The following is a 44,517-nucleotide window of genomic DNA, read 5'->3' as shown; positions in this document are numbered from 1 at the left end:
AGCAAGAGGCTTTCAAGCTAGGCTAGAACAATGCTTATTAGTGGATACTATAAACCAAATCAACTAGCACCAAGCGTGAACGTCTATAACAATATGGCGTTCGGACTGAAGATCAAGCATGAGGATAAAGCCGAGATCGACAAGCGGGTTAAAAATGCCGCTGAAATTTTAGGCTTGGAAGATTATCTGGATCGTAAACCCGCCGCGCTATCAGGTGGACAACGGCAACGGGTTGCGTTGGGCCGGGCGATTGTCCGGGATGCCAAGTTGTTCTTGCTGGATGAACCGTTGTCTAACTTAGATGCTAAGTTGCGGGTCCAGATGCGGACGCAAATTGCACAGCTGCATCAACGCTTGAAAACGAACATGATTTACGTGACCCATGATCAAGTTGAAGCGATGACCATGGCTGACCGGATTGTGATTATGAAGGCCGGCGTCGTACAACAGATTGGAACCCCAAGTGAGTTATATAACGAACCGGTCAATCAATTCGTGGCGGGCTTTATCGGTTCGCCGGGGATGAACTTCTTTAATGCCAAGCTTATCGACGGGCAAGTTATCAATGACGCTGGCTTGGTAGTGGCGGTGCCAGAAGGAAAGCTCAAAGGACTAGTTGAAAAGGGCTATAACGGTAAGCCGATTATTGTTGGGATTCGGCCAGAAGATATCCATACGGAACAGATTGCGATTCAGGCGATGGCCGATGCCGTGGTTGACGCCGAAGTGGAAGTTTCGGAACTCTTAGGGGCCGAGTCGATGTTGTATTCCAAGATTGGTGACAGTAAGTTTGTTGCTCAAGTGGATGCACGGGATTATCACGAACCAGGGACCACGGTGAAGATGGCCTTTGAGATGAGTAAGGCGCATTTCTTTGATCCTGAGTCACAACTAACAATCGAATAGGAGGGCTAACGATGCGATTAGGTGCAATTGAAGCAGGTGGCACGAAGTTTGTTTGTGGCATCGGCGACGAGACCGGTCAGATTAGTGAGCAATCACGAATTCCGACCACGACCCCAGCCGTAACGTTGGCGGCGGTCGTTGACTTCTTTCAGGAACATCCAGTTGACGCTATCGGGATTGGTTCATTTGGCCCGATTGGGGTTAATTCCCAACACCGAGACTTTGGCTATATTACGCAAACGCCCAAAGCTGGTTGGGAAAATGTGAATTTTCTAGGTTATATGCGCACGCATTTGAACATTCCTATTTATTGGACGACGGATGTGAATGTGGCGGCTTATGGTGAATATCGCTTAGGCGCGGCTAAAAATGTGGAAAACTTAGTTTATTTCACGGTTGGCACGGGGATTGGCGCCGGCGTCATTTATCAGGGGCATTTTTTACAAGGTTTCAATCATTTGGAAGCCGGACATATCTTTATCAATCATCGCGCTGATGACGATTTTTCTGGCGTTTGTCCCTACCACGGCGATTGTTTAGAAGGTTTAGCTTCGGGTCCGGCGTTAGAACAGCGTTTTGGACAGCCAGCCCAAGCCTTAGCGGCTGATCCGGCTGTCTGGGAGTTAGAAGCAGATTATATTGCGCAAGCTTGTGTGAATTACACATTGAGCTATTCGCCCGATCGGATTGTGATTGGCGGTGGCGTCATGCATCAGGAGCAATTATTTCCATTGATTCGCCAAGCATTTAAGTCCCAACTGGCCGCTTATACGACTACCCCGGATTTGAACAATTACATTCAGCGGATTGCGTTAAACGATGATGCTGGCTTAACGGGTTGCCTATTACTGGCAAAAGACCTGATTGATTCCGGCCAAACGGTTGGGGCTTAAGGGGTTCCTTAACTTGTCGCTCCGGTTGGTCTGGATTGATGCTGGAACGTGGTGGCCGCGTTTGCGAGCCAAAGGACGGTCTCACAAGCCGGGCTTTGACTAACCCGAGTAAACCACTCGGCTAAGTCAAATTTCACCACTGAGCATCATCCAGCCCAACCTACGCTAATTAACACCATGAGTAACGACTGGTTTAATACAATTTTGTTGTTTGAAGAAAAGTTGTATGAGCACCGCAATCATAGTCGTAGTGACCAGGATGTTCGCCGTGTCGAGACACTTAGAGCGGTGGTTTCCCGTCTTAGTGTCTGGGCCAGCTTGTTAGACGTGGTTTTCGGCTGACAAGTGCCCTGCAGACCGCACTTTGGCTGCAGGTCTGCCCCACCGCGAACATGCTGGTCAACGGAGACGATCAATCAACAACTATGATAAGTATTTGGGAGCGGCAAAAGTGAACCTTAATTATATAGATAAAGGCCTTAACTTTATGTCTAGTTTCAGTTCAGTTGTAAGCGCTACAATACACTTGTTAAATTAAGAAAGGAGTGGGGGAAGATGCCGAATCCAGAACCTGAGATGCCTACTGTTCAACCGGAAACGCCGGAAGAAAAGGCGGCTCGAAAAAAAGAGAACCGTCAAAACTTCTGGTACAGTGTCCGTGATAACACCCCCTTATTACTGTTCGTGATTCCTGGTGCCATTTGGATGATTTTCTTTTTCTACATTCCAGTGTTTGCCAACGTGGTTGCGTTCAAAGATTTTCAATTTGATCCGAACGGGTTTGTGGCGAGTCTGGCGCGTAGCCCGTGGGTTGGGTTTAAGAACTTTGAATTCTTATTCTCATCGAATGCCGCTTGGGTCATTACGAGAAACACCGTGCTCTATAATCTCGGTTTTATTTCACTGAACTTGATCATCTCGGTCTTCTTTGCCGTTGTGATGAGTCAGTTGCGTAATCGGCGGTTAACCAAAGTTTACCAGACGTCGATGTTACTGCCGTACTTCTTATCATGGGTCATTATTAGTTACTTCGTTTATGCGTTCTTAAGCCCGAACCAAGGTTTGTTGAACTCAATGATTACCGGTAATGGCGGTAAAGCGATTAGTTGGTACAACGCGCCACAGTTCTGGCCGTTTATCTTGCTCTTCGTTGGGACGTGGAAAGGGATTGGATATAACAGTATCCTTTACTTTGCCAGTGCGATGAGTATTGATCCGACCTTGTTCGAAGCGGCGGAAATTGATGGCGCTAACAAGTGGCAACAGATTAAGAATGTGACGTTACCAGCGTTAGTACCGTTGATGACCTTGATGACGATCTTAGCCATTGGGAATATTTTCCGGGCGGACTTCGGACTGTTCTACCAAGTCCCACAAAATTCAGGTAGTTTGTATAATGTCACGTCAGTGCTGGATACGTATATTTACAACGGGTTAACGGCGACCGGAGATATTGGGATGTCGAGTGCGGCAGCCTTATACCAATCATTAGTCGGCTTCATCCTGTTGATGACCAGTAACTTTATCGTACGGCGGGTTGATCCAGAATCCGCACTATTCTAGGAGGGACGCAAATGTGGCGTAAAAAAGAAATTTCAACCGTTGAGATTCGCTCATTTGGTCCCGGCGCAAACCTTTGTTTTAACATCTTGGTGGCCTTGTTTGCCATCTCTTGTTTACTACCCTTGATCTTCATTATCGTCATTTCATTTTCAAGTGAACACTCCTTGGTTACGAATGGCTATCAATTCTGGCCAGCCCAATGGAGTATGGCAGGGTATGAATACCTGAGCCGGATGAGTGGTAAATTACTGAACGCTTTAGGCGTGACGTTGTTAGTGACCGTTTTGGGAACGGCCATTAATGCCACGTTTACCGCGACTTACGCGTATTCAATCTCGCGTTCAAGCTTCCGTTATCGCCGGTTCTTCACGTTATTTTGTTTGATTACGATGTTGTTCACCCCCGGGATGGTAGCGAACTACATCGTCATGACGAACTTGCTACAACTCAAAGATACGTTATGGGCCTTGATCTTACCGATGGCGGTCAGCCCGTTCAACATTATCGTCATGCGAACCTTCTTTAAACGGCAAGTGAACGAATCAATTATCGAAGCAGCCCGCATTGATGGCGCCAGTGAAATGCGGATCTTCTGCCAAATCGTCTTACCATTAGCGGTACCGGGGATTGCCACGATTAGCTTATTTGCGGCTTTAGGGTATTGGAACGATTGGTTCAACGCGTTGCTGTACATTCAAAACACACGCTTAGTACCGTTACAATACTTGCTAATGCAGATTCAATCCAATATTCAAATGCTGTCGCAAAATGCAACGCAAGGGGCACAGTACGCAACCGGACTTTCGAATATTCCCAAAGAAGCCACTCAAATGGCGATGGTCGTCATTTCGGTAGCGCCGATCGCGTTGAGCTACCCATTCTTCCAGAAGTATTTTGTTCGGGGTTTGACGATTGGTGGGGTCAAAGAATAAGTAGTGCGAGCGGCAAAGCGGGGTAGAGTTGAGCATTGCCCAGCAAGCGGATCCCCCAGCTTTACCAAACACGTTGCAGTCATCAAAACACAACCAAAAAGTTAGGTCAGTCACAGTTACACACACAAGAAAGGTGCGAAAATAAAATGGCAAAATGGCAAAAGGTCGTTGCAATTACGGGGTTAGCAGCTGGTTTAGCAATCACACTATCAGCTTGCGGCAACAATAAATCATCATCAAGCAGTTCAAGTTCTAAGGGGCCCACTACGTTAACGATGTATCAAATCGGGGATAAACCGAAACAATACGATGCGATGATCAAACGGGCGAACAAAATTTTAGTAAAAAAAGCGAATGCCAAATTAAAGATTACGTATATTGGTTGGGGCGATTATTCACAAAAAATGTCGGTCATCGTTTCTTCTGGGGAACATTACGATATCGCTAAGGCCGATAACTATGCGGTTAATGCCCAAAAGGGTGCTTACGCTGATCTGACTAAGCTCTTACCGAAGTATGCCCCGGAAGCGTACAAGCAGATTGATTCTGCTTATATTAAAGGGAATAAGATCGACGGTAAATTGTATGCGGTACCAGTAAATGCCAACGTTTATTCAACCCAAGTGATTTCGTTCAATAAAAAGTTTGTCGACAAATATAACATTGATATCAGCAAAGTGAACTCATACGAAACGTTGAACAGTGCGTTAAAAGCGTTCCATGAAAAGGATAAGCACACCGTTGCTTTAGCTGCGGGTAAAGGGTTCAAAGTCGAGTCCAACTTTGACTATCCACTCGGTAATACCTTGCCATTTGCCGTTGATATTAGCAAGGGCGCTAACGGCAAAAAGATTGTGAACCAATATGATACGGCGCAAATGCAGTCTAGCTTAGCCGCGATGCATAAGTATTACCAAGCAGGCTATATTTCTCAAGATGCGGCAACTAGCAATACCGACTATCCAATTGCCAGCAATACCTGGTTCGCGCGCCAAGAAACGCAAGGCCCATTCGATTATGGTGATTTCCAGTTGAACAACACTGCGGGTAAGAAAGACGCAATCGAATCCAAAGCAATTACGGTGCCATTGAAGAGTTTGTCGCAATCACAAGTCTTTGACTGGGTGGTTGGTAATGGTTCTGAACATAAAGAACTAGCTGTTAAAGTCTTAGGCCTAATCAACACGGATAAGACTTTGTTAAATGGGTTAGTTTGGGGTGCGGAAGGCACTGACTTCAAGAAGACCGGTACGGATAAGATTAAGTTAACGTCTAAGTATGATCCATCGAACCAAATGGGCGCCTGGATGACTGGGAACAACAAGAATCTCTATACGACCGATGCGATTACGGACAAGATGATCAAAGAACGGGATACCAGTATTAAGGCGGCTAAGTCCTCACCATTACTTGGATTTACCCCCGATACCAGTAGTGTGAAGACTGAAATTACCAATATTCAAAACGTCATGAATCAATATATCGACGGCTTGAATACCGGGACTTCTGATCCAAAGCCAACCATCAAGAAGATGGATAAAGCGTTAAAAGGTGCCGGTTATGACAAAGTTCAAAAGTTATTACAGAAGCAATATACAGAATTTTTAGCCAAACAATAGCGCTGCGACTAGTAGCCCACACATGATTTAACCTAAAGACGCGCGCATCTAAAAAATGCGAGCGTCTTTACTGGTGTAAATAATTAGTGTGATTGATGATAATGTTATTAAAGGTTGCCGAAAACTGGCGACAAGACACGCTAAAGGGGATATGATAATGATTAGTACAGGCTTGCAAAAGGCGTTTATTCGCAGTTATACGATTATTAAACTCAGCTTGTTATTTTGGTTGTTCAGTTTCGCTGGTGGAGGATTATTCGGTATCGGACCGGCATTATTAATGATTAGTGATTTATATCATCACAACGGCTGGCGTTATCAGTTGGACACGGTTAAAGCGGCCACTAACTTATTCAAACGTTATTTCAAAGCGGGCAATGTTTATTTTTATAGTGGTGCGGTGCTCCTAGGCCTGTTACTGATGAATCTCTGGTTAGCCGTACAGTTGCGGGGAATTGGCTTTTTGATTTTAGACTTTGTGTTAATCTTTGCGATTTTGTTATTTAGTTGTGTGTTCAATAACTTAATTATCTTAGCTGGTGCGTATCAGGCCAAGCCGCGTGATTTGTTGAAGTTAGCGGTTATGCAATTTTTTAGCAATTTCTTTAACGTGTTAAAAACCATTGGTGGCTACGGAATCATCGTGGTTGTCACGTATAAATTTCCGGGTTTGATCTTGTTTGGGACGGTGCCGTTAGTTTTGATCTGGACGACCTTTATTAGTCGGCAATGGTACCAGCAATTACAGACGCAGTTAGCGCTTGGTAATCGTTAAAGTTGCCGCCGGTTGGTTGCTAAAATGTTGGCTCAAGCAGAGCGACGATAGTAGCACCAGGCAGTCATTGTTAGTTTAAATGAGGAGTTGGGGGTCAATGTTCAAATGGCGGCGTAATTATAATTTTTCACAATTAATGGCGACTTACGCCGTCCTTTTGAGTACCGTGATCGGGCTGTTCGCGCTTTATATGGGGACCACGACAACTGCCAATGATAATCGCGCCATCGATGCGAGTCTCACGAATGGCTTAGACAAAGTCGCCGATCAAGTGACGGCCAATGCGCGCGAGGTGCATGAATTAGGCCAGCATCTGACTAGTACGAGCAGTCAGGTCAAAAATCTGAACAAGTATTTTGAGTTAAATCCCGCTGCTTACTTGACGTATAGTCAGACGACCTCTAATCATGAAGCTTTTTATTATTTGCCAGATGAGACGTTGCAGCTTTTAATGAGCAATCCAACGATTGAACAAGTCCGAATCACAATGAGCGATTTCAAGACTAGTTTTGTTGCGGATCGACAGACGCCAGGCGGTTATAAGACCATGCGCCGCGTGAGCTCACGGCCACGGTTTCAATTTAGTTATCCATTTGTGGATAATGCCAATTTACGTGGTTATGGTACCTTGACGTTGACGTATCAGACGCAGACCTTAACTACGGCACTTAACAAGTTGAACCGTGGCGCTAACTTGCAAGTGCTGGCCTTAACACCGACTGGTCAAGCCAGCTACCACTTTCATGGCCGTGAGGTGACAGCAAGATCAGCACGCCAGACGGTCAGCCGGGTACAACGCACCTTTGGCCGGCAAGCGTCCGGCTCAGCCGCGTTTGCCCAACAGTATCGGTATCGCACTAGTAAGTTGGCGGATGGCAGTATCTTGGTGGCGATGACTGATCGGGCGGTTGTCCGGCAGCAGCAACGGCTTAAAAACTGGACGTTAGGGGCTGAAGCGGTAGCGATTGATGTCATCTTATTTGGCGGGTTATGGCTGACATTTCGGCGGTATCGCCTCCAGCTGCAACAAATGATTCAATCGATGGCGTTGGTCGGTCGAGGTGATCTGGCAGTGCGACTAAAAGTGCCCGCACAATCTGGCGATTTGAAGATAATGGCGACGGGAATTAATCAGATGCTGGATGAAATCAACACTTATGTGTATCAGATCTATCAGTTAGAGATCGAGCAACGCGATGCGAATATGAAGGCCCTGCAGTCGCAAATCCAGCCGCATTTTTTGTACAATACTTTGGAATATATTCGAATGTACGCGGTTGCGGAGGATCAAAATGAACTGGCAGAGGTGGTCTATGCATTTGCAGCGTTATTACGGAACAATACCGATCAATCGCCCACGACTACGTTGGCCAAAGAAACTGAATTTATCGAGAAATACATTTATTTGTACCAGATGCGTTTTCCTGACCAAATCGCGTATGGATTGCAATTGGCGCCAATATTAGCGGACCTGACGATTCCAAAGTTTATCTTGCAACCGTTAGTCGAGAATTATTTTGCGCATGGAATTGATTATTTACGGACCGATAATGTGGTCAGTGTCAAAGCTTGGCAAGATGGTCAGCAGCGGGTCTACTTGCAAGTTCAAGATAACGGTCGGGGGATGTCAGCGGCGCAACTAGCAACCGTTCAGGCCCAGATCAAAAGCCAACAAGTGACCGGCGAACGGACCTCGATTGGTTTGCGCAATGTGTATGAACGGCTACAAGGTTACTTTGGGGAGCGTGCGACGATGACGCTGACTCGGAACCAACAAGGCGGACTGACGGTGATGCTAACTTTTGTGAGGGGGACAACCGATGCAACGCGTCATGATCGTGGATGATGAATATATGATTTTAAAAGGGATGACTAAGGTCGTCGACTGGACCGCATTGGGGTTTACGATTGTTCAGACGGCGCGTAATGGGCAGCAAGCGTTACAAGTCGCCCGGGAACAGGTCATTGACTTAGTGATTACCGATGTACGGATGCCAGAGATGACCGGAATTGAACTGATGCAACAATTACAGCAGTTACCACAACCACCCGTGGTCTTAGTCCTTTCTGGTTATCAAGAGTTTGATTACGTCAAAGCCGCTTTGCGTCTAGGCGCGATGGATTACTTATTGAAACCCGTGAGTGCGACCGAATTGACGACAATCTTAACTAAGGTCAAGCAGCGATTGGACGAACGGCAACAACAGCAAGCAACGCAGCATTATTATGTCGAAATGCAGACTGAACGGCTAGTAGCCGGTGATTTAACCACTGGACAAACCGCGCAATTGTTAACTAGCGCTGGGATTCCCACTGATCAACATGAATTTACCGTGGTCTGTTGTAACGTGGTGCCAGCGATGGCGCCATTAATGGCAGCCTGCGATGCCCAGGCGCAACGGTTATATTATCCGGCTGCCGACCAACTTATCATTTGTTTTGCGGGAACCCATATTTTACTGAATCAATTTATTCGACAATTGGAAGCTGACCAGCTCATTACCGGGACCGCCTTTATTACGGTTGGCCAGCGGGTGAATCAACTGGGTCGCTTGAGTGAAAGTCTGGAACAAGCCCAGACGTTGGCGGAACTGTACCAGTTTTATGAAGAAAAGGCACCGTTTCTATCCGGTTCAGCCCGGACCGAATGGCTGCGGCAAGCTGAGATTCCGAAGGTGTCACTCGATGAATTTAAACAAGCACTGGCAGTGGGGAATCAAGCGTTAATGACGAAATTAGTTCAGGCAATTTTTGCCGAACTCATTACTGAACACGTGGTACCTTCATATGCGCGGCAAGTTGCGTTTCTCATTTTGAATGCGATTAGTAATTATCAATCATTCAGTAATCGCGCCTACGAAGATCAATTGAACGCGATTGATGAAGCGCCCACCATGGCGGTTCTAGAGACCTGTCTGACAACCTTGATTGCGGACTATGAACCCAAGCAGCAGTATGTCTTTTCGCAGAATATTAATCGAGTCGTCGATATCGTAGCTAAAGAATATGCGCATGATTTATCGTTGACACAAGTGGCCGAGCGGTTGCACCTTAATCCAGTTTATTTAGGCCAATTATTCAAAAAAGAAGTGCATACGAGCTTTTCAAAATATTTGAATCAATATCGCATTGACCAAGCCAAGTCGATGTTGGCGCGAACGGATGAAAGCATTAATAACATTGCGTTGGCAATCGGCTATACTAATAGTGGTTATTTCTATAAAAACTTCCGGGTGATTTGTGATATTTCACCGAAAGAGTACCGGCAACAACATCAGCGACGGCCGGTGTGATACTACTTGTTAGACTAGTCGATAGATGTCCGTCTCCGTTGACCAGCCGATTCGCGGTGGGGCAGACCTGCAGCCGAAAAACGGTCTGCAGGGCACTTGTTAGCCGAAAGCCACGTCTAACAAGCTGGCCCAATCACTAAAACCGGAAGTTCACCGGTTCAAGTGATTCGACACGGCGAACCGGCTGGTCACTACGACTAAAGTTGGTTTGAGTGATTATTTAATCAGTTAGAAATAGTAGAATATATTGGAAATACGGCCATTACGATGATGGTGTATTTGGTATTGAGCTATCTTTTGAATTTTAATCGTAACCTCTTAAAAGCGACCAGCTTAACGAAAATGATATCGTTGGGCTGGTCGCTTTTAGATTGTTCGAAATTAGTGAATTAAGACGTTGGGTATCTGTTGAATTTGCTCCTTAGCGGTCGCTCTTTAAACTGCTGAGACGGCAAATGAAATTTTCAAAACCGGTCTTGACCTAATTACAAGTGGACTACTTACACTAAAACCAACGATACGGCTGAATGTTTTAGAGACCAATAACTAAGTAAAAGTCACCGGTTGAACATGATTAAACAGTATTTTTAAGTCACTGCGAATTAGCGTCGGGCGGGCCAGAATTGGCTCAGTGGTGCCGTTTGACTTAGTTGAGTGGTTTTCTCAGCTTAGTCAAAGCCCGGCTTTCGAGACCGCACTGTGGCTCGAAAACGTGGCCACCACGTTCCAGCCGATTCTGGCCCAACCAGAGTGGCAAATTTACGCTAGCTAACTCGAAGTAACAAAGAAAATCTAGCGTGTATTTGGCACTAATCCCAGCCGAGTTGCCAAGTGTTGAGTCGCCATTAAATCAGCATGACTGATTGTGGTCGCCTGGAATGCTTGTCCATCGCGCGTGACTTGTTGGACGAAATTATTGTGGTCATGATTGTTAGCGGTCGTTAAGGTCAGATCGTGATCAGCGAGATGTAATGTCACTTCATCGAACGCAGGCAGGCCTAAGACATATTCGGCGTCAGCGGGGCAGACGGGATAAAAGCCCAGACAAGCAAAGATGAACCAAGCTGACATTGAGCCGTTATCTTCATCACCAGGAAAGCCAGTTACCGAAGCGTCGAATAACTTGCGTAATTGTTTAACCACGACTTGGGTCTTTTCTGGATGCCCAGCTAAGGCGAAGAGATACGGGAGGTGGAAGCTTGGTTGATTAGAGATGGCTAACTGGCCGTAATCAACGGCGGCCATCTCAGTCATTTCATGAATGACCATATCATACCCGCCGATTTGATAAGTCGGTTGGGTGTTACATAGGGCAGTTAATTGGGCATCGAGTTTGTCAGGACCACCCATTGCCGTCATTAGGCCATCGATATCATGAAAGGCGCTAAAGCTGTTTTGCCAGGCACTACCTTCAGTATAATCGCCACCCCAACGGTCCGGCGCAAAGTTGGCTTTAAAGCTGCCATCAGTATTTTTAGGACGTAAGAAGCCCGTTTGCTTATCAAGCAAGTTCAGGTAACGCTTTGACTGCTGCCAATAGGTCTGTGCCAATTGCGGCTGTTTTAACACGGCCGCAACTTGGCCGATACAGTAGTCGCTATAAGCATAGTCTTGCGTGCGATTGACGCTTTCTGGATATTGATCAGCGGGCAAGTAACCGTACTGATCATAGTCAGCGCCCCCCGTTCGACCGTAACGGCTGTTTTCGGCGGGCTTAGTATCGCTGTCAATCATGGCTGTCAGCAGCTCCGGTAGCAAGTCAGTAGCGAGGCCTTTTTTAGCGCATTCCGCAATAATGGAGTCCACTAAGTTCCCCGGCATCATCCCACGTTCATCCGGTGCCAGCCAGCGGGGTAAAAAGCCGGTTTCTTGATACGATGTCAAAAAGCCCCGTAAGAATTTGGGTAAGAGTTCGGGCGCCAAGATTGAAAAGAGGGCGTAAACGGATTTAGCCGTATCCCAAAAGCCATTATTGGTATATAAAATGCCGGGCTTGACCGTTTTAGCCGTCGTATCGTAATGGATTGATTGCCGCTTAGCGTCGATTTCGTAAAACCGTTGCGGGAAGAGGAATAAACGGTATAAACAAGTATAAAAGGTTTGCACTACCGCTGCATGATGATCACGAACGCTGACCCGGTCTAAGTAATCATTCCAACGGTTGGCGCTTTCATTTTTAAGCTGGCCAAATGACCGCTGGCTAATCCGACTGAGATTTAAACTCGCTTGTTCAGCGCTAATAAACGACGTGGCTAACCGCGCGTCAAAGTCGATGGCTGGCGTGGCTACTAAAAGGGTCAACTGGTGGCCGGTCGCTTCAGTTGTCGTTTGCCAAGTACCTTGGTCATCATAGTAGCCAGAGTGGGCAATATCAATGGCTGGTAAGCTAAGTTCCGCGTACATCGTTAGGTTCGGGTCTTCGCCGCCATGATAGTCCGCGGTATAGAGTTGAATATGATTATCGATCAGTCGAAAGCCGCCGTCATCGGGTAGCTGAATCTGTAGGCCATGGTGTTCCGCTAACAGACGATCAAAGCGGTAGCGTAATGCTGCCCCGTAAGTGGTCGGTGTCAGTTCATTGTGAACATTAAAGTGGTCATCGTAGATTGCTAAATAATTCGCTTGGAAAGTTGCCCGGTCTGGCTGGTAGTTGCCAGTAAAGTCGGGATTGGTTTGGGGATCGTGCCACTGTACTGCGGTGATTAAAAAGTGGCAGTAGTCGCCAATCCAAGGGCTGGGCTGATGGGTCACGCGAATCCCTTCAAATTGGGAATCAGTTGGTTGGAAAAACCAGCTATTGGCCGCGCCATTAGTCTGGGCGACATAGTAGTTCATTCCCATTGGCACGCCAACGTATGGTAGGCAATTACCGTTTGACCGATGGGGCGAGTTGGCGGTTCCTTGGCGAATATCAAGTTGGTCGATGTGCATGAGACCTAGTCCTCCTTTGAGTAGGGCACCATTGGTTTGGTGGAATCACGTGGGATTAAAGTAACAGGTAGTTTAATGAGCATGTCAGTCGTGGTTGGCTGTAGTAACCGGTCAACAGCTTTAGCGCCCATCCCTTGAAAGTCTTGGGCGACAGTCGTTAAGGCCGGGTATGTTAAGCTGGCCGCTTGAATATTATCGAAGCCGACGATCGATAGGCGTTGAAATAACGCGGGATCGGTATCACGTAGCGCGTTCATCAGTTTGATCGCGGTTAGGTCATTTTCGACGACGATACTGGTAATGGCATGATCCTTAAGGTAGCGCACCCACTGTCCCGGGGTGAATTGATTCAAGTCAGCCAGTTGCGCAAGCGGTGCCGGTGGGGTCAGCTTAGCAGCGTGCAAGGCCGTTAAATACCCGAAGTAACGGTCGTATACGGAACTCGGTAAGACGGATTCAGCTTGCGCATAAAACAGAATTTGCGTGTGCTGTAGCTGAATTAAGTGTTCAGTAGCTAATTGTCCGCCAGTAAAATTGTCGGCAGCCACTACTGGCAATCCGAGTTCTGGAAATTGTTTATCCAATAAAACAATCGGTAAATGGGCTAGCTTTAATTGGTAGAGTCGTTCCGCATCGGCGTACAAGTTCTGAGTTAAATAGATAATTCCGGCATATTGGGTCTGTAAGTCCCGGAGGCTCAGCTGGTTAAAGTTCTCCGTATCCATCGTCATGGTCTGATAACCGCGCGCAGTGGCTGCTTGGCTAACGCCGGACGCATAGTCGCCGAGTCCGGCATCCGTTGGAAATGGCAAGACTAATAGTAGTTGTTGTGCGGTTTGGGTTTGTGGTAAGCGTTGCACAAAACTACCGCTACCTTGTTGGCGATAGATTAGACCGTGACTTTCTAGTTCGGTTAAGGCCCGCTTAGACGTAATTCGGCTGACGGCGTACGTTTTGGCCAGCTGCAGTTCGGTTGGTAATTGTTCATCTGGTTGGAGCTGACCGTTGGCAATTTGTTGCTGTAAATCATGATAAATTTTTAAATAACGCGGTTCATTTTTTGGCATGGTTCCTCACTTCCGTTGTCCTTGATTGCCATTAATATATCATTTAAGCGGGTAAAAGGAAAGTAAAACGAGTGCATTTGATATAGACAATTATTAAACACATGCTATAATAACGGAAAATGATATATCAAATAATGAGGTGAGCAGATGACAACCAATTATGTTGACGACCAAGTGACCGCTTTTGTGGCTAAGATTAGCCAGTTGAGTCAAGACTTGGACCCCCGTTATGGGCAGGTTTTTCAGCAGACGTTTTTAAATACGCTAGCGACGACGATTTCAGATGATGCTGCCGGGCGGGCCTTTATCTTGACCGGGGATATTCCGGCGATGTGGCAACGCGATTCGACGGCCCAGGTACGGCCTTATCTTGTATTAGCCCGGGAACATCCTGGTATTGCGGATTTGATTACCCGCGTCGTCCAACGGCAATTCTTTAATATGACATTGGATCCGTATGCCAATGCTTTTAATGAAACCGCTAACGGTCAAGGCCATCAAAGCGATCAGACTGAGATGGGTCCTTGGATCTGGGAACGCAAGTTTGAGATTGATTCTTTGTGTTATCCCGTTCAGTTAGCATATCTGCTCTATCGCAATACCGGCGTGACTGAACAATTTGATGCGACCTTTGTCAATGGGGTGCGGGCGCTACTGCGGACCTTTGCCGTCGAACAACATCATGACCGTTCGCCATATCGCTTTGTGCGGACCAAAGACCGTCCCGAAGATTCATTGGTGCGAGACGGTCGAGGGACTCCGGTGGCCGAGACGGGAATGATCTGGTCTGGTTTTCGGCCGAGTGATGATGCTTGTGAATACGGGTATCTCGTTCCCGCCAATATGTTTGCCGTGGTGATTCTGGGATATTTGCAAGAGATTTTTAGCAGTGTCCTGGATGAACCGACGATTGTTGCGACGGCTAAAAAGTTACAACAAGAAATTCGCACTGGCATTGAAACGTATGGCTATACGCAGAATGCCAATGGCGAACAAGTCTATGCCTATGAAGTTGACGGCTTAGGCCATGCTAAGTTAATGGATGACGGCAATGTGCCGAGCCTGTTGAGTGCGCCGTATCTGGGTTATTGTGACTTGTTCGACGATAACTACATGCGCACGCGGCAGACCTTATTGAGTCCAGAAAATCCCTATTACTATAGTGGCAAGCTAGCCGCGGGCCAAGGCAGTCCGCATACGCCGGTTAATTATATTTGGCCGATTGCGATTGTGATGGAAGGCTTAACGACGCGCGCGGCCGGACCACAATTACAGGCCTTACAGACCCTGGTTCAAACGACTGGCGGGACGGATTTGATGCATGAATCCTTTGATGTCAATGACGACCGCCGTTTTACCCGCGAATGGTTCTCCTGGGCCAACATGATGTATTGCGAATTATTGTTAACGACGCTAGGGTTTAAAATCGAAAGGTGATTAAAACGATGACTAAGAAAAAGGTCTTTATTATTTCTCACAGCCACTGGGATCGCGAATGGTACTTACCATTTGAACAACATCACATGCGGTTGGTAACGTTGATTGATAACTTATTGGATTTGTTCAAGCATGATCCTGACTTTGATAGCTTTCATTTGGATGGTCAGATGATTGCGTTAGACGATTATTTGGCGGTACGGCCGGAACGCAAGCCAGAACTGGCAGCGGCGATTACTGCGGGTAAGTTACGGATTGGGCCATTTTACATCTTGCAAGATGACTTTTTGATCAGTCCGGAAGCCAATGTACGCAATATGGTGATTGGTCGCGATGAAGCTTTGGCGTACGGTGATGAGGTGAAGTTGGGCTACTTCCCAGATACGTTCGGTAATATGGGCCAAACACCGCAGATGATGGCGTTGGCGGACTTAGAGACGGCTGCATTTGGTCGTGGGGTGACGCCGACTGGCTTTAATAATCAGACTGGTGGTGCCGACTATGCGTCGCAATATTCTGAGATGTGGTGGCAAGGGCCAGATGGAACGCGGATTTTAGGCTTGTTATTTGCTAATTGGTATAGCAATGGTAATGAGATTCCAACTGATCCGGCCCAGGCTAAAGTGTACTGGGATCAAAAGCTGGCCGATGCCGAAGCTTATGCCTCAACTGATAACTTATTGATGATGAACGGCGTTGATCACGAACCGGTGCAAGCTGATGTGACCACGGCGATTAAAGTGGCGAATGAGCTATATCCAGACTATGAATTCGTGCATTCAAATTTTCCCGATTATTTAGCGGCGTTAAAAGCTAGCTTGCCAACCCAACTGAGTACGATTAAAGGGGAACTGACGAGCCAAGAAACGAATGGCTGGTATACCTTGGCGAATACGGCTTCTAGCCGGGTTTACTTAAAGCAGGCCAATACGCGCAATGAACGGTTACTTGATAGTATCGCGGAACCGTTGGCGACAATGGCTTATCCGGCCGCTGAATACCCGCATGACCGTTTCCGTTATGCGTGGAAACTACTCTTACAGAACCACCCCCATGATAGTATTTGTGGCTGTTCAGTAGATGAGGTTCACCGCGAGATGTTAACCCGGTTTGCCAAATCAACGGAAGTGGGGCGCTACTTGGCGCAAGATGCCCTGAACACCTTAGCCCAACGCATTGATACCACGGGCTTTGATACTGATGCCAAGCCATTTGTGGTGGTCAATACTACGGGTTTTGTGAAGTCCGGACAGACTGAGGTAACGATCGAATGGGATCGTCGGAACTTTAGTCCGGAGATGACGATTCAAGCGCAACGAGCCGAACTAGTAGCCGAATTAGCGGCCTTGCCGACGCTACAATTGGTCGATGCTAGTGGCCAAGCGGTACCGTTTCGTGTTGTCAAGCAAGCCGTTGAGTTTCATTATGACCTCCCCAAAGACCGCTTCCGAGTGGCGTATCAAGCCATTGAAATCACGATTGCAATTAATGTGACCGGCTTACCAGCGTATGGTTGGCAGACGTTGGCCTTGCAAGCGGCTAAGGAAACCGTCACACCGATTGAAGGACCGACACGGCGGGCATTTAGTGAGCATGAATTCAGTAATGAATGGCTGAAAGTGACGGTTGCGAGTGATGGCAGCTTGACGATCACCAACCGGGAGACTGGGCATATCTACCACCAGATGTTGGTATTTGAAGATACGGGTGATATGGGGAATGAGTACATCTACCGGCAAACTGCCGATAACCAGGCGATTCTCTCGACGGACTTTCCAACTGAAGTTCGGCTCGTCCATGATGATGCCTTGGGTGTTGAAGTTGAACTGATTAATCAGCTAGCAATTCCTGTGGCGGCCGACGATCAGTTATTAACCGAACAACAAGCGGTCGTGGATATTACGCAACGCACTGCGAAGCGGGCGACTACCACGCGGCCACTAACGATTACCACGCGCATGCGTTTAGGCCGGCATAGTCGCCAATTAAAGTTTAAGACCAGCTTTGATAATCAAATGTGCGATCATCGCGTTCGGGTGTTGTTCCAAACTAACTTAGCGGCGACAACGAACACGAGCGATGCGATTTTTGAAACGGTCACCCGTTCGAATGAACCGGCAGCTACGTGGCAAAATCCAACTAATCCCCAACATCAACAGGCGTTCGTTAATTTACATGATGCGCAAAATGGGGTCACGATTGGTAATCTAGGGTTGAACGAGTACGAGATTTTACCAAAACACGGTACGATTGCGGTGACACTATTGCGCTCAGTCGGCGAAATGGGCGATTGGGGGTATTTCCCAACGCCAGAAGCACAGTGTTTAGGGGCGTTCAGTTGCGAGTATAGTTTGGAATTACATGACGGCACGACTGAACAACGGCTGGTCAGTTATCAACAGGCGCGTAACTTCCAAGTGCCATTCAGTGTTCAGCCGACGGATTGGCATGCCGGTGAACTAGCGGCGGACGATGCTTATTTGCAATTACGAACCTTAGAATTTGCTGTAACTAGTTTCAAACGGGCAAATAATTCTGCCGGGGCGACTTTAAGAGGTTATAATTTAACTAAGCAACCGGTTACATTAGACGTGAGCTGCTGTCAGACACCAGCAACGGCGGTGAACTTTCTTGAACAGCCGTTACCAGATGTAGCGAGTGATCGACTAGGACCGGCTGAAATCAAAACGCTATTATTTGCGAAAAAATGAGGGATTTTAAATGCAACCGTTAGGATTAATTGATATTGGTGGGACGTCGATCAAGTTTGCTGTGTGGGATGGTCAGGCATTAAAGGCGCATCATGCGTTACCAACGCCGACGACCAAAGCTGCCTTTTTTGAATTAGTGACTCATGAAGTGGCTGAAATGAAGCAGCAATGGCCGTTAGTGGGGGTCGCTATCAGTTCACCAGGGGCAGTCAATAAGCTGACTGGGGTCGTGGAAGGTGCCAGTGCGATTCCGTATATTCATAACTTTCCGATTCAATCAGAGCTGGCTGAAAAGTTCGGCTTGCCCGTCAGCATGGAAAATGACGCTAACTGTGCCGCGTTAGCGGAATTAGCGAGTGGTGCCGGTAAAGATGTGGACAGCCTCGTCTTCCTAGTGATTGGGACTGGCGTTGGCGGTTCCGTCATCTTCAACCATCATATCTGGCATGGTGCCCATTTATTCGGTGGTGAATTCGGCTTTATGCTGATGAATGATCAAGGGACGTTGAGTGAGCTAGGAACCGCGCCAGCTGCAGTCAACCGGTATCTAAAAGCCAATCCAACTGCTAAAAAGCTGAGTGGGAAAGACTTATTCGACTTAGCTGCGCAAGGCGATGCTGCCGCGACTAAAGAAGTGGACACCTTGTATCATGCGCTAGCCTTAGGGATCTATAATTTACAATATAGTTTTGATCCTGAAAAGGTTGTGATTGGTGGGGCGATCTCTAATAATCCACAATTGATTCCTGGCATCGAACGCGAGATTGAAAAGATTCGGGCACAAGTTAAAATTGCTTCGATCAAACCAAATGTCGTGACTTGTCAGTATCATGATGAGGCCAATCTGCGTGGGGCGGTCGTTGATTTTGAACAGACTTATGACCGCGTGTAGTGGTAATTACTGATATTTATTTTAAGGACGCTTGGTATTAGTTAGATTCGATTGCCACGTTGGTTGGCCCAGAATCGGCTGGAACGTGGTGGCCGCTTTTGGAAGCCAAAGGGCGGTCTTCCAAGCCGGGCTTTATCTAAGTCGGAAAATCACTGACTTAGATAAACGACACCACTGAGCCAATTCTGGGCCGCCCGCCGTTAACCAACGGAAATTAAATGGTTGGCTTGAAAAATAGTTAGCGCGTATTGACCTTAAGCGTGTATCTAGACGCAACCAAACAATGAGGTGACACAAACATGACCAGTTTTCCCAAAGCTTTTGTCTGGGGGGCGGCCACATCTGGCCCCCAGACAGAAGGTAATTTCCATAAACCGCACCAAAATGTTTTCGACTATTGGTTTGCCACCGCACCGGAACAATTTGATGCTGGGGTGGGACCAGACTTAGCGTCTAACTTTTATAATGACTATGAGCATGATTTGGATTTGATGCAGCAAGCGGGGATTCGCGGTTTGCGAACCTCGATTCAATGGACACGCTTAATCGATGATTTTGAGACGGCCAGCTTAAATCCAGCGGGGGTCGCGTATTACAATCGAGTGATTGACGCGATGCTGGCGCGTGGGATTGAGCCGTATCTTAATTTGCATCATTTTGATTTACCGGTGGCACTTTACGATCAATATGGCGGCTGGGAGTCGAAACATGTGGTAGATTTATTTGTTAAGTTTGCTGAACAATGCTTTAAGCTTTACGGCGACCGGGTAAAAAAGTGGTTCACGTTTAATGAGCCAAAAGTGGTCGTCGATGGGCAGTACTTGTATGGCTGGCACTATCCACAAGTTGTTGATGGTCCCAAGGCAGTGCAGGTGGCTTATAACTTGAACTTAGCCTCGGCCAAGGCGGTGGCCGCTTTTCGGCAGTACTGCCCCCAAGCTGACCATCAAATCGGGATTATTTTAAACTTGACCCCAGCGTACGCGGCTAGTGATGATCCAGCCGATCAAGCGGCAGCTGAATTTGCTAAGTTGTGGTCGAATAACTTATTCTTGGATCCGGCGGTACTCGGTCATTTTCCAACGAAACTGGTGGACCGATTAACTGCGGATGGTGTCTTATGGGCGTCTACTCCGGCGGAATTGGCCTTGATTGCAGCTAACCCAGTGGATGTGCTTGGTGTGAATTATTACCATCCTTTCCGTGTTCAACGACCAGACATTTCACCAACCAGCTTACAACCGTGGCTACCGGATATTTACTTTAAAGACTACGCGATGCCAGGGCGGGTGATGAATGTTGATCGCGGGTGGGAAATCTATCCCACGGCCTTGACGGATATTGCGAAAAACATCCAGAAAAATTACCATAATATTCCGTGGTTCATTTCGGAAAATGGCATGGGGGTTGCACATGAAGAGCGCTTCTTAGATCATCAAGGAGTAGTTCAAGATGACTATCGGATTGACTTCATGCGGGCCCATCTAAACGCATTAGCGGCTGGCATTGCGGCCGGGTCGAATTGCCAAGGTTATTTTGTATGGACGGCGATTGACTGCTGGTCATGGAATCACGCCTATCACAACCGCTACGGCTTGATTCGTGATGAGATTCATACCCAAACGAAGACCTTGAAGAAGTCGGCTGCGTGGTTTAAGCAACTCAGTGACACCAATCAATTTGAAGACTAGGGGGATTTAGGATGGCTCAAGCTAAGATTTTTTCGATGCCAGTTGCGACAGTCTACCCATTATACGTGCAAAAAGTTGAGAAAAAAGGCCGGACTGCCGCCGAAGTGGATGAGGTCATTCGCTGGTTGACTGGTTATAGTGACCAGCAGTTACAGCAACTGCTAGCGGATCAGACTAGCTTTGAAAGCTTCTTTGCGGCGGCCCCCGCGTTTAACCCCCAGGCGACTTTGATTACCGGGATGATTTGTGGCTATCGAGTTGAAGCAATTAGCGACCCGTTAATGCAAAAGATACGGTACTTGGATAAGCTGGTCGATGAACTGGCTAAGGGTAAACCGATGCATAAAATTTTAAGACAGTAATGAAAAGCCCCACCGACTGTAATTGATGCAGTTGGTGGGGCTTCGTTTGCTTGATTTACTTCAATGAGGTAACGGTCGTGCCAACACCATAGATTGATTCCCAATCGTTGGTGAAGTCTTTAACGGCTGCTCCGATGGCGGGTGCCGTCAAAGCGGTGTTCAAGATATCAGCGCTCATGGTGGCGGCTTGGGCGCCCATTTCAAAGGCGGAGTTTACTTGTTGCACCGTATGGAAGCTAGCAGCTAAGATCTTGGTGTTGCTATTTTCACGGCAAATCTGAGCGGCAAGTTCACCGATCACTTCATCGGCATTGATGTTCATGTTGACCATCCGGTTGTAATAAGGTGCTAAGTAATCGGCACCGGCACTCATGGCTAAGTAACCTTGGAACTTCGTATAAATGGCGGTGGCCGTGACGTTAACGCCCTCACTCTTGAGTTGCTTGATAGCGGCTAGACCGGCTTCGTTAGTTGGAATCTTAATGAAGACGTGGTCATCGACATTCTTCAAAATCGTGTGGGCATCTTCGACCATGGCTTCGGTAGTTTGACCAACGACTTGAATATGGAAGCTAGCATCTAAGCCAATGATTTGTCGAATCGCTTTCATGTGATTGAAGAAGTCAATCTTACCTTCTTTTTTAACGATCGATGGGTTAGATGTCACGCCGCTTAATGGGATAATACCTGCGTATTTTTTGATGTCTGCAATATGAACTGTGTCTAATAAGAATTCCATGATGTTCACCCCTGTTTGTTTTTTACAAGTTCACTATACCGAGAAATGAAAGCGCTGACTAGTGTTTGGAAATTCGTTTCAATGGGAATAGTCGAGCGGGACCACGCGGACGGGGTTTCGTACGAAAGTAACTAGCTAAATATTGCACATATGTGCTAGTTATCTAAATCAAGCACTCTTTGAGCAGTTTCGGCGTCGGTAATCAAAGTGGTCAAGATTCCCATCTTAAGTAACGCTAAGATGGCGGGGGCTTTCGTCAGTGAGCGGGCGATTGCAATCGCGTTAGGAACTTGCTTAATCTGATCCAAAGGAATCGCGATGGTTCGGTTCAATAAATCCCCGCGTAAGATCTTGCCGTGTTTGTCGAAAAAGGTGCAACAACAATCCCCGATGGCTTGGCGTTCTTTTAGTAATTCACGGTCGGCCGGGGTTAACAAGTCTCGCCAGCGACTACTCGTATTGGTTAGTGGGCCGCCGATACCTAACAGGGCGATATCCAAGTTGTCCCAGCAATGGCGGATTTCATGGAAATATTGCGAGGAAGTAATGCCGTCACGAATATATTGGGATTCCTGCACGGCCGCGGCATCCACGAACAAGCTCTGGCCTCCAAAGGCCCGCGCGGCATCGTAGACAATCCCGTTGACATGATATTGGGCATTCGATGGACTCGGTCCACCCACCAACGGCACAAAAGTCGCGGCGGTTTGCATCGGATGGTGTAGTTGGCCAATCATACCAGCCAGAATGGAGCCCCATGCAAAGCCGACAATGTTGTGCGGTTTAATGATTTGTTTGAGATAAAGGGCCGCCTCGTTGGATAAGCGGCGCTCTTTTGCTTGGTGGTCAGCGTGAGGTTCGCTGGCGATGACCACGGCATTTTTAAGGTGATAGCGTTGTCGCAACTGTTCTTCTAAATTAAATAAATCGGTGTTAAAGTCGTTGATTTTAATGTCAACGATTTCATTTTCCCGGGCTTGCTTTAACATCCGACTAATCGTGGTGCGATAAATATTGAGTTCTTGTGCAATCTGGGCTTGCGTGTAGTCGCGAATGTAGTAGAGGTAGGCGACTTTAGCGAGCAAGCGGCGACGATTATCATTCATAATAAATCCTCCAATAGTTGGTGCCAGGATGGTCCGAATTCAATTGCTAGTATACCCATTAATGCGTCAAGTTGCACGGACATTTAGTTACGAACGAAAATAAATTTAGTTTCACTTGACCTGAAACGCGTCTCATAAGTTATGCTTGGGTTGTTGAAAGATGAGTAATGCGCTTGGTGCCAGTTGGCTTAAGTTGCCACTCTGGTTGGCCCAGAATCAGCTGGAACGTGGTGGCCACGTTTTTGAGCCATAGTGCGGTCTCAAAAGCCGGGCTTTATCTAAGTCGGACAACCACCGACTAAGATAAACGACACCACTGAGCCAATTCTGGACCGCCCGGCGTTAAATAGCGGGGATTGAAAAGTTAATGATTACTTATTTTCAGTTCAGTCACTTAGCCGAGAAATTGGGTTCGAAAATGTTCGGCAGGGTTCTCGGATTTAGGGAAAGGTCAGCTTTGAAGATCGGGTTTTGGCTTTAAAATGACTCATGGCGTTCCAGTATTTTAGAATCCAACTGGTAGGCGCACTTTCAACTAGCACCAAGTGTAAGTAGTGAAATCAAGCAAGGGGGTCGTTCTCATGGGACTATTCAAACATCATCGTAAATTAATGCTTGGCGCGCCGGTACAGGGCCGGTTGGTGCCGTTGAAGTCAGTTAAAAATGCCGTTTATGCTAGTGATCAGTATGGCGTGGGCTTTGCGGTTGAACCTGATTGTGAACAGGTTGTTAGTCCCATTGCAGGAACGATCGTTAGTTATTTTCCGACGAAGCATGCCGTGGGGATTCAAGCGGATAAGTTGGAAGTCTTAGTTCACATGGGGGTTGACACGGTTGAATTGAATGGCAATCCATTTGAGACCTTAGTTAAAGTTGGGGATCATGTTAATGTCAACACGCCGTTATCCCGAATGGATTTAGCGCAGATTCATCAAGCTGGTAAGGCCGCGACAACGATGGTGGTGGTTGTTAATGCTGGCGAGTGCGTTAAAGCTTTACGTGTCCCGGATTCAGGGACAGTAACGGCTGGGGAAGCGATTGGTCAGGTTGTAGAAGCTTGAGGGTGACGTGGTCGCTTTTTCGATGAGAACTTGCTATAATATAAGTGGTTAAAAGGTCTGTATCAAGAAGCACCAAAGCCCTCAATTCGTCACAGTTGAGGGCTTTTTTAACACTTAAATGATCTTAAGCGGGTGGGTTAGTTGTCACCGTGTACTTACTTGCGGTGATGGTCATGCGTTTCTAACCAGTGCGCAAACCAAGCACTAATGAGTGCCACGACAAGCGGAGCCACAAAAGTCTGTATCAAGAAGATTCCCCCCTTCCACTCACACGAAATGATCCGGTGACTTACTAAGTATCACTGATTAATTGAGATGGAACTATCATATTTGTGTAAAGATTCAAACGAACGTTCGCTAAGATTGTGCAAAAGGTAAAGTTGACCGCGCCCCCTGACTAGTAGGTATACTGGGGTCAGTAATTCAATCTGACTAAAAGTGAGGGCTTAACTATGGAAGTCTATACAGGTAAAACGGATATTAAATTATTTGAAAATTTAGTCGAAACGCCACACCAAATCGTAACGCATTTGGTGTTAGCAGCCGGTCAAGCGACCCCGGTGCATTTTGTGGATTATGAGGTGATTGTGGTGCCGATTAAAGGTCGAATCGCGTTTTCAGATGAGACGCGGACGGAGACCATCTACCCAGGGCGAATTGTGCAGATGCAACGCAATGAACATCATGCCTTGAAAGCCATGGTTGACAGTGAACTGATGGTGATTAAATCTGACTTAGCTAAGTAAATATACGACGGTAATCCAAACTGATTGCCGTCTTTTTTTGTACTTTGAAAATCGGTTACTCGTCATTGAATCTTAGTATAACTAAAACGAATATTTAACTATCTTTATTTTAAATTGTTCAAGATGTTTAATTGTGCAAAACCGGATATTAACGCGGTTGCTAGCTATTTTTAGGTTGATGTTTTCATACAAATAAAATTATAAATAGCGGTTGATTGTTATCTGAAAAAGCGTGAAAATAGAAAGTGAATTAACGGATTTTTAAGGGAATAATCAAGCTATAATTTTAGGTGGGGTGTAAGTGTATGGAAAGTAAACGAACACATTTTAAGATGTACAAGATTGGCCGTCGGTGGGCCTTTGCTTGTGCTGTGTTGTTGACGTTAGGCGGTGCGACGGTGACCGCGAGTGCTGATGCCAATACTGATACTACTAGTAACAGTGCTAGTGTTGAAAGTACGGCTAAGAGTGAGTCGTCATCGAGTTCTTCAAGTTCACAAGTTTTGCAGTCTAGTAGCAGTAGTAGTCAATCGAGCAGTCAGAGTTCAAGTAGCCAGTCTTCGAACAGCAGTAGTTCAGGTAGTAGCCAAGTATCTGGTCATGACCAGAATGAGGTTAAACAAGGTGGGACTCAGGTAAGTTCTGCTAAAGAAACTAAGTCGGTAGCGACTACTGAGCAACAAACACCGCAGCCAAAAGGGACATCGACTAAGACTGAAAGTCAGTCGGCCAAGGCCGCCCAAAGCAACAGTGATGCCACGACTGAATCCGTAAAAAAGACGACTGCTAGTTCGGTCGATACGGTTCAACCAGCCTCAATAGATTTGGGTAATGGGACCTCATTTGGGACGTTTAAGAGTAGTTTGAATGCCAACGCGACTGTTAAAGCCAACGATGCCGTGCAAGATGGTGGTTCTGTTTATGATGATTATCCTGACTTGAATAATATCTTAGGGATTTCGTCTCAATTCCATATTTTTGCGCGCGAAGCAGAATTGAATGCCCACACCAATGGGAACGTTGCGGTTGGTAATTTGATCGGTAACGTTAACTTTGGGACTAATATTATTGAAGAACTTTTGGATAAAGATATCTCATACATTCAAAATATTTCCAATATTGCGGGGAGCTCCTTTGTTTCAAACGGGGCCACGCGGAGTAACAAAGTCATCTTTGGTGATGGGATTGAAATTGATGTCAGCAATCCGAACCGGCCTATGGTCAACGGTGTCTACATCGATCACTTGTTAGCTGAGGAAGTTTACCAAGATAAGAACGGCAATGTCTACATCGATTTCGATAAAGAATTTGCCCAATTAAAGAAAACCAATACAGAGTTAAGTACGAAAGATAGTCAACTTAATGTAACGGCTAGTGATTTTCCAGATCGTAATAATCGGGTGATTGATGTTACTGATTTACAACCAGATGAAAATGGCCGGATTGTAGTTAACTTAACGGCAGATGTTTTAGCGGGTGATACGCCACTGACAATCAAAGGTCTTTCAGATGATCCTGATGGGCACACGATTATTATCAATGTCGACACTGAGGGTCAAGCCGACTACAATATTAATTCGCAAATCAGAGTAGTCTATGACGATGGCTCAGATCGGAATAACCATGAAACTGAAGACTTTGGGGATAACCATCTATTATGGAACTTCTTTGATTCAACGGCGAGTGACAAACAATATGCTGGGACTGTTAATATTAATCGACCGTTCCAAGGTAGTATTTTGGCGCCATCCGCTGAAGTGATTGCTGGTCAAAACGTTGATGGGAACATTATTGCTAATAAAGTTGTCGTCAATGCTGAAACCCATCGCTGGGATTTACAAAATAATAAAGATAATGAGGAAGGTCCAGAAGAACCTGATGTGACACCAGATCCAGGTCCTGAATTCCCTGAACCAGAAGATCCTGATCCGGAAGAACCAGGGACTGAGGAACCAGGCACCGAAGAGCCGGGCACTGAAGAACCAGGTACCGAAGAGCCAGGGACTGAAGAACCAGGCACCGAGGAACCAGGCACTGAGGAACCAGGAACTGAAGAACCGGGGACTGAGAAGCCAGGTACCGAAGAACCAGAACCGGAAACGCCTGATACTGAAGAACCAGATACCGATACGGATACCAATGAAGCGGTTGAAAAACCAGATACAGATGGTAATGAAGAATCAGAAAATCCTAATGTAGCCGTTCCGGATGTCGATGATGAAGAAGAATATTTCTATTCTGAAGATCATGATATGGCGGTTGAAGAAGCTTTTGAAGATGAATTAGACGCGGCTTTAGCTGAACCAACAGCTGAAGAACGTTTAGACGCTGAAGAAGCCTTATTGACCAAACTCGATGCGGCGATTGCGCAAGCGAAAGCGGACGGCGACCAAATCTTGGTTGCTAAGTTGGAAGCTTTACGGGCACAATTGGTAGCGGATATGCATGGAACCGGCTTGCCACAAACGGATGAAAGCCAATCTAATGCAGCGGCTGCCTTAGGTTTGAGCCTCGCAGCGGCAACCTTAGTACTTGGAAGTGCTGCTTTACGGCGGAAGCGTCGCAATTAGATTAGATAAAAAAGTGTAGCCAATTCTGACGGCTACACTTTTTTTGTCGGTTATCGTTAAGATAAATGGTTTCTATTGTGAATTATATTTTAAGCTAATCGATATAAGATGATTAATAAATAACGGAATTGTGATTTTATTATAAGTCAATATATTTTTACCTAAAATGAGCATAATGGTTGTGAGACAGTGATACGTTGGATATTATAAAGATAATAAGTTTGTCAAAAATTGATAAGGTTGATTTGGCAAAACGTTAAAGGAAAGGTGTGATTTAAAATGAGAACGACTGATTTAGATGGTTTGTGATTAAAAAAGCAAGGGGTGTACGCATATGAAAAAGAAACGCACACAACGACGGAAACTTTGGATTGGTTGGAAGTGGCTTGTCGCATTAGGTATTTTATGTCTGTTAGGACTAATTGCCATGGGAACCAATGACTTAACCGAAGCAGATAGTAGCGATCCGCGAACTGAAACGCTTGTTGATAATGATCAAGCAGCTAAGGATGAAAGTGAGGCGGCCGCTAAAGCAGCGGCCGAGGCCGAAGCACAACAAGCCGAAGACGCTAAAAAAGCTGAAGCCGAAGAAAAAGCGCAACAAGCCGCGGCAGCCAGTGAGGCGGCTAAAGTCGAGGCTGAAAAGAAGGCCGCCGCGAAAAAGAAAACCACACAAACATCTGAAGCCGAAGTTTATACGGTAACGGATCTATTTTTAGCGGAACCGCCTGTTCAAAAGAAGTCGAAGGCCAAAGCAAAGGCCAAAGCAAAGGCCAAAGCAAAGGCCAAAGCAAAGGCCAAAGCTAAAGCTAAAGCCGATACTGATAAAGCTAGTCAGGCGACCACTAGTGCGGCTAAATCCGCGACGGCTACTGTTCCGAAGCCGAAGTCTGGTGGCTCCGTGTATGATGATTTTCCACATTTGAAACAGGATAATAATCTGTTGGGAGTGGCCTCACGTTTCCATGTTTTTGCTAGAGAGGCTGTGTTAGGCGCTCATACGAATGGTAATGTTGCAGTAGCTAACTTAGAGGGTAGGAGTAACTTTGGTACGAAAATTAACTCTGGAAAGTTAGCCACTGAGATTTCATATATTCAAGATTTTAGTGCAATTGCTGGCAGTTCATTTGAAGCTAGTACCGATAGCCGAAAAAATAAAGTGGTATTCGGTGAAACTTTAGAAATTGATCTTAGGGAAGCCCATCGTCCAAAAGTAAAAGGAATTTATTTAGACCATTTAAAGGCGGAAGAGGTTCACCAAGATCAATCAGGAAAAACGTATCTTGATTTTGATTCAGAATTCAAGAAATTAGTTGAAACTAATCAACGTTTGGCGCAACTTGAAGGTCAGCATAAACTTGTTGAAGCTGATTTAGGTGGCGAAAATCATCGGACAATTGACCTAACCAAGTTAAAGAAAAATGCTAATAATCAAATTGTGATTAATTTGGATGCGGCGATTTTACCGTTTGAGCGGCCATTGACCCTTGTTGGAATGGAAACAGGGACGAACGGCGTTACGGTGATTATTAATGTTGATACTAGGCGTAACAACTATGCTGTGAAATCTCCAATTAAACTTGAATATAAGGATGGTACAGGTCGTGGCAATGGGGAAACTGAAGATTTTAGTGGGAATAACTTGCTTTGGAACTTTTATAACACTAATGAGACTGGAAACCAGCTGATAGGCGAGGTTGCTTTTGGATGTACTTTCCAAGGTAGCTTACTGGTTCCCAAAGCAACCATTAATGTAAAAAGACACAACTTTGACGGCAATTTAGTTGCTGAAACAGTTAATATTACGGGTGAAACCCATCGCTGGGATTTACAAGATAATGGTGAAGGTGATGAGGATCCAGATCCGAAAGATCCAGATCCGAAAGACCCAGATCCAAAAGATCCAGATCCAAAAGACCCAGATCCAAAAGACCCGGATCCAAAAGACCCGGATCCAAAAGATCCAGATCCAAAAGATCCAGATCCGAAAGACCCGGATCCAAAAGATCCAGATCCGAAAGACCCGGATCCGAAAGACCCAGACCCAGATCCACAAGAGCCAGAACCGGAAGACTTAGAGATACCAGAACCAGAAAATCCAGATCCAACACCGACCGATCCAGAAACACCAGAGCCGGAAAATCCAACAACAACTGATCCGGAATTACCAGCAACCGAAACTGATACTAATGAAGATGGGACCACCGATGAACAAGGTGATAAAATCTCGGTTGCTGATGAGGAACCATATTCGTTTTCCGAAGACTATGATGAAGCAGTTGCACCGAAACCGGCGTTAGAAAAAAAGATGGATGCGGCATTAGCAACACCCAATAAAGCTGCTCGTCAAAATGCTGGTAAGGCTGTTTTAACCCAGTTGGATTCAGCCATTACTCGCGCTCAAACGGCAAATGAACCCATTCGGGCTGCTCGATTGGAGCAAGTTCGAACGCAAGGCATGACAGCTTTAAATGGTACAGGCTTACCACAAACAGATAATCGTCATCTGCATACTGTAGCGGCGGCTGGTTTTGTCTTAGCTATTGGGACTATCTTGATCGCGTGGGAAAGCCGGCGTCGAAAGCGACAACTTGAAAAGACGCAGTAAACGGATTGTCACTAATTCAGCAATAACAATAAACGGACTTGAGGTGCGCGCCTCAAGTCCGTTTATTTGAATCCCCCTGATTTTGGAACGTTGTGTATACTCCTTGACCCCCGAGTAGATCGGCCGGCTTCAATGATAAATTTATGAAGCAAGCCTTTTACAGTTAATAGTGTAATGATTATTTTAAAATTACGCAATTATTGCCGAGGTAATCGGGCAATAAATTAGAAGAATTCTAAATGGGTTTGAACACTATCCTTATTTAATCAGTTTACGGTTGTCGTCAATTCGGTTACTTAACGAATGCGAATTCTATTTATGGGGTTTTTGATCAATAGGAACCGTTTCTGCATGACTTTTTAAAGATGATTATGAATTAAACAATTTGCTGGTGGCTTACTGACAATAAGTAAGAAGCATGTTCACTTAAATGAACAATGAAAATTTTAATGATTGACATTAAGTTTAAAGAAAGCTTACTAACGCGTGTTCTGGTCTAATACGGCTTAAAACGCGGCTTATTTTGGCCTACTGATTGAGTCCAATCCAGACCCATGTTAAACCTAGAGTGCAATTTCAAATTGCGCAGGTTTAAGAGAGGGAATTCTAAAGTATGCGATTAAAACAGTTACAACACAATGAGAATATCGGCGGGCATTATAAATTATATAAAGCAGGTAAACAATGGTATTTATCATTAATCTTAGCGTTTGGCGGGGTGTTGTTGGGGACGCAAACCTTTGCTAAACCAATTCACGCCGATACGATCAGTACGACAACCACTGCACCATTAGTCTCTTCAGCAGCAACGACGACGGCTAGTAGTGCCACATTAACAACGACCACAGCTAGTACTGCGACGATGACCTCTAGTTCGGCAACAAGTACGGCTTCGGCTGCCAGTTCAGCGGCAACAGCGACAACAATGAGTAGTGCCGCAATGAGTTCTAGTGCGGCTTTACCTAGCAGTGCGGCGGCAACTAGTACCACTAGTTCAACCGCTGAGAGTACGGCACCAGCCGCATCAAGTTCGACTGCGACCAGTTCTGCAACAACCGCTGCATCTACGGCGGCGACAAGTACGACTTCCGCTGCTAGCTCAACTGCAGCGCCTGAAAGTTCCGCAGCAACTACCAGTACCGCAAGTAGTACGGCACCATTGAGTAGTGCTGCCAGTTCAACAGCCTCAACTGCACCAGCAATGAGTTCCACTGCAACAAGCACGGCTAGTTCCGCAGCCTCGACTGCACCAGCAACAAGCTCAACGGCAAGCAGTGCAGCCAGCTCAGCAACCTCAACTGCGCCATTAGCAAGTTCAACTGCCACTAGCACGGCAACAACGCCACTAGCCAGTTCCACAGCTACTAGTACTGCTAGCTCAGCGGCCTCAACCGCGCCAGTGACAAGCTCCACTGCAACAAGTACCGCAAGTTCAGCCGCTTCAACTGCGCCAGCAACAAGCTCCACTGCAACAAGCACGGCTAGTTCAGCCGCTTCGACTGCACCAGCAACAAGCTCCGCTGCAACAAGCACAGCCAGTTCAGCAGCCTCAACTGCACCAGCAACAAGCTCCACTGCAACAAGTACAGCCAGTTCAGCGGCCTCGACCGCACCAGCAACAAGTTCCACCGCTACTAGTGCAGCCAGCTCAGCCGCTTCGACCGCGCCAGCAACCAGCTCTACCGCAACCAGCTCTACCGCAACAAGCACAGCCAGCTCAGCCGCTTCAACTGCGCCAGCAACAAGCTCTACCGCAACAAGCACAGCCAGCTCAGCGGCTTCGACCGCACCAGCGACGAGTTCCACCGCAACAAGTGCAGCCAGCTCAGCGGCTTCGACCGCACCAACGACAAGTTCCACAGCTACTAGCACAGCCAGCTCAGCCGCTTCGACCGCATCAACAACAAGTTCCGCCGCAACAAGTACAGCCAGTTCAGCAGCCTCAACGGCACCAGCGACGAGTTCCGCTGCCACAAGCACGGCTAGTTCAGCAGCTTCAACTGCGCCAGCGACAAGTTCCACAGCTACTAGTGCAGCCAGCTCAGCAGCGTCCACTGCCACTAGTACTGCTAGCTCAGCAGCTTCTTCAGCGGCTACTAGCACGGCTAGTTCCGCAGCAGCAACTACTGCGCCAGAGTTAGTAGTTCAATTCTTAGATACCGCCACTGGTACCGCCATCAAGCCTGCGTTAACCTTGACCGGTGCTAAGTTGGGGGCAGCGTATGATTTGTCAGCAGACACGACGTTACCTGAATATACCTTTGATGCCGCAGTTAGTGGTGCTTTAACTGGCACTTATGCGGCTGGTACTAAGACGATTAACTTATGCTTCACACCGGAACCAAAAGCCGGGACGATTACCGTGGATTACTTGGATCAAAATGGACAACCACTCTTACCAGCATCCACGATTGATGGGCAAGTTAATGATAGCTATGCCTTAGAACCAACTCAGATTCCGTTTTACACGTATACGGGTTTGGGCACGGGTAGCTTACCAATTAGTGGGAAGTTAGGCGCTAAAGCCGGCGATATCTTATTGACCTATCAAGCAGATACGGCCAAAGCTGAAGTTGAATTTGTTGATGGCACCACTAAACGGGTCTTGGAGACTTATCCACTATCCGGGTTAGTAGGGACTGCTTCAACCTACACGCCAGATGCAACAATCAACTTCTATGAAGAAGAAGGGTATCAGGTTGCGAGTGATGACTTCCCTGATGCCGGGGCGTACTTCTTAGATCCAAACTACACGCCAACTTATGCCATTACCTTAACCCATAAGACGACGACGTTAACACCAGACAGCCCAGTTGCAGCTCCAGCTTTATCTGATCTGGACTTAACGAAGACGGTCACGGAAACGATTGACTATGTCGATGATGATGGCCAAGAGATTGCCCCAGCTTCATTAGAAACGGTCACCTTTACGCGCAACGCGACGATTGATAATGTGACCGATGCAGTGACGTACAGTGCTTGGAAGCCAGAAACTGCCCCAACCTTTACGGCCGCTGAAGCCCCAACTATTGATGGCTATACGCCAGAAACTGCGGCAACGTCAGCTAGTGCAGTCACGCCAGCCACGACAGATTTGACTGAGCGGATCGTCTACGATGCCGATAGTACACCCGTAACAACGACCCCAACAACTGCCCCAACGGATACGGCGACAGTTACCGGGACAACGACTAAAGCCCCAACGGCGACAGCCAAAACGACACCAGCTGCTAAGCTACCGACTGCGAAAGCAGCTAAGCCAGCGCCAAAGACGGTTAAGGCTATCAAGTTGGCAACAACTAAGACGGCTAAGACCGGCACCAAGTCGGCGGCAACTGGTAAGACCTTACATTTGATTCGGCCAACGACTGCGAAGACATTGGCTAAACCAATGGCAACGGCAACGGTGCCAGTTTACAATGCGCAAGGTCAGATTGTTGGCTCGACTCGGTCACCATTAGCTAAGCCAACTGCTGGTAAGCACTTTGCTGGTAAGACTGGTACCTATCGTCATTTAGCGGCCGGGTTACCACAGACTAGTGAAGCCAGTGTTGCACCAACCGGCTTCCTTGGCTTATTGATGTTAGCTTTATCAGGTTTGTTCGGGTTCTTAGGCTTTGGTAAGAAACGGCATGAACACTAAGCATGATTCCCTTAGCGCGGCTGACCAGCGATGGTTGGCCGTGCTTTTGTTATTAGGTTAAGTTCGGTGATTGAACAAACTTAATCGTGTGATCGATGTGCCTAGCTTGGTAGTTGGGAAAGCTGATAGTCATAGAATTAAAGTTGTGATGTTGAATTTGGCGATGAACTGCCCATTGGTGAGTATGCGCGAATCATTGTTATTAATGGATTTGTAAGGGGGGTAGTTACTTTGCTAAGTTGACGAACTGGATAGTTGGTTAAACAAGCGTGGTTCAATGATGAGCGGTAGCTTTAAGATTGTGGCTAGCTAGGCGGCGTGCTAAACCATAGTTGAAACCTGAGTGAGAAAGGCTAGTGTGTGATTGCAGTGGTGATGGCACACTAGAACGGTGAAAGTATGAAAGCAAGTCAACAGCCGGTGGAATCGCTGCTGGGGCAAGTGACGGTTAATTATTATTTGGCGGGCACGCAGCAGAAGTTGGCTCCGAGTGTGGTCCATCAAGGCGACTACGCCACGGCGTATGACCTTCAGCCGCAGCTGATCCCTGGTTATCAATGGAATGAACAGTCGCCAACGAATGGTTGGGGACAATATGGGCCAACCGATGTTCAGGTCAGCTTCTATTATGTGCCCACGTTGATCTTGCCCCGCCGGTCGACGCTGACGATTGCGGCACCCACGACTGATGAAGGTCAGCTGCCGCATTAAATCTATGCCTCCCCCCTATAAAAATTGTTGTGCGCTAAACTCAGTCGGTTGCGGTAGCCGTACCGCATAAAAGTGGCCGGTGAACGCCTAGTCGTTCGCTGGCCACCTTTATTTTTTAGTTTTACTCCTGTAACCACACCTAATTCTTTGACCCCATATTGCGTTGCCAACCCGAAATTGGTCGGGTGGCGTAAAGGCTAACCCCCATTAGCTTTTATAACATTTATTATAATCGGTATGGCTAAATAGTCAATATATATTCGAATATATTTTTAATAATAATTTGAATGAATCGTCTACATTTGTTATCCATGATTCCAGAAAAATCACTCAAATAAGCCTTGAGACTCAAAAAGCCCCCACTGACCGAAGCGGTCGGCAGGGACTTTTTGAGTTGGTAAAGTTTAGTTACGAATCAGTTGGGTAAAGACGAATTCGTTGGGAATAAAATGGGATTCGGTATATTCAAATTGTCGGCCAGCATCGTTAAACGCAATACTGATCATGTTGCCAACACAGTTGTTGTCACCAAGTTCTAAATACTTTAGGTCGGTTTTGCGGACCGAATCGACACGTAGCATCCGCTTAACGACAGCAATCTTAACGTGCAGGTCATCTTGAATGTAGTGATAGATCGACTGGCGCGCGATGTCAGCTGTAATGCCAGGCACTAGCTGGGCATTGAAGTAGTTAATATCGATGACATTACGATGGCCGTTGAATAGGCGGACCCGTTGGATGGCATAGACGGGAATGCCAATCTCAAACGCAGTGCGTTCACTGAGGTCAGCGTCAACAATGACTTGTTTAAAGCTGACGACATCGGTCCGGTAGTCTAATTGACGATCAGCGTTCATGGCTTTGATGCCGGATAATTGACCTAAACTTAAGTTAAATTGTTGGGTCTGGGGGGTGTGTTCTAATAAGACCACACCGCGGCCTTTGACACTATAGACGAGGCCTTCATCCGCTAATTGTTTAATTGCTTTACGAACGGCGTAGCGACTCGTATCGAATTCTTTAATTAAATCGTCTTCAATTGGTAAACGCATCTTGATACTGTAGGCACCCTTTAAAATGCGGTCCTTTAAGGTTTTGTAGATGCGATCAAAGGTATTTTTAGTCATATTGTCACCTTCATGTTTAAGTTTGTTAAGCCCATTATAACAAATGTTGGTCAATTTAAAATAAATATTCGAATAAATTGTAAAATATATGCGGATAAAATTGACAGGTATCGTTGGCGAAATTTATAATGTAAGCGTAAACAAAAAATGGGGATTTAAGTTAATTGGGGGATACTAACATGGAAATTGAAAAACAAGAACTAACGGCGAATGCTCATCCGTTTAAAGTAACGGCCTATTGGCTAGATCAGATTTCAGATTTTGAAACGGCGGTTGATTATCCGCTGATTATTATTTGCCCTGGCGGCGGCTTTACGTATCATTCCGGCCGTGAAGAGTCACCAATTGCCTTACGGTTTGTGGCGGAAGGCATGCATGCGATTGTGTTGAACTATCAGTTGATTACGCCCACCGAAACAGTTTATCCATGGGCGTTACAACAAGTTGCCGCGACGATTGCGTGGGCGCAAAAACATGCGGTCAGCCATCATATTGATACGCAGCGGATTATTCTGGCCGGCTTTTCAGCTGGCGGGCATGTTACTGCCACATTTAATAGCATTGCAACCAATCCGGAATTAGCTGCTAAGTATGGCTTGGACGGTTATGCCTCGTCGTTTGCGGCCACCATCCTGGGCTATCCAGTGATTGATCTCACGGCCGGCTTTCCAACCACTGACACGTACCGCAATCAAGTGACACCAGATCAGACGTTGTGGGCGGCACAAAAAACGGCGACGGCAGCCGCTAAACCAACGTTTGTCTGGCAGACGGTGACGGATGAGTTGGTACCTGCCTACAATTCGATGGCGTATGTTAAAGCGTTGATGAACTTACAGGTGTCGACTGAATATCATTTATTTGGCGCCGGGATTCATGGCTTAGCGCTGGCGAATCACGTGACTGAAAAGCCGCACAAGCCTAAGTATGTGAATGCACAAGCGGCTCAATGGACGACGTTAGTCTTACATTGGTTGCAGGAACAGAACTTATTAGCAAAATAGTTCAGTGATGAAGGTCGTGGCAGTGCCACGGCTTTTTTAGGTTAGTGCTATATTAGAAAGGATTTGATGGATGCAAGGTCAGCGCCCATATCACGTCTTGGCGTTAGTTGGTTATCAAAAGGGGCGATTCTTAGTTGCTGACCCCTATATGGAGAAAGGCTGGCCAGATAAGGTTTATTGGACGAGTACCAAGAACTTTATGCGGGTCTATCACTCACGCCATGCACGGGCAGTCGAGATTAGATAAGTAAATTAGTGTTTTAAATATTTCAGTGAGTAAGCAGTCATTTATTTGGCTGCTTTTTGTTTGCCAGTAAAAATCTGCGGTATAATTTAGATTATGACTACAGTTATTTGGAACTTTAAAGGGCTTGTTGCTAGTTGACTTTTGCCACCTGCCGGTTGGGTTCTAAAACGCTGGAACGCCATGGGCCATTTTGAAGCTAAAGTTCGGTCTTCAAAACTGGCCTTGGCCTAAGTCCGAGCACCCCACTCGCACTAAGGCCAACGACACGGCTGAGCATTTTAGAACCCAACTTCTCGGCTAAATAACTGATTCAATCACTAATTCATAATGATTCGGTTAGTTAACGACGGGCGGGTCAGAATTGGCTCAGTGGTGTCGTTTGACTTAGTCGGTGGTTTTCCGAGTTAGTCAAAGCCCGGCTTATGAGACCGTCCTGTGGCTCATAAACGCGGCCACCACGTTCCAGCCGATTCTGACCCAACCAGAGTGGCAAGTACAACGAACACTGAAAATTAACTCATTATTGAAAACGTAAAGGAGTGTTTTAAGATGGCGACCAATCAACATTTAGTCATCATTTCATTAGATGCCTTGGGGTTTCGCGACTTGCGGGAACACCAAGCTGAATTACCAGTTTTAAATCAATTGATGACTGGCGGTGCCTGGGTAAAAGCCGTAACCGGAATATATCCGACGCTGACGTATCCTTCCCATACTACGATTATTACCGGTCAATATCCGAAGGTCCACGGCATCGTGAATAATACCAAGTTACAGCCCAAACGGCGTTCACCAGATTGGTATTGGTATCAAAAGGATGTCAAGGTGCCGACGTTATATGATTTAGCCCGTCAAAAGAAGATGACGACCGCGGCCTTTTTGTGGCCAGTCACCGCTGGCAGTAAGATTACATATAATTTGGCCGAAATCTTTCCGAATCGTATTTGGACTAATCAAGTCTTAGTATCAATCAAGGCCAGTTCACCACTATTCTTACTGAAAATGAATCATAAATACGGCCATTTACGCAATGGGATTAAGCAGCCACAACTGGATGAATTCATCACCGCTTGTGCCGTCGATACGTTAGCAAATCAAAAACCAAACTTAACGATGATTCACTTAGTTGATATGGACAGTATGCGGCATCGTTATGGGGTGCGTTCTAAAGAAGCGATGGCAGCTTTACATCGGTTAGATAAGCATGTCGGTCAACTCATTCAAGCGACTAAGGCGGCTGGCACGTTTGCGGACACTAACTTTGTGATTTTAGGCGACCATTATCAGATTAACGTGACGCACATGATTCATTTGAACACACTATTTGCGCAAAAGGGTTGGTTGACGCCACGACCGGATCAGACCTTCGAAGATGATTGGACGGTCATGGCGAAGACGGCGGATGGCGCGACCTATATCTACACGCAAGGATTTGATCAGCTGGATGAGCTAAAAGCCCTGATCGAACAAGTCGAAGGCGTCGAGACGGTGATTACGGGGGAAGCCGCAGCTAAGCGCGGTGCTGATCCAGCCTGCGCGTTGATGGTGGAAGCTAAGGCCGGTTACTACTTCACGGATGAAAGTCGGCGGCCGTTAGTTGTTGAACCGGTACATCCCGCGACATTAGGACAGCCAGACCGTTATCACGGTGTCCATGGCTATGACCCAACCAAACCAGATTATCAGACGACCTTGCTCTTTAATGGTCCCGCGATTAAAGCGGGTGCGCGGATTGAAACGGCTAATTTAGTGGATGAAGCGCCAACATTCGCCCGGTTATTAGGACTTAAATTCAAGGAGCCGTTACCTGGCCGGTGTCTTGATGGTGTCTTTAAGGAGGACAATAACTGTTAGCTAAAATATAGTAAAACATGGTGTTTTATAGAAAAATACTCATATTATCTAAAGAAAGTAAACATGGAGTTGGATAGTATGGATATGATCACCACAATGGTCAGCTACCTTTGTATTAATCTTGTAAAGTAGGTATTGATTGTGTAAATTCAGGATTGGCTTCGAGTTATTATGCTATATTGATTAAGTAACGTAATAAATGATTGTTTACGCTAACTTTTGTCGATGTTGAGGTGCTTATTAGCATGCTTAGAACCCAGAAGGTCAGATTATCTCCTAATAGTCATATGCAGATGGCACTCAATGATTTATGTAATTATCGACGTTATTGTTGGAATAATGCACTGGCAACCTGGAATATACTGTATGAAGCCTATTGCTTAAATGCTGACGATAATTCGAAACCTAATCAACGATTGGTGCGCAATGAATTGGTGGTGAACAAAGCTGATTGGCAATATAGTTTGTCAGCTCGAACCTTACAATTAGCTGTTGCTGATTTAGGAACCGCCTGGCAGAATTTCTTTGATCAAGCACAGTCTGATTGGGGACGACCAAAGTTCAAGTCCAAGCGGGCACCACGGCAGAGTTTCAAAACTGACCGTGCTAAGTTAGTCGCAGGTAAGTTACGGTTGGATAAGCCACGTGATGTTACGGGTTGGTATGATATTCGTTTTAATAAGCAATGTGATTTAAGTGGAGATTTAAAGTCCGTTAGTATTTATCGTGAAAATGGTATCTATTGGGCCTGCCTGAATCTTGAAGTGACAATTAAGCCGAAAGTTAAGACCAATCAAGTGACAGCTGTAGATGTGAATGTCGGCCACTTAAACTATACGTTAGGTGTGTTAAAAACACTGCCGCTCAAGTTGATGCACTTGTACAGCCGGATTAAATTCTATCAACGTCAATTAGCACGTAAACGTCAGGTTGATGGGAAGCAGGCAACTAAAATGAAAGCCTATCTTGCAATGAAAAACAAGTTGCAACGAGACTATCGTAAAGTTACTGATTGCCAACATGATCTGATGCATAAATTCACGACCATGCTGGTTACTCAATTTGATACGATTGTGATTGAGGACTTAGCCGTGAAAGAAATGCAGATGACGCATGTCGCATCAAAAGGCTTACATCGCTCAATGTTTGGGTATTTCTAACTAGAAATACTAGAATACCAACGTTATAACGGTAGTAAGCGAAATAAAAGAAAGGAAATATGCAACCTTTCTAAATGTGGAAATCAGTCATGTTTTTCTACATTTCTTCATGTTTTGCATAGCAGGAACTTGAATAAATGAAGGTTAACAAGCAGCAGTGGAGTTGGATTTTTTATGATTGGGCCAACTCTGGCTACGGCATTATTGTCACCACAGCGGTCTTGCCGGTTTATTTTAAGGCCATCGCCCAAAGTAACGGGGTTTCGCCAGCCAATGCGACGGCGTATTGGGGCTATGCAAACAGCTTTGGTACCTTGATTGTTTCGATTCTGGCACCAGTATTAGGCGCTTTAGCGGATTATCCGCAAGCCAAGAAACGACTGTTAAATCTCTTTTCAATTGTCGGTATGGTGATGACGCTGGGCTTAAGCATCGTCCCAACCACCGCCTGGAAATGGCTGCTGGCAGTCTATATTCTATCGATTATCGGCTATTCAGGTGGTAATCTCTTCTATGATAGTTTTCTAACTGATGTGGCTCCGGACCGGCAAATGGATCGGGTTTCGTCATATGGCTATGGCTTTGGTTATCTCGGCGGGGTCTTAGCATTTATCTTATTCTTAGTCTTACAGTTGACCAGTGGGTTTGGTCAGTTGTCCAGCTACGGGGTTGCCCGCTGGAGTTTTGGGTTAGCCGCGGCGTGGTGGATCATCTTTTACGTGCCGTTGTTACGTAATGTCCATCAAGTCTACGCGCTCAAGCCTAATGCACATCCAGTTGCGGCTAGTTTTAAACGGGTCTGGTTAACCCTGAAGCATATTCGTAACTATCGCGCTGCGGCGTGGTTCCTAGTTGCTTATTTCTTCTATATTGATGGCGTTGATACGATCTTTACAATGGCGACTTCGATTGGGATGGATATGGGGATTACGACCACGACCTTGATGATTGTTTTATTGGTGGTTCAGTTAGTGGCGTTTCCGTTTTCACTCTTATACGGTTGGCTGGCGAATAAAACGTCAACTAGAACCGGGATTTTGATGGGGATTATTATTTATTTAGGTATTTGTCTGTACGCGTTACGTTTGACTTCAGCGACTGATTTTTGGATTTTAGCGGTCTTAGTTGGGACGAGTCAAGGCGGAATTCAAGCCTTGAGCCGGTCATATTTCGGGCGCTTGATTCCGAAGCAATCTGGTAGTGAATTCTTTGGCTTTTACAATATTTTAGGCAAGTTTTCAGCGGTTATGGGGCCCGTCCTGGTCGGAGTCGTCACGCAAATGACGGGAAAATCCACGATTGGCGCAGCGTCACTGAGTCTGTTATTTGTGATTGGATTAGCGATTTTCTTAGCGCTCCCACATTTGACGAGTCAACACGTTTAAAATGCAACGATTGCTAAGCATTTGGTAGTTGCCAAGTGCTTAGCAATCGTTTTTTACTAGTAATAAACTGGCCGTTTAAACCTAAGTTGCGTTAAACGGCGTTAGCCAATCAGCGTATGCTACACTAGGGTCATTAAAGGAAGTGGAGGAGGTGTCGTTGATGCGTAAAAGACAATGGGGATTGTTGACCGGCTTATTGGTGGCGTTGACGTTTTTAGGTTGGCGACCACTGATTGGATATGCCGACTATACGATTAATCACTATGATATGCAGGTTGAGGTGCAAAAAGACGGTAGTGCGCAAGTGACCCAGGCGATGACCTATGACTTTGACGATGATTATCACGGGGTCTTTAATGTTCAGGATTTACGGGGAATCCAAGGGGCGACGTTTGAACAGGTGACGACGAAGTTAAATAACGGACCGACGATTGCAGCTAAGGCAACTCAAAGCGGCCAATCAAATACGTACCAACTGACACAAACCCCAAAGCAGTTGCGGGTTAAGCTCTATCGAACGGTGCAAGACGACGATCAGTTACGCGTCACGTATCGATATCGGCTGCTAGGGGTGGTCACGAATTATGCCGATACGGCCGAACTTAATTGGAAGATTATTGGTACCGGTTGGGATGAGCCGCTTAAAGATGTCCGATTGACCATTCAGTTGCCAGCCACCCAAGTCACTACTTTGCAAGCTTGGACGCATGGCCCTTTAGCTGGGAAAACTAAAGTTGATAAAAAGGCTGGGCGAGTCATCATGACGTTGCCACGCAATCCCGCTAACAGTTTTGTTGAAAGTCATCTACTGTTTCCAACTAGTGTGACAGCGACCAATCGGCGGACGAGTCCCAAAAAACGTAAAGCCGCGGTCCAAAGGCAGGAAGCCGCGTTAGCTAAAGCGGCTAATCAAAAGCGTCAGCGCCAAGCTTGGGTGTTTAAAGCAATTTATAGTGCAGCGGTGGTACTTTTCGGATTAACGTTACTTGGCATCTGGTGGTGGTTGCGCCGGCATCCGGCAAATCAGCATCAGCGGCCAATTCCAATCAACCATGCGTTTGACGTCCCAGCCGTGAAGCCGGCCGTCGCCCAAGCCTTGTGGCGAACCGCCTCGCCGGATACGCAAGCTTTGTCAGCTGAGATCCTGCAGGCAGCAGCGGATCATGAATTGGAGCTAACAGTGACACCAGCTAAACGCCAGCCAGATGTGACTTTAGTGCAATTGAAGCCACTCAGTAATTCATTCTTGGCGCATTGTTTTAAAAAAGTGACCGCGACAGATACTTTGACTATCAAAGCCCTTAAAGCGTTCGGTGAACGGGACGAAAAAGGGCGATTGAATAGTTGGTTCTCGGCTTGGCAGCAAGCAATCGATGAGCAAGTAGCCGTGTACCAAGACGCCACCAACTTTTCGATTCGTAATCACTGGGTAGGCTTTAGTGTTGTCATCTTTATTTTGAGTATCTTGGTAACGTTGAGTGGTCTGCTCATTAGTCCTAAGACTGCGATGGTGACCGGGCTAGTGACGGTGGCCGTTACGCTTGGCTTTGCAAGCTTAGCCGTAATTAACTATCGTCACTTGACGATTAATACCGATGAGGGGTTAGTGTTAATTAATCAAATCAATGGATTTCAACGCATGCTGAAGGATATTGGACACTTTAATACCGCTGAAATTGGCGACCTCATCTTGTGGGAACAAATCCTACCGTATGCCGCAGCGTTTGGTTTGGCGCAACAAGTGACGGCGAAGTTAAAAGTCGACTTTGGTACTGCCGCATTAGCAACGGGACTGGGGATTTATTATCCAATCTTCTTCGTTGGCGACAACGTAAACGTCGATTTATCCGATGTCATTGGCAGTGGGGTTTCCAGTGCTTTAGATGCTGCCAGCAATGTCAGTTCAGTTTCCGGTGGCTCGGGTGGCTTTTCTGGTGGGAGTTCGGGTGGTTTTGGTGGCGGATCTGGTGGGGGTGCCTTTTAGAAAAGAGTGTGAGGTCCGACGGGTTGCTCCTGAGCATTGCCTAGCCAATCAATGATGTCGGTGGTTTTCCGGCATGGTTGATTGGCGTAGCAAGCGGAGCCTTCAGTCCGAGCGAACACGTTTCGGCAAGAAAAGTAGCCCAGCAAAAACAGTCCAGCATTGATCGGCTAACTTTCCGGCATGGTTGATTGGCGTAGCAAGCGGAGGGGGCAGTCGGGCCGAACACGTTTCGGCAAGAAAAGTAGCCCAGCAACACAATTCAGCAGTTCACCTAACAAACAGAGCAGCTTTCAGCCTAATAACTGAAAGCTGCTTTTTGTATGCCTACTATCTAAAAAGCCGACGCTTAGTGCTAGTCAAAGCTGTCGCCTACCGGTTGCGTGCTAAAACGCTGGAACACTGTGTCCCAACCAGAGTGGCAACCTGAACTACCACCAAGCACAAAAAGGCTATCCTTTTATATCCCCATCCCCTTGCAGTTTTCCACAATTATCGGTAAGCTAGAAAAGGTTAAAAGAAACCGCTTACATAAATTCAACAAGAATGGGTGATAACCATGCCAGTCAAATTAATTGCAACGGATCTTGATGGCACGTTACTGGATAGTCACGGTAATTTAGATCAAGCACGCTTTAAAAAAGTTTATACTGCCTTACGCCAAGCGGGGGTGCAACTGGTGATTGCTAGTGGTCGCCAAGCAATCGAGATGGCAGAACAATTCCAAGCGTATCCTGATTTATGGTTAGTCGGTAGTAACGGTGCCGAGACGATGCAGCCACGGACTTCACTAATTGCCAGTACATTTGCGCCGGAAAAGGTTCGCCAGATCTTAACGGTTCTGGCTGCGTATCCAGAAGTAAGAATCGCGATGTGCGGGTTTGAAAATGTCTTTGTTAGCCAAGCAACGAATCCCCGCTTGCTTGCGCGGTTGCAAAATTATTACTATGATGTGGCGAAAGTCCATCATTTGGCGGCGGTCAATGCGGCGATTGTGAAGTTTAACATCTTTTGCCCACCGGCTTTAACCGCTCAACTTCAGTATGAATTGACACCTAAACTGGCGGGCTTGGCCCAACCCATTGTTGGTGAAATCGGGAGCTTGGATTTAATTCAACCTGGTTTGGATAAAGGCAAGGCGGTGCGGGCACTCAGTCGGCGGTTAGGGATTACGGCGGATCAAACGATTGCGTTTGGTGCCGGCGAGAATGACTTGACGTTATTACAACACGCCCATACTGGGATTGCCGTCCCGGCTGCTCCGGCTTGGATTCAGGCCCAGGCCGATGCGATTATGGATACCACGCAGGCGACTAGTGTCTTAGCTTATATCGAACGACGAATCTTGCCACATTTGAAAAAATCATTAGGGTCTGTTTGAAAACATCTTTTTTAGGTATAATCTTGGTAAAAACGAATTGAGGTTTTACCATGACAGTGCCTAAACGTTATGAACTTGAAGATGACCAGTGGGAACGCATTGCTTCACTATTTCCACCATAT

Annotated in this window: 31 protein-coding genes and 3 pseudogenes; 28 read left to right on the top strand and 6 right to left on the bottom strand. The window is 46.4% G+C overall.

The window, feature by feature from the left end:
- Nucleotides 1-63 precede the first annotated feature (63 nt).
- The 8 genes and pseudogenes from FFM80_RS11190 to FFM80_RS11155 form a co-directional block, all read left to right on the top strand.
- Nucleotides 64-906, top strand: a pseudogene (locus FFM80_RS11190) (ABC transporter ATP-binding protein); the annotation flags it as partial.
- An 11-nt stretch (nt 907-917) separates the two neighbouring features.
- Entirely contained in the window at nt 918-1,799 is an 882-nt protein-coding gene (locus tag FFM80_RS11185) for an ROK family protein (protein ID WP_137640872.1), read from the top strand.
- 555 nt (nt 1,800-2,354) lie between these two features.
- Nucleotides 2,355-3,362, top strand: coding sequence for an ABC transporter permease (locus FFM80_RS11180; RefSeq protein ID WP_223876792.1), 1,008 nt, complete (start codon nt 2,355-2,357; stop codon nt 3,360-3,362).
- Between the two features lie 11 nt (nt 3,363-3,373).
- On the top strand, nt 3,374-4,294 hold the full coding sequence (locus FFM80_RS11175; protein WP_137640871.1) for a carbohydrate ABC transporter permease: 921 nt from the start codon (nt 3,374-3,376) through the stop codon (nt 4,292-4,294).
- 146 nt (nt 4,295-4,440) lie between these two features.
- Nucleotides 4,441-5,913 (top strand): ABC transporter substrate-binding protein, encoded by a 1,473-nt coding sequence (locus FFM80_RS11170; RefSeq protein ID WP_137640870.1) that lies wholly within the window; start codon nt 4,441-4,443, stop codon nt 5,911-5,913.
- 157 nt (nt 5,914-6,070) lie between these two features.
- Nucleotides 6,071-6,688, top strand: a complete 618-nt coding sequence (locus tag FFM80_RS11165; RefSeq protein WP_171001093.1) for a DUF624 domain-containing protein — start codon at nt 6,071-6,073, stop codon at nt 6,686-6,688.
- Nucleotides 6,689-6,785: 97 nt separating this feature from the next.
- Complete coding sequence (locus FFM80_RS11160) at nt 6,786-8,534, top strand: sensor histidine kinase (RefSeq protein ID WP_171001092.1); 1,749 nt, start codon at nt 6,786-6,788, stop codon at nt 8,532-8,534.
- A complete protein-coding gene (locus FFM80_RS11155) occupies nt 8,509-9,981 on the top strand; it encodes a response regulator transcription factor (RefSeq protein ID WP_137640867.1) in 1,473 nt (490 codons plus the stop codon). Before FFM80_RS11160 ends, FFM80_RS11155 begins: the two co-directional genes overlap by 26 nt.
- Nucleotides 9,982-10,773: 792 nt before the next feature.
- Here FFM80_RS11155 and FFM80_RS11150 read toward each other — a convergent pair.
- Both FFM80_RS11150 and FFM80_RS11145 read right to left on the bottom strand, forming a co-directional pair.
- Nucleotides 10,774-12,912 carry a GH92 family glycosyl hydrolase gene (locus tag FFM80_RS11150; protein ID WP_137640866.1) on the bottom strand — a complete coding sequence of 713 codons (2,139 nt, stop codon included), beginning with the start codon at nt 12,910-12,912 and terminating at the stop codon, nt 10,774-10,776.
- Between the two features lie 5 nt (nt 12,913-12,917).
- Nucleotides 12,918-13,979, bottom strand: coding sequence for a GntR family transcriptional regulator (locus FFM80_RS11145; protein ID WP_137640865.1), 1,062 nt, complete (start codon nt 13,977-13,979; stop codon nt 12,918-12,920).
- A gap of 147 nt (nt 13,980-14,126) precedes the next feature.
- On the opposite strand from FFM80_RS11145, the gene FFM80_RS11140 reads away from it, so the two are divergent.
- From FFM80_RS11140 to FFM80_RS11120, 5 genes are all read left to right on the top strand, one after another.
- Nucleotides 14,127-15,416, top strand: a complete 1,290-nt coding sequence (locus tag FFM80_RS11140) for a glycoside hydrolase family 125 protein (protein ID WP_137640864.1) — start codon at nt 14,127-14,129, stop codon at nt 15,414-15,416.
- 8 nt (nt 15,417-15,424) lie between these two features.
- Nucleotides 15,425-18,127: an alpha-mannosidase gene (locus FFM80_RS11135; RefSeq protein ID WP_137640863.1), complete on the top strand. Its 2,703-nt coding sequence runs from the start codon at nt 15,425-15,427 to the stop codon at nt 18,125-18,127.
- Nucleotides 18,128-18,137: 10 nt separating this feature from the next.
- Nucleotides 18,138-19,019, top strand: coding sequence for an ROK family protein (locus FFM80_RS11130; protein WP_137640862.1), 882 nt, complete (start codon nt 18,138-18,140; stop codon nt 19,017-19,019).
- Nucleotides 19,020-19,318: 299 nt separating this feature from the next.
- A complete protein-coding gene (locus FFM80_RS11125) occupies nt 19,319-20,710 on the top strand; it encodes a glycoside hydrolase family 1 protein (RefSeq protein WP_137640861.1) in 1,392 nt (463 codons plus the stop codon).
- Between the two features lie 11 nt (nt 20,711-20,721).
- Nucleotides 20,722-21,072 (top strand): DUF2200 domain-containing protein, encoded by a 351-nt coding sequence (locus FFM80_RS11120; protein WP_137640860.1) that lies wholly within the window; start codon nt 20,722-20,724, stop codon nt 21,070-21,072.
- A 55-nt stretch (nt 21,073-21,127) separates the two neighbouring features.
- Here the strand turns inward: FFM80_RS11120 and FFM80_RS11115 are convergent, their stop codons facing one another.
- Complete coding sequence (locus FFM80_RS11115) at nt 21,128-21,811, bottom strand: fructose-6-phosphate aldolase (RefSeq protein ID WP_137634915.1); 684 nt, start codon at nt 21,809-21,811, stop codon at nt 21,128-21,130.
- Between the two features lie 155 nt (nt 21,812-21,966).
- Nucleotides 21,967-22,917, bottom strand: a complete 951-nt coding sequence (locus FFM80_RS11110) for a sugar-binding transcriptional regulator (protein ID WP_137640859.1) — start codon at nt 22,915-22,917, stop codon at nt 21,967-21,969.
- A 581-nt stretch (nt 22,918-23,498) separates the two neighbouring features.
- Here FFM80_RS11110 and FFM80_RS11105 point away from each other — a divergent pair.
- The 5 genes and pseudogenes from FFM80_RS11105 to FFM80_RS14825 form a co-directional block, all read left to right on the top strand.
- Entirely contained in the window at nt 23,499-23,978 is a 480-nt protein-coding gene (locus tag FFM80_RS11105; protein WP_137640858.1) for a PTS sugar transporter subunit IIA, read from the top strand.
- A 452-nt stretch (nt 23,979-24,430) separates the two neighbouring features.
- Nucleotides 24,431-24,724 carry a cupin domain-containing protein gene (locus FFM80_RS11100; RefSeq protein WP_137640857.1) on the top strand — a complete coding sequence of 98 codons (294 nt, stop codon included), beginning with the start codon at nt 24,431-24,433 and terminating at the stop codon, nt 24,722-24,724.
- Between the two features lie 305 nt (nt 24,725-25,029).
- Entirely contained in the window at nt 25,030-27,294 is a 2,265-nt protein-coding gene (locus tag FFM80_RS11095; protein ID WP_137640856.1) for a collagen-binding domain-containing protein, read from the top strand.
- Between the two features lie 334 nt (nt 27,295-27,628).
- Nucleotides 27,629-29,902, top strand: a complete 2,274-nt coding sequence (locus FFM80_RS11090; protein ID WP_137640855.1) for a collagen-binding domain-containing protein — start codon at nt 27,629-27,631, stop codon at nt 29,900-29,902.
- Between the two features lie 613 nt (nt 29,903-30,515).
- Nucleotides 30,516-30,614, top strand: a pseudogene (locus tag FFM80_RS14825) (KxYKxGKxW signal peptide domain-containing protein); the annotation flags it as partial.
- Between the two features lie 41 nt (nt 30,615-30,655).
- Here FFM80_RS14825 and FFM80_RS14655 read toward each other — a convergent pair.
- The gene (locus FFM80_RS14655) at nt 30,656-32,005 is read right to left on the bottom strand and encodes a hypothetical protein (RefSeq protein ID WP_223877347.1); all 1,350 of its coding nucleotides are present in this window, start codon (nt 32,003-32,005) and stop codon (nt 30,656-30,658) included.
- A 49-nt stretch (nt 32,006-32,054) separates the two neighbouring features.
- On the opposite strand from FFM80_RS14655, the pseudogene FFM80_RS14730 reads away from it, so the two are divergent.
- The 3 genes and pseudogenes from FFM80_RS14730 to FFM80_RS11080 all read left to right on the top strand — a co-directional run.
- Nucleotides 32,055-32,222, top strand: a pseudogene (locus tag FFM80_RS14730) (hypothetical protein); the annotation flags it as partial.
- Nucleotides 32,223-32,264: 42 nt separating this feature from the next.
- Nucleotides 32,265-33,545, top strand: coding sequence for a mucin-binding protein (locus tag FFM80_RS14650; RefSeq protein ID WP_263390494.1), 1,281 nt, complete (start codon nt 32,265-32,267; stop codon nt 33,543-33,545).
- A gap of 399 nt (nt 33,546-33,944) precedes the next feature.
- Entirely contained in the window at nt 33,945-34,256 is a 312-nt protein-coding gene (locus tag FFM80_RS11080) for a MucBP domain-containing protein (protein ID WP_137640853.1), read from the top strand.
- 404 nt (nt 34,257-34,660) lie between these two features.
- Here FFM80_RS11080 and FFM80_RS11075 read toward each other — a convergent pair whose 3' ends face one another.
- Nucleotides 34,661-35,383 (bottom strand): GntR family transcriptional regulator, encoded by a 723-nt coding sequence (locus tag FFM80_RS11075; RefSeq protein WP_137640852.1) that lies wholly within the window; start codon nt 35,381-35,383, stop codon nt 34,661-34,663.
- Between the two features lie 179 nt (nt 35,384-35,562).
- Between FFM80_RS11075 and FFM80_RS11070 the strand changes: the two genes are divergently transcribed.
- From FFM80_RS11070 to FFM80_RS11045, 7 genes are all read left to right on the top strand, one after another.
- Nucleotides 35,563-36,387, top strand: coding sequence for an alpha/beta hydrolase (locus tag FFM80_RS11070; RefSeq protein WP_137640851.1), 825 nt, complete (start codon nt 35,563-35,565; stop codon nt 36,385-36,387).
- A 70-nt stretch (nt 36,388-36,457) separates the two neighbouring features.
- Entirely contained in the window at nt 36,458-36,634 is a 177-nt protein-coding gene (locus tag FFM80_RS14520) for a hypothetical protein (RefSeq protein WP_171001091.1), read from the top strand.
- A gap of 549 nt (nt 36,635-37,183) precedes the next feature.
- Nucleotides 37,184-38,488 carry an alkaline phosphatase family protein gene (locus FFM80_RS11065; RefSeq protein ID WP_137640850.1) on the top strand — a complete coding sequence of 435 codons (1,305 nt, stop codon included), beginning with the start codon at nt 37,184-37,186 and terminating at the stop codon, nt 38,486-38,488.
- 245 nt (nt 38,489-38,733) lie between these two features.
- Complete coding sequence (locus FFM80_RS11060) at nt 38,734-39,648, top strand: RNA-guided endonuclease InsQ/TnpB family protein (RefSeq protein ID WP_137640849.1); 915 nt, start codon at nt 38,734-38,736, stop codon at nt 39,646-39,648.
- Nucleotides 39,649-39,785: 137 nt separating this feature from the next.
- On the top strand, nt 39,786-41,033 hold the full coding sequence (locus FFM80_RS11055; RefSeq protein ID WP_137640848.1) for an MFS transporter: 1,248 nt from the start codon (nt 39,786-39,788) through the stop codon (nt 41,031-41,033).
- Nucleotides 41,034-41,193: 160 nt separating this feature from the next.
- Nucleotides 41,194-43,017 carry a DUF2207 domain-containing protein gene (locus FFM80_RS11050; RefSeq protein WP_137640847.1) on the top strand — a complete coding sequence of 608 codons (1,824 nt, stop codon included), beginning with the start codon at nt 41,194-41,196 and terminating at the stop codon, nt 43,015-43,017.
- 556 nt (nt 43,018-43,573) lie between these two features.
- Nucleotides 43,574-44,395 (top strand): HAD-IIB family hydrolase, encoded by an 822-nt coding sequence (locus tag FFM80_RS11045; protein WP_137640846.1) that lies wholly within the window; start codon nt 43,574-43,576, stop codon nt 44,393-44,395.
- Nucleotides 44,396-44,517: the final 122 nt, after the last annotated feature.

This window comes from Lactiplantibacillus dongliensis, from assembly GCF_005405105.1.
Classification (GTDB): domain Bacteria; phylum Bacillota; class Bacilli; order Lactobacillales; family Lactobacillaceae; genus Lactiplantibacillus; species Lactiplantibacillus dongliensis.
The sequence above is the reverse complement of the archived record's forward strand: the minus strand, read 5'-3'. Positions and strand labels throughout refer to the sequence as shown.

Coding starts and splice junctions, on each gene's coding strand:
- FFM80_RS11110 (WP_137640859.1), bottom strand. CDS start 22,917: ATGAATGATAATCGTCGCCGCTTGCTCGCTAAAGTCGCCTACCTCTAC.
- FFM80_RS11045 (WP_137640846.1), top strand. CDS start 43,574: ATGCCAGTCAAATTAATTGCAACGGATCTTGATGGCACGTTACTGGAT.
- FFM80_RS11055 (WP_137640848.1), top strand. CDS start 39,786: ATGAAGGTTAACAAGCAGCAGTGGAGTTGGATTTTTTATGATTGGGCC.
- FFM80_RS11095 (WP_137640856.1), top strand. CDS start 25,030: ATGGAAAGTAAACGAACACATTTTAAGATGTACAAGATTGGCCGTCGG.
- FFM80_RS11070 (WP_137640851.1), top strand. CDS start 35,563: ATGGAAATTGAAAAACAAGAACTAACGGCGAATGCTCATCCGTTTAAA.
- FFM80_RS11130 (WP_137640862.1), top strand. CDS start 18,138: ATGCAACCGTTAGGATTAATTGATATTGGTGGGACGTCGATCAAGTTT.
- FFM80_RS11125 (WP_137640861.1), top strand. CDS start 19,319: ATGACCAGTTTTCCCAAAGCTTTTGTCTGGGGGGCGGCCACATCTGGC.
- FFM80_RS11080 (WP_137640853.1), top strand. CDS start 33,945: ATGAAAGCAAGTCAACAGCCGGTGGAATCGCTGCTGGGGCAAGTGACG.
- FFM80_RS11145 (WP_137640865.1), bottom strand. CDS start 13,979: ATGCCAAAAAATGAACCGCGTTATTTAAAAATTTATCATGATTTACAG.
- FFM80_RS14520 (WP_171001091.1), top strand. CDS start 36,458: ATGCAAGGTCAGCGCCCATATCACGTCTTGGCGTTAGTTGGTTATCAA.
- FFM80_RS11165 (WP_171001093.1), top strand. CDS start 6,071: ATGATTAGTACAGGCTTGCAAAAGGCGTTTATTCGCAGTTATACGATT.
- FFM80_RS11060 (WP_137640849.1), top strand. CDS start 38,734: ATGCTTAGAACCCAGAAGGTCAGATTATCTCCTAATAGTCATATGCAG.
- FFM80_RS11065 (WP_137640850.1), top strand. CDS start 37,184: ATGGCGACCAATCAACATTTAGTCATCATTTCATTAGATGCCTTGGGG.
- FFM80_RS11185 (WP_137640872.1), top strand. CDS start 918: ATGCGATTAGGTGCAATTGAAGCAGGTGGCACGAAGTTTGTTTGTGGC.
- FFM80_RS11155 (WP_137640867.1), top strand. CDS start 8,509: ATGCAACGCGTCATGATCGTGGATGATGAATATATGATTTTAAAAGGG.
- FFM80_RS11120 (WP_137640860.1), top strand. CDS start 20,722: ATGGCTCAAGCTAAGATTTTTTCGATGCCAGTTGCGACAGTCTACCCA.
- FFM80_RS11140 (WP_137640864.1), top strand. CDS start 14,127: ATGACAACCAATTATGTTGACGACCAAGTGACCGCTTTTGTGGCTAAG.
- FFM80_RS11115 (WP_137634915.1), bottom strand. CDS start 21,811: ATGGAATTCTTATTAGACACAGTTCATATTGCAGACATCAAAAAATAC.
- FFM80_RS11100 (WP_137640857.1), top strand. CDS start 24,431: ATGGAAGTCTATACAGGTAAAACGGATATTAAATTATTTGAAAATTTA.
- FFM80_RS11050 (WP_137640847.1), top strand. CDS start 41,194: ATGCGTAAAAGACAATGGGGATTGTTGACCGGCTTATTGGTGGCGTTG.
- FFM80_RS11170 (WP_137640870.1), top strand. CDS start 4,441: ATGGCAAAATGGCAAAAGGTCGTTGCAATTACGGGGTTAGCAGCTGGT.
- FFM80_RS11105 (WP_137640858.1), top strand. CDS start 23,499: ATGGGACTATTCAAACATCATCGTAAATTAATGCTTGGCGCGCCGGTA.
- FFM80_RS11180 (WP_223876792.1), top strand. CDS start 2,355: ATGCCGAATCCAGAACCTGAGATGCCTACTGTTCAACCGGAAACGCCG.
- FFM80_RS11075 (WP_137640852.1), bottom strand. CDS start 35,383: ATGACTAAAAATACCTTTGATCGCATCTACAAAACCTTAAAGGACCGC.
- FFM80_RS11135 (WP_137640863.1), top strand. CDS start 15,425: ATGACTAAGAAAAAGGTCTTTATTATTTCTCACAGCCACTGGGATCGC.
- FFM80_RS11160 (WP_171001092.1), top strand. CDS start 6,786: ATGTTCAAATGGCGGCGTAATTATAATTTTTCACAATTAATGGCGACT.
- FFM80_RS11175 (WP_137640871.1), top strand. CDS start 3,374: ATGTGGCGTAAAAAAGAAATTTCAACCGTTGAGATTCGCTCATTTGGT.
- FFM80_RS11150 (WP_137640866.1), bottom strand. CDS start 12,912: ATGCACATCGACCAACTTGATATTCGCCAAGGAACCGCCAACTCGCCC.
- FFM80_RS11090 (WP_137640855.1), top strand. CDS start 27,629: ATGAAAAAGAAACGCACACAACGACGGAAACTTTGGATTGGTTGGAAG.